We start from the raw sequence: 57,671 nt of genomic DNA on the forward strand, positions 1-57,671 counted from the left end.
CAGCATAGCCACCACGGGGTCGTTGATCTGCTCAGCCGACTTTTCCGGGCCTGTTAGCTCTTCCCATTTCGCTTTCTGCAGGCCAAAGGCATCAGCAGCGGCAACCTTGGTCAGACCGTTCTCGATCCGCCATCTCTCCAAATCCGTCCCACAAATTGGCTGAATTTCATCAGTTCCAATGGACATTTGATCCCCTCAAATGTAGCAGACGTAGCCCTCCTGGGCCTTAGGGAGCGGAGCTTCCCATTCCGCTTTATTTTGAATAATATACACAATACGAAATTTCAGCAGTCACGGTCCAGCCCAGAGCGACGCGTTTAACCCAACTTTACCCAGCCCCTTTACGGGGGCTCAGGGCAACGGACTACCCCACCATCCGGAAGGAGGCAGGATTGCCATGAGCGAAGAAAGCGAAGCCTTGATGCAAGAGTTCCGCCAGGCTGTTTATGAGCGATTGAATTCGCCACAGGCAGCTGAGGCCTCTCCCCGTGAAGCTATTGCGCGTCGTGCTGAGGCGTACCAGGCCTGGCTGAATAGCCAGCCATCCGAAGATGAAGCCGCGGCCGTCCCTACTGCGTTGGTCAGACATTGGGTCGCTGCAGACCTGTCGTCATGGCGCTCGATTGACGCCAAGAATACAGCTGATGCAGCAACTAGCGTTTATCAGAATATTTTCGCATACGATACATATGCGGAATTGCTAAAGGAACTAGACCAGGCCCTTTACAGCGAAATTATTTCGCGATTGGAGGGGAATGAAGCACTCGGTAACGGTTTTGGGCGGGGAAATACTGATCTAGATCAAGAAACTGTTGATCAGGATCCAAAAATCCAGATCAGTGAGCTTCTGAAGGACATCACCTACAAGGAGCGGCGCGACGGTAGCGTGCTCTATTCCCTCCATGAGAAGCCCATTTTCATCGACCATGGGCAGCAAATCCTCATGGTGGCTGAAGCCAAAGATGATGAGATGGCTATCCTGGCCGGCCTCTACATGGCTAAACAGAAGTTCGGTGGCTCAATCGAGCTTACGGGCAGTGAAGAATTCAAGCGCCGAGCGATCGAAGTCCTGATCAAACATGAGGTTCCGGTCGAACTCAATAACCCTGCCCAGGAAGCCATTCGACGCGAGCTGCTCGGCTTGCCTCCCATAGCGGCTGTACCAGACAAAAACGCCCCGCAAGCTGAAGCGCCGAAGCCGTCAGATGAAGCGACCGGTGAGAAGGTGGGCACCCCCAGTGAAGGTCCGACGACATCCCCAGTACCGGCCGCAACCGATCCAACTCCTGTTAATGCCCGCGAGGGTGTGATCGTTGATTTCGGGCCGGCGCCCTACCTTTTCGACAAGAAGCAGAGCAAAAGCTTCTTCGTGAAATTGCGCAATAGCGACGGCGAAGAACGTGTTACCTGGGGAGTGGACCTTTCTCGAGTGTTCCGCGAAAACGAAATTGCTCCAGGCGATACCGTCGCGTTGAACAACCTGGGACGTAAGCAGGTAACTGTAGAAGTGCCTGTGCGTGGTAGCGATGGCCGTGTAGAGCGCTACGAAGAAAAAACGGTTCATCGCAATGAATGGGAAGCCGTTCTGCTTGCTAAAGCAGATCTAGAGCAGGCTCCTCCAGTCGAGCCCTTGGCCGTTGAGTCCCTGACAGTGGCTGGGCGGGATGCGAGATTCGTTGAGTCAGTCGGTCTGCCCGGTGATATCAATGACTACCCCGATTTGCTGCCGTATCGGGCCGAGGATCATGCAATGGCCGTCATGTGGGAACATGACCGCTCACCGGAAGGATTGCAGACAATCGAAAGCTGCATGGCCGAAGCAAAATACCGCGCTGCTTTCCATGCCAAGCTTGAGAGTGAGGTCGGTAAGCTCAATACGCACTTCCGCGGGCAGATGGAGGCATCCGAGGGTTACGCCATCGCCAGAGAGCTGCTGGCGGACGCTGAGAAGCGCTTTGGACCACTGCCAGAGGTTGGCAGCGATGTGTTTGACCGGATGGTCCAGATAGAAAATTCCTGGGATCCGGAAGAAGTCATCAAGGCGATTGAACAGTCTGATGCGGCTTACCTGGCTGCTCTGGAAACCCATAAAGGCGCAGATCAGGCGCCTAGTTCCCCATCCAATTCGGTACCGGCGGAAGTTTTGGAGTCATTCGCGCTCGATAGCTACAGCCAGTATCCGTATGACCAGAATACGACTCCTTCAGCCAGGTGGGAATTGCTGAACAGCGAGGCTGCCAAGCACGGCTACACCGCAAAGATTGGCTTAGTGCCCGAGTCGGAACGGGTCGATGGTGTTACCTACACAATTGCCTACTTTGACTGTGAAGATCAGCCGACCGGTATCCACACAGAGTTGACCGGGGCCGGCAGGGATTTGAGGGCTCCTGCAACCTTCCTCAATGGTCAGCGCATTGCGCAGTTATTGGCCAACGAACCTGCAGCAGATGCTGCTGTGCTTGCATGTGCGATCTCCGAATACGAGAAGTCCAGAACACTGGACCGTACAGGAGAGGACGCTCTTCCTACTGATGAAGTGGAGCTTGGTGATGTGGCTGCAGCCGCGGTCGAGCATCAACATTTCCAGGCAACCGAGGGTGTGCCTTTTGGCGAATCCGATCTGCAACGGGCTGAGAACCTTGTTGCGGTAAACGCCGCCGTCTGGTGGCGCGATCAGTCGGAGGCCATCAACACCTGGAGCAAGTCGCTCGATGAGCTGGAGCACGACCTGGCCGCTCTTGGACCAGAGCCAGCGACCGACCAGTACTACTGGTTCGACAAGACAGGCCGTCCTGTTCCAGCACCAGTGAATGAGTACGACTGGATCATGGCCAATTCCTTCATCAAGGATGATCCCACCCCCCTTCCCGAGATTGAAGGCTTCGGCGCTGGCCTTCAAGGCAGTTCGAGCAACTCCGGTGTTCCCGGAGATATTTCCGGCGCTACAACCAGTGATTCAACCACTCCTCAGGAGGTCGGTATGGCAAACGCTGACAGCAATGCGGAACAGAAACTCATCCTTCGCGGTGTGACCAAGCTGGATAACGACCAGTACGACACCACAGTGCTCCTCTACCAGGGCAGCGGTGATTACCTGCAAGGGTACGTGAAGATCAACGGCGAGAAGCACCAGGTGCTCGCGTTCATCAACGAGCGGCACCCCGAACCTGGAACTGGTGAGATCAAGCCAAACTTCATCACCCTGTCCCAGCCGAACAATGATGGCAGCGACCAGAAATGGACGCAGATTGGATTTGGTAACGCAGTCAATCGACGCGGCGACGGGAAAGCTGTGTACTTCGATGAGGTGCTTTTCAACGTCGATAACCAGATCCTCAAGGCGAAGGTCACCAAGCACGTTGATGCGGATATGCACCGCAAGCTGGGTTTCCTCGAGCAACGAAAAGAGCGGGAGAAATCGAGCGCCTCCCCAAAGCCCGAAGCGCCGGCACAGCCCGCGAAGGCACAGCCAAGCCCGGCGCAAACCACCGTTAAACCCCGGGCTCGAGCTTGATGCTCCTGGCCGCTGAATGTTCTTGGAGGACTGGTATGAAAACACTGACCCGCGCGTTATTCGTTGTGTTGCTGCTGAGCTCGGCTGTGACAGCCAATGCTGCCACCTGCCGTAGCGGCGAGGCTGCAGTGCGTGGTGGTGAGGCCGGCCTGGCCCGAGATCAGGACGCGGCCGACACCACACAAACAGCAGCGCAAACCTCGTCTGACATTTTGGGCAAATGTGTCGGGGGGATCACTGGCATTTTCAGCACAACCTCGTTCCCCGATCTGTCGGCCATCTGGCAGATGATCAAGGACAAGGTTTGCTCGATCGCCAGCTCGTCTGTCAACGGTGTGATCTCCGAAGTCAACGGCCAGATCAATGGTGTCATGAGTGAGGTGAATGGGGCGGTTACCGATGCTGTGAATCAGACCGGTGTCAACGACACAGGTCTTGGTACCGTGGTTGGTAGCGGTGATACGCACATCAGCAATCCCGTCGAGGTTGGACACACGAGTGACGCGGCGGATTCATCGACAAATTGGAATGAAGTCTGGAAGTAAATGCCATGGAGCCCGCGATAGCGGGCTTTTGGTTTGCGGAGTGCAGGTGACGGCTCGCGCAGTAACGGCAAAGGAGGACCAGCCATGAGCGAAGTTTTTGTCAGCACAGTTCATCCGGCCTTGGGCAGGCTGTACTGGGTTTACACATCCAACGCAGATTGCAATTACCCCGATCATTACAGCTTGACCGATTGGAGCGAGCTTGCCACTCGATTCCCCAAGGGGTGGCGGGACCATCAGTACTACCACTGGAAACACCGCTCCCACATTTCGCAGGTCTTTGAGCCAGAAGACCCTTACGGTGATTACTTCGAGCAATATGAGGAGGAAGAAGCCGGGGGAGTTCTGGAGCAGAGGCTATCGGGTTTGCTTGCTAACCTGCAGGAGAAAAGTGGGCAAACTGTTGAGGAATTCAGGCATTGGATGTTTCGGGCAACCTGGGTTGACGTCCCTGCCCTTTGCATTGTTGAGAATTGTGCTTATGGATGAAGAATTTAAGAATCGACTAGAAGAACGTTGGCTGGACCATCAGGTCGCCTTGAGTAGCACGATTGCGGCTCTAAAGGCTGACCCCGCTAACCGTTATGCTGTGGTCAAAGCCTGGGCGGTCTTTGTAGCAAAAATTGCCCTGCATTCACTTGTAGGAAGCGCGGCTCTTTTGCTCGCCGTTTACGTGGCAGTGGCCTATCCCTACGGCTGGGTTCCCAGTTCAGTAGAGCTCGTGCTTCAAACTTGGACGGTGGTTGCATTGATGGGCGCTCCAATCCCGCTGCTCGCCCTTTCGGCCCCTGTTCGTTACTGGGAAAACCGAGCCGCCGAGGTGATGAGGGAAACAGACCTCCCATCAACGCACATAACATTCTGAAAGTGGAAATGAAAAGGGCGCCTCAGGCGCCCTTTTACTTTACGCCCGCATTTTACTCCGCCCTGGTGCTGCGGAACCCTGCAGGAGGACTGACTTTGGCTCCCACTTGGACACATAGGAGTCATCAGCCTGCATCAGCTTAAGCTCCCTGAGCACATCCCGGGCATCCTCGCGCAGGTAGTCGAGTCTGGTCTGCTGCTGGAAGGGCTTCGCCTTCTCCTGGATCGCCTTGTTGAGCTCCGACAGCTCGCGTCCCCTTGTAGATTCGGCCTCATCCCTCCAACCTTCCAGACGCTCCAGGAAGTTGTCCATCCGGCTGATGAATCCACTAATGCTGAACTTGTCGTCGACGCGATAAACCAGATTGTCCGGCTCGTACGAGTCCCGGCCGGTGACGGTGAAGTGAATTTTCTGCCGCTCGCACGACACCTGAACTTCGAAACCACGATAGCTACCTACGGGCACCAGCTCTGCGCGCTGGAATGTGTCTTCTGACCGGCGCTCGACGGCACGCTTCATTGCGCCGGCAAAAACTGCGGCCAGCCTTTCCTTGTCGGCGTCCTTAAACGTCTTGCCATTTGCCGAAAACTCGAATTCTGACTTGGTGCCGGCATTGCGACGCTCAATCTCACTCGACCAGCGGGCGATTGCTCGATCGGCACGCGTGTCGGCGTCACGCAGCCACGCAATGCGGCTGTCAAGAGAGTGCTGGCCACGTTTGAAGTTGGAGAACAATGCTTCCACCTTCTTGAGGTCGGCCGCGATCTGCACCTGCTGGAAGATCAGAGGATTGCCAGTGGCGGCGGCTTTCATCTCGGCGGCATTGGCTGCTTCGCTGGCCACATCCTCGATCACTCGCTGGAGGCTGTCGCCCTTGCGGAACTGCTCGATGCCTGCCGCCTTGAACTCGATGGTCTGCCACATGCGGCTATCGTAGGTCTGCTTCGTCGCGTAGCGCAGAATCTCGATCTCGAATCCGTCAGGGTCCATCTCATAGAACAAATTACCTTGCCGCTCGATGCGGCCATCGCGTTGTTCCAAGTCGCTTGGGCGCCAGGGTGCATCTAGGTGATGCAGGGCAACTAGTCGACGTTGGACATTCATGCCGGCGCCCATCTTCGCCGTAGAGCCCAAGATGATCCTCACCTCACCGGCATTCATCTCAGCAAAGAGCTTGGCTTTCTGCAGGTCCGTGTTGGCCTCATGGATGTAGCGAATCTGGTTCGCCGGGATCCCTCGAGCGAGCAGCTTGGAACGAATATCGTCGTACACGCTGAACGAGCTGGACCCAGCCAGAATATCGTCCATCGATATCGAGGCCTCACCCTCCTCCTCTTCCTCTGAGCTCACAGGAGCCTGTTCTGGACGTTTTGAACCCTTCGGTGTGGAAAGGTCGCAGAAAATCAGCTGCGTTCCTTTACGCTCGTCCCAGGCCTCCCAAATGCGGAACGCTTGATCGACACACGCGTTCACTTTGCTGCCCAAGAAATCCCCGGCTCCTGGATCGATTAGTCGGAAATCCAAACCCGCTTTACGCGCGTCATTGGTGATTTTCAACGGATTATCGAGACGTGGGTCTTTCGGCAGATGCTCCATGCGATGGATGATGGATCCTTCGTTCCATGACTTAAATGTCGATCCATCCGCTTTCAGCAGGGGTTTACCATCTGTGTCCACTGCCTCCTGCTGAATGCCCATGTACCAGGCTTGAGCCTCAGATCGATCCACAATCACGTTCTGCGGGCGACCGCCTTTCAGTTTTGGTACCGGGAATCGGGTACCGCGGGCTTCGGCCTGGTCCTGGAGGTCCTTGCGGGTGATCACATCGGCGAAGGTCCGATACATCGCTGTCAGCTCAGGGACGTTCTGGAACTTTGCAAAACGCGAGTTGAGCTTGTAGTTAACGCCGGTAGCGTCCAGCTCCCAACCAGTTACCACCTGACCGAAAGTCGAAGCCCAGGCATCGAAATGAATGATGCCCCGGGCTTTCATCTCGTCGTACTGCAGGTATCGCTGCACGGTATAGAGCTCAGCGATCGTATTGCTCAGTGGGGTACCTGTGGCAAGGAACACGCCGCGGCCGTCGTTCCGTTGCTGCAGGTAACGGCACTTAACGAAAAGGTCGAATGCCTTTTCCGAGCCTGCCAGATTCCCCAAGCCCGATACCCGACTAAGCGAGGTGGTGATGAACAGGTTCTTGAATTCCTGAGCCTCATCGACAACCAGGGCATCAACACCCAAATCGGCAAAGCTAACGGCTTGGTCCTTCGAACCGGTGTCGGCTTTCTTCTCCAGACGCTCGGTCATCCGTTCCTTTGCCTTCTCCATCTCTTTGATGGTCACGCGATCGCCCTGGCTGCTCTTGAGGTCGAGAATCGCGTCCGTGAGGTCCTGGATCTGCTCCTGCAGCAACTCCTCGAGCGTTTCAGGTGGCATACCGATTTTCTTGAACGAGCTGTGCGCCACTACCACTGCATCCCAGTCCCCTGTAGCAATCCGGGCAAACAGCCGCTCGCGGTTTTCTTTCTTGAAATCCGTCTTCTCTGCTACCAGCACGTTGGCGTTGGGATACAGATCGTAGAAGGCATCTTTCCACTGCAGTAGGAGATGGTTCGGTACCAGCACCATTGGCTTGCGGAACAGCCCCATCCGCTTGCTCTCCATCACCGTGCCGACGCACACGAGCGTCTTGCCGGCGCCGACCACGTGATCGAAAAGTGCTGTGCCGTCCTGAATGCCGCGCCAGATCGCGTCCTTCTGGTGTGGCCGGAGCGTGATGTCAAGCGAAGTACCAGGCAGCTGCAGATGTGATCCATCGTAGCGGCTAGGAATATTGGTGTTGAAGCGATCGTTGTAGAGTCGCGCGAGGGATTCTCGACGATCCTGATCCTCCCAGATCCAGTCGGTGAACGCAGCGCGGATCTCGTCGGCCTTCTGGTTAGCTGCTGCAGTCTGAGTTTCATCAACCTGCATGATCGGATGGCCATGATCGTCCTTTCCGACCTCTACCTTCACCTGGATCGGCCGGTTTGTTAAAACTGCCTCCACCAGCTTGTTCGCAGGGTACGCATCGGTGCCCCAGGTTACGCGCATGGTTGTGTTATCCCCTTCGGAGATATTCACCATCCATTTGCCCAAGGCTTCTTGGTAGTCGATGCGCCGGCGCACATCGCCCATGAGGTGCACGACGAAATCATCGATTGTCTTCGCCGGTACCCAGGTTGAACCCAACTGCACGGAAATGTCGATCGGCTCGATGTCTGCAGGCTGAATTGGCCGCAGCGCCTCTACGTTTTCCAGGAATTTGGGATCGTGTTCCGCAGCACGTTCCGCTCCCCTGAGTTTGGCTTTCACATTTCCGGTCAGGTACTGATCGGCGGTTTCCCAGCGATCCTTGCCAGGGTTGAAGTAGACCAGCCCTTTCAGGTCCCGAAGCAGCTCAGCCTCAGTGAGACCGCAGAGCCGGATCATGCGCTCGAGGTCGACACGCCCTACCTGGTTCATGCTGACTACCAGTGCATCCTTAGCCGATTCAACGTGGCGTATTTCTTCACGTGGGCTCATCACTCGGCGCGAGAAAATGGCGGCTTTATCCGCAGAGGGATTGCGCGCCGGTACACCATGCTTTCGCGCCATATCTGCCGAAACGCCGCGATCGTAGTTGCTTTCCAATGCGTTCAGCAGGGGATATTCAGGATCTTCCCCCATCGCCAGGCGGTTGGCCTGGCTACTCAGATGACCATGCCGGCGAACGTACTTGTCGTAAAGGCCATTCAAATGTCCTCGCAAGTTGTCCAGATCCTGAGGATCAACGGATTGCTCAGCATTCATCAAAGCGCGCAGCGCGTCCCGCACCTCGATCATTCCACGAATTCGCTGGCCAGCTCGCTCTGTTTTAGGCGTTATGAACTGGTAGTCGTGGGTTGCGAGCTGATCAGGCAAGCGGCGAGCCAGCTGGTCGTCGGCGGTAACAAAGTAGGAGCCCACCTTGGTATTCGCGGGGAGGTCGACCTCGGGCTTCCCTTCCTGACCTGGTTCGTCTTCACCAGTTGCGTCAACTTCGAGGTTGCGCATAGCACCTGCAGGCAATACTTGAAGCCTGGCGGTGATCGCCGCTGCCAGGTCCTGGCCTGGCTCGGCCAGTAAATCAGCGGCGTCGCGGCGCATCTTCCCAGTAAGGGCCATGCGGCCGGCCATTTGCGCAGGATTGTCGATGAAATACTGGTTGATCGTGATCGGCTCACCGGTTTCGCGATCTCGTATTTCACCGACATCCACCCAGCGCCGCTCAGGCCTATCGCCTGGCATCGCCTTCTGGAAGAACACAATGTCAGTTGTCACTTCCGTAAGCGCATTTTCTTTGAACGCTGTGTTGGGTAGGCGAATCGCCCCCAGGAAGTGAGCCGTATCCGCGATATGTTCCCGCGCCTTGCTGTTGGCGGCATCGAGGAAGTACCGACTCACCACCGCTCCCATCACACCACCAGGTCTGAGCGTGTTGAGCGATTTGGCCAAGAAGTAGTTGTGAATCGAGAAGCCTGCCAATTCGCGGTGATGCGGGTCATAAAGCGATTGCGATCCGAAGGGGGGATTCGCAACGCAGGCATCGAAGTATGCGCTTGGGATAGCCACATCCTGCAGCCCACGATTGATGAAGGTAGACGACGGATAGAGATGGGCGCCGATTTGCGCAGTGAGCGGGTCAAGCTCGATGGCAGTGATGCGGCTGTTGCGCCGCATTTCGGCAGGCATCAGGCCGATGAAATTGCCGGTGCCGGCAGCTGGCTCCAATACCTTGCCGCCCTTGAAACCAAGGCGCTCCAGTCCCTCGTAAATGCCAGCGATGACGGTGCTTGAAGTGTAGTGCGCGTCCTGAGTGGAGCGCCTGGCCCTCTCGTATTCATCTTGGCCCAGCAAGGTGGACAGTTCCTGGTACTCGGTTCGCCAAGCATCATTTCGATGATCGAAAGCCTGGGGCAGCCCACCCCAGCCCACATACCTGACCAGTGTGGCTTGTTCATCGGGAGTAGGGCCGCGGCCTTCCTTGTGCAACACCTGCAGCAGCTGTAGGGCAGCGATATTATCGCGGAATTTTGACTTCGCTCCGCCGGAACCGAGTCCGTCCGCGCTGCTGATCGCGTAGTCAGTAGGTGTTACAGGTCCGTTTCGATCTCCAGCATTGCCAGGATCTCGTGCTCTGTCAGCCCCTGCTTGCTCTCCACCGGCAGGCTGTTGATGGCTGTCAGTTCCAAGGCTTGCTGATCCAGAAGCCGGCTGAGCAATTGCAGCTCGCCCTGCAGCTCCAGCGACTTGAGGCGTTCTGGATTGTTCAGAGCCCAGCGGTCGAGAATCTTCCAGCCTTGGAGGCTGAACGACGGCGACTGGCGGATCGATGCGAGGGTCTGCTGGCTCAGAACTCGCGCTGAGATTTCCAGGGGCTGTGTTTGATTGGTGATCATAATGGCGGTCTCCTTGGTCTTCGTCGGAATCGAGGCCAGCTTGTAGGTCCTCGATCGTATCTACCGTCTCTTGAAAAGCGAAATCGAACGTCATCTGCCCCTGATTTTCTGGGGTCTGCCGCCGTTTTCTAGGCATTGCCGTCGCCTCCTATCTCAGTTTGTATAATAGTCATTATACAAACTACTGAAAGCGCGACAATGCGTGTCTCTAACTCGCTGTTTTTAAAGGGTACTCTCAGTAGCCCGGCTTAGGTCGCCTCAAGAAATCACCCTGGCTAAGGTCGGTCGGGTACTTGTGACGGTATTCCGATCGGATGCCATCCAGCTCGGCATGCTCGCTGGGGGCCGCTCGACGCACCAACATTTTCCCTTCGATCATTTCCAGATTGTAACTGAAGCCTCGGATCTCCTCGGGAGTCCAAACTCGCTCGCGCTCCTGGGTGATGCGTTGTCGGCCACCTGCAGGTGCGCAGTCTCCTTCGGAGAGACGACGCGCATACAGTTCCGTGCCGTTGCGGCTGAATACCTGCAGCGTGTCGACCAGGTTGTCTGCTTCTAACCGTTCTACGGTTACCGGCAGACCTGCGTAGGCCTGGTCATGCTTGTCTCGATTTGACCAGCGGCCGAAGCCGTTGGACTCGCGCTGAAGCTCGTAGCGCATATGAATGCTCATGCGACTGACCAGAGGGTCCACGGCCAGTACCCGGGCTTCGACGCGATACCCTGCAGAGTGAAGGCGTGAGCAAAGCTTTGCGAGGCTGTCGGGGTCACGCATGGTGCCATCGATAAGCAAGTTGCGGCGATTCTTTATCGCCAAATTGGTCAGCTTTACCGACCAGGCGCCGGCATCTGGATGAGTGCGATCCGCGGCCATACGATCGTTCTCGCGCATAAGCTGCAGGTACTGCGGATGGTGCTTGCGCAGCTCATCGGCATCAACCTTGATGGTGTTGCCGCCAAACTCATCCAGCGCTCTACTGCTGAGCCCGGCCTTACCTGCACCAGGTTGGCCCCCAAGGAGCACGGCCGTTGGTTGATTGACAGGCTTGGTAGTGGAGAGTGCCAGCATGGCGATGTCGTCGAAAATGGCATCATGCTCAACGGGGGACAGCCGAAATTGCGACTGGTCGTCCTTGGGAAACGTCATTTGCTGTCGGTGTCCTTCCTTGATACCTGCAGCGATTGCCTGAGCTTCGATGCGCAGCTCGCTGATAGTAAGTCGCCCGTCTGTTAGCCCTGCGGCCTTTAACAAGCCTTGTAGGGAACTGCGGGTACGGTCCCACGCTTTACCGAGGAACGAACGCTCCTCCTCTGCGACAAATGCGAAGACCTCTTCCGCACGATGAATGTCGGGGAGCTTGGCATAGTGCTCGTCGACGTACGCCCATATGTGGGCTAGTGAAGGTTCACCGCGCGTTTCAAGAACGCGATCCAGGAACTCTCGTTTTTCTTCGGGATTGAAGGTGTTGAGCCCATAATGCCCGAGGAGCTCGTGGCGCAGCGCTCGCTTGACGGCCCCTTCATCACCCATATTGGAAGCGGCAAGGGTAAAGAGGGCTCTTGCTGGGTGGTAGGCTGCGTCGATTCGATATCCGATTTTTTCTCTTGCGGCGTCGGGTCCATAAATTTCCTCCTGCGTGGCCTTGATGATAGCAGTCACGCCTATGTGACCACGATATTCAGCCATGAATCGATCCACTATCGACTGGGCCTGAGCAACGGTTAGTCCGACCTGTTCGTGAGATGGCATGAGGTTACCCCTCAAACCGATGCTTTGACGATCGGCCCGTAGCGCTCGATCGCGTGCGCTACCGCCACTGAGTCGTCAATGCGGAGTTGCGACCGCTCAACCACGAGCTCAGCTTGCTCGGCCCGAAGCTGATCAATCAAAGCCTGATTCGGATCGCCCTTGCTACGCTCGGCGTGGATATCACGGGCTTTGAGGGCGATCATGTTGCCTATGGTTTCCATCGCTGCCTCAAAGGCCGCAAGCTGTTGGTCCGTCCACTGTGCCGGCATGGCATTGTCCTTCTTAGCTGGTTTCGAGGCTTTGTAGATCAAGGCGAGGCCAAGCATCATAAATAATGCTGACTGAAACCCTTCATTCAAGGGGCGAAGTTCGTTGAAGTGATAGTTGACCGCCATGGCCAGGCCCACTAATAGACTCAGCGCCCCGACTAGGAATCGCACGATCCGATTATTCATCGCTGACCCCCGCGGCGCTGGCTTTGACCAAGGCCAGCTCGTATGAGTCATTCAGCACCGTCATCAGCTGTTCTGCAGTTGGTGCGCTTTGGCACCTGAACAGCACAATGGCCAAGTCTTTGAGACCACGCGTTCGATTGATGCTGCGGGTCGCTACAGCCCGTAGATCATCGGTGTCATAGACATTTGCAAATGCCACACCCTCGGCACCTGTAATTTCCACCGTGCGGTTGATCGAGGCTTCCACTGCCGGCGGCAAAGCAGGTTTGTAGTCTGCGTCCACCAGCATCAGGGTAACGATGAAAGGCACCGGATCGCCTGCATCACTCTTGGCAAAGTAGGCCGGGACCACCTTCATTTCGGTCGCGTTAAACATGATTATCCCTACCGTTTGACGTCGAGCGCCAGAAAAGGCCCTTTGAAGCCTACCTGCTCGTCAACTGAGCTGAATGCTGCGATCCCCTTGGCCCGTTCTTTAAGCCACCGATCGAACACCTTGCGAGCTTGCTTGTCATCGACACGAACCAGTTTGCCATCTTCAGCGAAGAACACTGGCATGCGGAACGTATTGCTTTCGTCAACCGAAATGGCCATTTCGAACCATTGGTTGTTCCCCTCGGTGACTTTGATGAATTGGGTGTGCATCCCCTGGATCACTTCCCTATGTTCACCAGGTTCCCTCGGTGAGCCTGGTTCCTGGTCGCAACCGGCCAGTAGGATCAGCAGCAGGATCGATAGTGTGCGACGGATCATGAACGTTCTCCTTCTGCCCACCCTGGCGGGTAGGCAGGGTATGTGATTGACGCTTCTAGAACTGGAGATTCAGGAGCCAAAGCCCATGCGTAATAGCCGGTGCCCTCGAAATAGAGCACCGGCTGTCCCTCGACCTCGCCTATGACTGTGGCACCGGCAGAGAAGGACTTAGGCAGGTCGCCCAGGCGCAGCGTTGGCAAGTTGCAGGATGCTTGCAACACATCGTCATGCTTGTAGAGGTTGCGCGCAGCTGCATCACCCCAGGCGGAACTGTCCCGTGCAATCGTTCTGAACCTCATCCACTCGAGCGCACTTAGGGCACGCATATGCTTGAGCACCAGATCCTGGAATTCCTGTTTATGGGCCAACAGCTGCCTGTCGTGTTCGGTCAAGAATTCAGTGTTCATTCAGCTTGCCTTCTTGCCGAAGTCGAATTCCACTTTCCAGCTATCCCGGTTGAGCTTCAGGTGAGCGGTGAACGGGCGCTTGTCACGGTTGAGAAAACCCGAGAGTTTCTCCGTCATTCCGCTCGAGAACAGCGTTTGCGCTTCTGCGGCACTCAGCGGCCGACTGGCGATGACTGCGCCGACCTTGAACTGGCAAGCTGAGCATTGGAAGTGTCCAGGTACCGCTGCAATCTCACCTGAGCAGCGCGGGCACTCAAGCTTGATGGATGACATCGCCGGTACTACAGGCGCTGAGCGGTCTGTAATGCTCGGTGCCGAGTCGAATACGAATGTCGTTTTACCTGTGGCGGTGTCCAGCTTCAGCTTCGCGGAAAACTTCGACTGCTTTTGGCGGCTCACGAACCCTTTGATGACTGGTGTTTCACCTTTCACCAACAACAGCTCGATCTGGCCTGGAGTGAGTGATTTACCCGAAACCTCGTGCCAAAGCACGAATTCGCAGCTGGAACACATGGTTCGCTTGCCCCGGTTCTGCAAAGCACTCTTACAGTTAGGGCAGGGAACGCCTTCGCCGGCTGCGGGCGGGAGAGGTGTAATAGACGCGGCTTTGGCAGTTGCAACAACGTCCCGAACGAACTCCTCGGCATAGCGCATGAAGTCGCTCAGATTCATGGCCCCGTCTGCGACTTGATCCAGCGAACGTTTGAAAGCACCGGCTTGCGCGGGATCCTTAACGCGCATGGGTAGCGCGTCAATCAGGCTTCTGGCTTCGGGGCTGGTCATGAGCTTTTTGCCCTTTCCTCCCGCAGGCACGAACAAGCTGCGCCGCTTCATGTCGGCGATGATGCCTGCACGGGTGGCTGTAGTACCGATCCCCTCCCCTTCTTTGAGCCGCTTTTTCAACTCCGCATCGTCTACGTACCGATGCAAGTTCTTCATCGCATCGAGCAGCATATTGTCGTCGAAACGCGGAGGCGCGGTGGTTACCTTGCCTGTCGCATTCACTTCCAGCCACTGCAGCAAATCACCCGACTTCACGTCAGGAAGTTCACCCTCTGGCCCTTCTTCCTCGACAGGCGCACCGTCCAGCGGCGGAGGCTCTTTGTACACAGCCTTCCAACCTTGATCGGTTGGGCAGACACCCGTTGCACCGAAGACCTCGCCAATTTGAACGCCAATGCGCAACAGCATCGAGCGATACCGGTAATCGGCAGCGAACTGGGCAAGATAAGCCCGGACCACCATGTCATACACGTTCCGCTCAGCCTCGGACCAATCAGCTGAATTGACTGGATTTTCCGGGGTTGACGGGATGATCCCGTGGTGCGGGGTTGGCTCGCCCGTGGGGGTACGCATTTTCGCGTCATTAAAGGCTGCTGATTTGCGCTCAGGGTCCAGTTCACGAGCAATAGCCAGCAGATCTGGCCGCAGCTGCATGATGCCAGCGATCACGCCGGGGGCTTCGGCATGATGAGCTTCAGAAAGGAAGCGCACATCGGTTCGAGGATATGTCATGACCTTATAGGTGTCGTAGAGCTTTTGAGCAGCCTCCATCACCTCGTCACCGGTGTAGCCGAAGCGGCTGAAACCCTCCATTTGCAGTTCATTCATGGACAAGGGAAGTGGAGGTTTTTTCTTCTTGTCAGTGATCGAGTGCTCGATGATCGAGGCTTCCCCGGGCACGCCTTCCTGCAGCCGTGCAAGAAGCTGTTTCGCAACTTCCTCGTCTACCAGCCGGCCGGATTCATCCAGGCCAGTCTGGGATTCTTGTGGCACCCAGCGGCCGCGAATCTCAATCCCGGCGCTGGTCGTGAATACGGCGGTGATGTCTTGATAAGGGACAGGTTTGAAAGACTCGATCGCGCGGTCGCGCTCACGGACTACGTAGAGCAAAGGGCTCTGCACGCTACCAACGGGCAACAGCCCTTGATGACCCATGTCGCGCCCCCGAAGGGTCATCGCCCGCGTACCGTTCATGCCCAAGAGCCAGTCGTAACGGCTCCGAGCAAGCCCCCACAACCGCCATCCCCTGAACAGTGGATCAGAGTTGTCACGCATGTTAGCGAGGGCCTCGCGGACCTTGCTGGGGTTGTAGTCGTTGATCAAAACCCGTTTAACAGGCTTGCGGCAGCGGAAGTACTCAAGCGCCTCATCCACCAGGCTTTGACCCTCGCTGTCGGGATCGCCGAGGTGGTACACAACGTCACACCAGGCCAAAAGCTCCTTTAGCTTGCTGAGCCGGGGCCGTTTGCGAGGATCAGGAAGAATTTTCCAGTTTTGTTCTGGTGGGATAATCGGCAGGTCCTCCATCCGCCAGATTTTCCGACCCTTGCCTGTTTTAGGTAGATCGTCAGGCAGATAGTCATCAGGCGTCGCCTGCTGAAAAGCATGCCCATCCAGCCAGACGCACCAGTCATTACCGTGTTTTGTCCAGCCTGCCCCGCGGTCAGATGTGTGTCCATTGAGCACAGGGAATACACCCTGAGACAGCTGGGATTCTTTCTCAGCTATCCAAAGAATTTTTTCCATCAACCCTCCTTACCCTTGAGCCTGGAGCCGCCTTGATCTACCCAGCGACTGGTGTGGTTTGCCTTGCCTTGATTCCGTAGAATAGCTACCATACGGAAAAGCATAAACCATCACGGGTCATTACGGAAGGATTGCCTAATGGTTCCAATACCTGCACCACCGCCTGATGTCGCCCAAGACCTGGTGCCTGCCTGCATGGTGCAGGCCGCCCGGGATTACAGCCTGCCATTGCGCGGCCTAATCGCTGTATGGCTGACCGAGAGCGGCAGCGGCGAACCATTGAAGAGCCTTAATAAGAACGGGACGGTCGATCACGGACCTTTTCAAATCAACACGGTTTGGGCAAACCGACTGCAAAGCGAGTTCGGCGTAGCCCCTGAGCTCATCACAAGTGATTTCTGCTGGGCGGCTAGGGCCGGCGCTTACATCCTTCGGTATGAGATCAACCAAGCCGGCGGGAGCTTCTGGGATGGCGTAGGCCATTACCACTCAAGAACTCCCAAATACAAATACCCCTATATACAGCGCGTATATAACAACTCATTGCGATTCTAGGAGGAACTATGGCGCGCAATAACCAAGTCGAATCGGACGGCATGTGGGCAGTGTGGCTGCTCATGATCGCAGTTCCTGTGGTATTCGGCTGGATGTGTTGGCACCGTTGGCATGGCACCATTAGCTATTGGGGTTTGAAATGGGCTTGGTACCAATTGGGCGTGTTCGACTGGTCATTTATGCCAGATCAGATTCGCCAATGGCGATACGAAGCGGCCCAACTTGCGATGAACCCCTCGCAAGTAAAATTCGCCGACTTGCTACGCCTACTCAATATTTCAGGCTACTTTTTCATTTTCGTCCCTATCTTGTTGGCACTGCGTGGATTCCGCGCGGCGCATCGCCATCCAGCCAACAAAACTCGCCGCGTTATCACTGTAGAAACACTCCCGTGGGTCATGTCTAACCATTCGCCGGCAATCATTCCATCATTGTATTACGGTGATCCGCATACACTGCTTCTGAATGAAGACCCTCCTGAACACAGAAGTGCGATACACCCAGAAGAATGGGCTTTGCAACATGGCCTCATCGTCAACCGTAGGCTTGATCGCGAGCGTTGCCGGGAATTATTGGTCAAGGACTTGGGCAGTCCTATCAAAAACTTGAATGAGCTGAGTTTTACTGAACGAGCACTATTCGCCGTCTTTGGAGCCCGGCTGTTATCGGATGGTCGCGATATGAAGAAAGCCCAGGAGCTGCTGGACGCTCTCAATCGTTCTTGTCACCACAACACTCACGAAGGGAAAAAAGGCTATCCCGACCTGAGCTTGGCCGAGAATGCCTTCAAGAAATACGCCGCGCACCCAGAGGCTCAAGCCTGGCTGAATAAACACCCCTATCCCAGAACGATGCTGTACGCCATGCATCAACAAGCTAGTAACTTGGGGAAACTGCCATCGTCACAGTTTCGTTGGCTGAAAGGTATGGACCGTCCCTTGTTCTACGCCCTGAATTTAGGAAAGCGTAAAGCTCCGCTTATGGAAGCTGGGGCAGTCTATACGCAAACCCACTGGGAAAGTTTTGCCGATGACACAGGTTATAGGCTAACCGAGCCATTTATCGAAGATGCAATCGACGGGGTTGAAAATTACTTGGCCAAGCTTGGTCTCGTCGACCCGAATACAGGAGATAGCCAATGAAAAACCGAGACAAGATCCGTCAATACGATAACACTCTCCACATTCATTTCGGCTCGACGGGTGAAGAACGGAGCGTCTCGTTGTTGCCGCTGGAGCGCGGGCTGTCGCTGAAGCGAGAGGGTAAGCAGCTCCTCGTGACGAGTGCTTTCGGTGGGAAACTGGAGCAGGTTGTTCTTGAGTCCTTTGGCACCGAACAACTGGCGACAGACGCCTTTGAGGCGCTCCAGGCAGCGATCGTCTCGCATGGGCTGCGCCGGCGCTGGTCCTCCCGGGCCAAGGGCATTGTGAAATGGGGAATCATCCCAGCTTTCGCAGTGATCTTTGCTCTCGGGCTGAACATGTTTGCGGCCAAGCTTACCGGCCTGCAGGCTCCAACCGAGGCCCAGTACGATCCAGGCAACGGCACTCAACCTCCTGCGCCGGTTTTCACACCCCAGCGCCCACAGCCGTTGCAACAGCCCGCGCCTGACCTCGCCAACATCCCAGGGCTGCCCAAGCCGGCAGACCCGAAAGTCGTCAGGGAGGCGATCAAAGCCGGGGTAGCCACGGGCAAGTACTCGGTGAAGCTCTCCGAAGGGGCAAAAGGGACTGTCTACATCTTCTCCGATCCGTCATGCCCCCACTGCCAGAAATTCGAGCCCGAGCTGGAACAGCTCGCCGCGGATCATACCGTTGAAATCTTCCCAGTATCGGTGATCGGTGGCGAGGGCTCTGCCAAGCCAATCGCGCAGATGCTTTGCGCCCCGGTCGAGCAGCGCGCATCAATGTGGAAAGCCATTGCCAAGGGGCGTCCGATTGAAGGGCCGGTTTGCGAGGAAGGTCTTACCCATGTGAGAGCGAACGACCAGGTCTTCCGGAAACTGCAGTTCCTCGGTACTCCAACTGTGATCAACCAACAGGGCGCTCAGACGCCGCTCACTCTACCCAACCAGGCGGCAGCTATTGCCCAGTGGCTGGAACAGACCCAAGCTCAGTAGGAATCGCTCATGGGGAAGTACGTTAGATACAGTGACGAGTTTCTCGATCGAGTCCGTAACGAGGCGGATTTGGTTGGGTTGATCTCGCGTGACATCACACTGAAGAAATCCGGTAAAAACTTCAGTGCCTGCTGTCCGTTCCACAAGGAAAAGACGCCGTCGTTTAGTGTTTCCCCTGAGCGTAATTTCTACCGCTGCTACGGATGTTCCGCTAAGGGTGACGCGATCACGTGGATGATGGATCACCACCACCTCCCCTTCCCTGATGCTGTTGCAGCAGTTGCCGAGTTTTCGGGAATCCAACTTCCAGAGACGAGCCAGGCTACTCCGGATGACCAAGCAAGGAATGCTGAAATGGCAGCCATGTATCGCGCCCTCAAAGACGCCTTGGCGCTCTACATGGGGGGGATACATAGGAATGTGAAAGCGTTTGGTTATCTGACCCAGCAACGCGCACTGACGCCCGACACAATCGAAAAATATGGGTTGGGAACCGTCGGTACGGGTATTGCGGATCTTCTGCTTAAACGGCACGACCGGCAGACCCTGATTGACTGCGGCCTTGTCTGTGAGGCTGAGGATGGCCGGATATTCGACAGATTCCGTAGCCGGATTATGATCCCTATTTACAACCAGGCAAACGCGCTTATTGGGTTTGCAGGGCGGTCTGTAGTCGAGAAACCAGATAGAACGCCTAAATATATTAATTCGCCTGAGACGAAGCTGTTTCGGAAGGGTGAGGAGCTATATGCCTTCCACATTGCTCGGCAATTTATTCGAGCCAGCAAGCATGCAGTAGTGGTTGAAGGGTTTTTTGATGTTATCAGTCTCCACCAGGCTGGCGAACCGCGCGCTGTTGCTCCAATGGGGACGGCTCTAACCAATACGCAAATACGTCGGCTCTTTCAGAATGCTGATACGGTTACCTTCGCCTTCGATGGCGATAAAGCAGGGCGTAATGCAGCATTGAGATCATCTGCAGTTGTTTTAGAAGAAATGCGCGACGGAACAAATGCGCAATTCCTGTTCCTGCCAGAAGGCACTGATCCGGACTGTATTATTCGAGAGCATGGTGTCGACTATTGGAAGGATATGCTGAAACAGGCACAGCCGCTCAGTCAATTCCTCACTGATTTCGTATGTCATCGCCTAGATAACAGCATTCCGGAATCCCAAGTTAAAGCAGCGGAACGAGGTCGAGCCGTAATTGCCCGTATCCACGGTGCTGCACTTTTCAAGAAAGCGCTTAGCTTGCAATTTGAGCGCGCTATTGGCATTTCCTTGAGCGCGTAGGAGACCATAATGGCTATCGATTCTCAACACGAGATCCAAGCGGGACGTTTGTCCAGGGACACCCGGTCAGGCTGGACCCGATTCATGGTCTCGCTTCACCGGCCCAACAACTTTAAGCTTGCGATGCTCGCACTTATTGGACTGATGGTGTATCAACCGGCCGCGTGGCCAGTATGGATACTCGTCATGTGCATGATGGTAATGTCATTCAACGACCAGCGATTTCGAATGCCATTGCGGATGCCTAAAGACATCGGCGGCAAAGATCGAACTGATTATTATGAGGAGCTGGTCGAGCAAAAAACCTTATGGGGCTTATTCAAAAGCTCAAGAACGTTCCGCAAGCTCTTGGCTGCAGGTGGCATTATGTACCTTGGGTATTTGCGAACGCCAAACGCAGAGGGCATTGCTCGAAGCGAGGACGAAGGTCGAGAACTTTGGCTCAATAATTCCGATTGCCGTACGCATATGTGGATTCCAGGAACCACCGGCAGTGGCAAAAGTGAAACTCTCATGGCGTTGTTCTTCAACGCACTTTGCTGGGGATCGGGTGCTTGCTATGCCGACGGCAAAGCAGACTCTAACCTGGCGTTTTGCCTATGGTCGCTCGCCAGGCGCCTTGGCCGTGAAGACGATTTCCTAATTCTCAACTATTTGACGGGGGGTATGGACCCCTTCGACAGCATGGTGGCTCGCGAGAACGGTAAAGAATGGACCCCAGATTTTCGGGCTCAGTCGAACTCGCTGAATCCGTTCGGTGATGGTGCGGCCGACTTTTTGCTGCAGCTCCTGGCGTCGCTGTTGCCAGCGGCCAGTGGCGATGGAGCAAAGTGGCAGGAAAAAGCAATCAACATGGTCGACGCAGTGATCAGGACGCTTTGCTACAAACGAGCCAGGGGCGAAATCGAAATTTCTGTCGCCACTTTCCGCCATTATCTGGCACTCAAGAACCTGGTTGAACTTTACAAAGAGGGTCAACAGGGACTGATACCCGAGACTGCCTATCTTCCGATCAAAGCTTACTTTGAGACAGGCCTTCCTGGTTTCAACCCCGACCTTGTGGACGATCCCTCCAAATGGGATGCCGAAGTATTTAACCAGCATGGCTATTTGACTGGTCAATTCTCCCGAATCTTCTCCATGATGATGGATACCTATTCGCATGTATTCAGCGACAAGCATCCTGAAATCGACATGATGGATGTATTGCTCAACGATAGGCTGCTCGTGGTGATGATCCCGAGCCTGGAGAAATCGGCCTCCGAAGCGGCATCGCTGGGTAAACTCTACATCTCGTCCATCCGCTTGATGATGGCTCAAAACCTCGGCTACAAACTGGAGGGGACGAAAGAGCAGGTGTTGGATACAAAAGCGACCAATGCGCCCAACCCCTACCTCATCATCAGTGATGAGCTGGCGTACTACTTCGCGGCCGGGATCGCTGTAATGTTCGCACAAGCTCGAAGTCTGGGCTTCATGATGGTTGCGGCAGTTCAGGACATGCAAGGTCTGAAACGTGGCGAGGCAGCTGACGAAGCCGCCTCGATGCTGGCCAACACCAAGGTTAAGTGGGTACTCGCACTGGAAGATCCCGAGGACACCTATGACTTCATCCGCAAGGCTGGTGGTGAAGGGTATTACAGTGTCCTGGGTGGGTATGACGAAAGCTCCGGAGCCATGCAATCTTCCTTCCGCGCCCAAGCGGGGGCCAATATTGAAAAGCGCAACAAGATCGAGCTGCCTGACTTGAAAAAGCTCCAAGCGGGCGAAGGCATGGTCATCTTCAAAGATAGCGTCGTGCCGAGCTCTAGCTTCTACATCCCGGATGAGCACAAAAAAACTAGCAAACTATCTGCCCGAATTAACCGGTTCCTTCAAATTGAACGTCCGGAATATTCGAGACTGCCTCATAGCGCAGAGAAGATCAGCACCACTGATCACCATTCGGTTGACTATATTACGGCTCAGCTGCGCAGAGTCGAATCAGCTTACTATCCGAAACTTGATGATCCTATCCTTGATGAGGTCGTATCCACTGCGGCGCACTTGGATGGAATTACCCGATTTGAAGTAACCCCAGAGCAGCGCGGCATCGTATTGTTCCAAGCGGCCCGCAAAGCTGTGCACGCTGCCGAAGCTCAAGGTTTGACTGGGTATTACCATCAGGTACGTGAAGAAGACGAATTTGAGGAGTTGCTTGGTGACGAAGCGGATGATTTAGACATCCCCGAAGAAGCCTTCGACGACTAAGGAGAATATATGTCCACAGCTATCAAATTGGGGAATGACTACTGGAAACTCAAAAAAGACAATGTTGAGTTACCCGTCGTGTGGTCTGAGGATCGCGTATCTAATCATCATGTCGGCGTGGCTGGTACTTCTGGTGCTGGTAAAACGCACTGGATCCGCGAATTCGTGACCAACATGAATGAAGATGTTGAAATTGATATCTTCGATTATCACGGCGACATCGAGATCCCTGGTGCTGAGACCGTCATGTTCAGCGAGTCGTCGCGCTTTGGATTCAACCCGCTCATTCTGAATACTGACCCGCATTATGGCGGTGTCCGTCGGGCAGTGAACGACGTTATCGAGTCAATCAACTCGACATCCAGAAAGCTCGGAGGCAACCAGGAAGGCGTGCTTCGCCACCTCCTTACAGACGCCTATACTGCTCGGGGAATCTTGCCTGGCGACCCGCGCACCTGGGTGCGTCGGGAAGCGACTGAGGATGAAATTCGCCACATCATTCAGACCAAGCAGTGGAATGAGCTTCGCGGAGTCTATCCCACCCTCCCTGATGTGATTCGACTCGCGAAGCGAAAATTGCGATCACTCTGGATGGGCGTCGACGACAGTGGCGATGGGAAGAAAGCCTTGAGTTGCTTTGAGGAATACTGCCGGTGTATGTCGGCAGTGAATAAACGCCGCACGGAGCTCGCAAAGGCAAAAGCACGCGGCGATGATTCCGATATGGAGGTGCAGCAAAAGCGACTCAATGCAGCTAAGGACAAAGCGGAGGAGGCTCACAAGACGTTTCTGAATAATATCGAAACCGGACATGAGTTTGAGGATGCCATCAAGTATCACAGTAAAGACGTTGTGTTGAGCGTAATTACACGCTTGGAGAATTTGCATGCAACCGGTGTATTCAATCCCAATCCTCCTCCCTTTGGTAATGCGAGGGTTCGTCGCTACAACTTGAAACCCTTGGCTCAATCAGAAGACGAACTTAAAATGTTCGTTCGCTTTCGCCTCCGCTCAATCATCCGCGAGATGATGCAGCGGGGTGAGTCAGGTGGGAAACTTCGTCGTTTAGTAGTTCTCGATGAATCAAAAAAATTCAACGATGAAGATGTCAGTAACCCCATAAACATCATCGTTACTGAAATGCGAAAATTCGGTTTGTCGATCCTCCTTGCTGGACAGTCCCCGGCTCATTTCAGCTCTGACTTCATCAAAAATGCCGGCACCTTGCTGCTTTTGAACCTGGCAACTGCAGATTGGGATGAGGCCGCTCGCAAGCTCAAAATCGATGTGAAAGATCTCAAGTACCTTCGCCCCCAAACCAGCGGGGCAGTCCGTATGCTTGAGAAAGGACAAATCGCGCAGTTCAAGCAAATTCATTTCTAAGCTGCCGCCGCCGGCTTGCAGACGCTGAACCTAACCGGTCAGTTGTTGCGCATTGAGGTGACGCCACAGCTCGGCCTCTATGTACTCAGCGTAGCGTTCTGCAAGCTCAGCGCAGCCATTGCGTCCAAGATCCACGGATGTGCCATCCGTATCGAACGCTTGACCAGATACCACCCTGAACTCAAGTTCGTGGTATCCCACGGCATCCCAATCACTTGACCAGGCACCAGGTTGAGGTTCAGCTGTAACCAGGTTTGTGATCTCGCACTGGATCACGCAGGCCTCGGCCTCGATATCCACCTGATACAAACCCACCTCCCAGGACGCCTCAAAACGTCCGCTCATACCGGCTCGCTGTCGCTCTCCAGGCTTATAGCGTCGGCCGGCTTGTCATCGCGTAGCCCGACGAACACCGCGTGCCTGACCTTGCCGGCAGGGGTAATCTCAGCGAACTTCACTTCACACACCTGGTGCGGGGCTAGCCATACAACCCCTGCGCTTTTCATTCGAGGTGGGTCGGCAAGAGAGGGGCGATCCTGCACAAGCGGTGCGAGAGCAACCCGCAGAGCTTCCAGAGTACGCCCGCTGAAGCCAGAACGAACTTTCCCTGCGTAGACCAGCTGGCCATCGTCGTCATGCAGTCCCAGCAATAGCGATCCAATGCCACCTGCAGCGCGTGTGTAACCGGCAATGACGAATTCTTGTCGACTGCCGCACTTAAGCTTCACCCAGGCGCCGTCCCGGGTGCTGCTGTAGCGGCTTCCGTCTCTCTTGCCTACGATGCCTTCAAGGTTCATCCGGCAGGCATTGGCAAGCAGTTGCAAAGGGTCTGCATCCAAGGCTGCGGAGTAGCGGACCCGCTGCAGGGCACAATGCTCGAGCAGAGCCTCGAGAACTTGCCGCCTTAGCTCAACGGCTTCACCCCGAAGATCCGCACCATTGAGGTACATTAAGTCGAAGGCGACGTAGACCAGGTCATCCGTCGCCCTTGTGGCGAACGCCGACTGCAGGGCTTGAAAGGCAGGTCGACCGTCGTCTTCCTGGATCACGACCTCGCCATCAAGCCAGGCTGAATGTACAGCCAGGCGGCGGAGGTCTTTGGCAAGCAGTGGCATGCGATCGGTCCAGTCATGACCGTTCTTGGTGAATAGCTGCACCTGGTCACCATCGATCCGGGCTAACAGACGATACCCGTCGTACTTGATCTCATACCTCCATTCTCCTTCCGGGGGGCGAGTCGTCAGCGTGACCAGGTGTGGAGCGATCCTTGCCGGATTCGGTGCCTTGGGTGGTTGCACGTTCTGCCACCTCGCTATCGGGGACATCCCTTTAGGGTGGAGTGCTGGACTGTCAGAAAGATCACCGCGTCCGCCCAAAGGCCTGTATGAATTCTATGTTGAAGGACTGGTAACATGTTCCTTTTGCCGCACAACTGGGTCGGGCATTTGCTGATCAGATGCGCAGGCGGCATAGAGCAAGTGTTGGAGCATTGAATGGATGCAAGCGTGCCGAAGGTCGTGAATCCGGCTGCGATCGGGAAACCCCGTGACTATGACCACCTGCTGGGCACCATGAAGGATCTCCACCTCTCCCTTCAGGTGGGCACTTCGAGGCATGCTATCAAACGCCGGCGTGAAGCGTACGGGCTGCCGGTTTACACGGTTGCCCAGGCCATTGCCCCTTATACGCATCTTCTGGGCGTGATTTCCGATCGCTCTGTTGCTACTCGATGCGGTGTATCGTCCCACATGGTGAAAAACTACCGGGAGTCGCAAGGAATCTTGCCGGTGTTCAGGCCCAAGCCGCGGGAGCAGAGGTTACCCATTGGACACCCCCTGAGGCCCTACAAGTCACTATTCGGCTTCGTTAGCGACCAGGACATAGCTCGAGTGTCTGGTGTGCACCTGGACGCCGTGCAGAAAGCGAGAGAGTCTTTGGGGTTTGCACCTGTTGCGCCGCTGCTGCAGCCCAGTGAGGTCGTCCCTCTGCAGGACAGCCATGGCCCCTTGCTGGGCTACGAATCCCTTCTGCACTGCATGTCGATCGCCAAGATCAGCCGCATCGTGGGTGTGCCCTACAGCGTCATTGAGAAGCGTAGGGACTTTCTGGGTGTGAAGCCTTACGAGCGGGTCTCCCGAGCAGCAAGGTATGACCACCTCCTCGGTGTTATTCCCCATTCGTTATTGGCCAAACTTGCTGGAGTATCAGCCACACGAATTCAGGATCTCTATAGGGCAAAGAAGCTTGCTACCTGACTTTGCGCCGCTTTGAGCAGCCCGCGCTTGGTGTCGGCAGTGACACTAGGCTGGAGAAGGTTACAATTTCAAACGCCAAGCGTTTCCCTGCGCGTCTCGGCCATTGAGCCAATCAGCAGATTGAGAGCCGAAGCTTCCTCGGTACTTATCAGCGTAGGGTGAAGCTCGCGCACACTGTCATACAGCGCTGAACGCTGCTCTATCACCGCCATATAGTCGGGTGCCTGGCCCAGCGTCGCGATAGCCTCATGGAGCTTGACCAGATCCGCCAGACGAGAGCGCTCAAAGCTGTCAGGCGCGGCGGGATGATTATTGGATTGCATACGAATTCCTGTGAGGTATTCAGGGCGACGATAAGTCATTTGGACGGGTTCAGCCCGCGCAAGGCGGGCTAATGGTCACATATCGTCAATGAGTATCTTCACACATTCAATGTCCGGCTGCTGGAGGCGGTGGTAGCGCACAAAGTGAAAGCTCCCGTCTTCTTCATCGAGCTGGGCCAATTCATCCTCGTTGAAAGACCATCGTTGGCCGCCGTGTTCAAATTCCTGCCACCCATCGTTACCAGACTGACTGGTTGTCTGGTTAGTCATGCTCCCTCTCCTCTGGCTCGTTAAGACTTGCAGCTCGTGTGTGCAATCAACCAACCATGGGGAGCCTGTGAATCAGCAGGAGCCGGGACCATCTCGTAGGTGCACACATGTCCACCCGGCGCGGTCGCCACCACTGTCGCTGCCAGCGCTGATTGCTGCAGGACTTGAATGTCCACCGCTGACTCTGCCACGTCATAGAACTGGGCGGTGAGGTTCGCTGCAACAGGAGCTGGTCCCTGTTCCTCAGCTGCCACGCTGACTGTTGCTACTAGCAACAGTCCTAACCCCGCATTTACACCGACTGCTCGTTTCATACCGCTCTCCTTCCGTGAGTGTTGATGCCAATTGGTTCTAGGGATTTTTCATTTCTGGCTGACAAGCCATGCGACAGTGGTTATTATAAGTACGTACGTACGTATTTTCAACCCGGGGCGGCTACCCCATCTCTAGGAGCAATATATGGAACTCAAAATCTCGTGCAGTAATGTTTCTCAAGCCCTGGCTGAGTTGAAGCCTGGTGAATCGTTGGTTGTGCCGTGCAATGGCAAAACCACCCAATCCACTCAGTCGAGCATTGGCTCGATGCTTGCCCGCCGACAGCTGGCCAGCTCGATGTACAGTCAAAGCAAAGCTCTGATTGTGCGGGACGAGCTGTCCCTTCCAATTCCGGTGATCATCGTTACCCGGCGCGCTGCAGAAATTGCCGGCGCAGCGTGAGGAGGGGAATCATGAATACTCATCGTTGCGTTTTATTGCAGGGCGTTCAGGACATCAAGAACGCGTATGCGCATCTGCTTCAGGCTCGCTCTGACCAGGCTTGCCAATCCAGCGCGTTGATCATGGTCGACGGTGTGGTCTGTACAGTCCCGCTGGGTCAAGGCCTCATCGACATCGACCGAGCGGAGCCAGTGCAAGCCAGGGGCACGACCGTCTGCCACAGCTCGGCCTGCCCCTTCATCATCCTTTAATTGGAAGGCGCCCCAGGAGGCGCCTTATACCTTGCCATCGGGTGCCGATTCAGAACGACCATACCCAATGGGTGTACGTTAAATTCTAGGTAACTCGACTCGTAATCAACTTTGGTAGCACCGTCGAAAACCGAATCAGCCAACCAAGCCGCCATCGCGGCTTGAATGGCATGCCGGTTGATCGCCTGCTCATCGTTCTCTTCGATAGCTTTCACCATCTCGCCGGCCCAGAATGGGACAGCGCTCTGCGCGAAGGCCTTGCCCTTTTCTTGAATCATTGCGCGTTTTGACTCTGCGACAGCTACCAACCCGTTCAGGTCGATTTCAGTCTGGAAAAGAGCCGTTTCCTGTTGTTCGGTGTTGAAAAACTTGAATTGAAGAATCACACGCTTGCTCCAAATGAACGAGAGGGCCGCGGCCCTCTCATGGATGTTTAAGCCGGCCGCGGCGCCCGGGGTTTCGGTGCAGGTGGTGCTTCCTTCCAGTGGATACCGTGCTCGGCCTGGCGTTGTCTGATCATCTCAGAGTGCCTCACCACCCCCACCGTCTTGTCGATGCTTTTGCCTGCTTCTTCGAAGCTATGGAACACCCCATGAGGCTTACGCTCGCCGTCGACTGGCTTACCAGGAATGCCGGTGCTGTACGGAATGTGCGTGGAGGTACGCACCTGAAAGACTTCGAATTTATCGCCGGGGCCTTCGGTGTTGTGAAATACGTCAAGGCGTTTCCCGTGAACAAGTCGGCCAGGCTCCCCGCGATCATTGAGCTTCGATGGCTCAGATGTGTGATCGAACTCCCGAGACTTGAAGATCGTGGTACCAGCAATGACGCGCTCGCGTAGGCGCTCGTCGCCTTCTGCAGGTGCTGCAGGCATCTTCTCTACATTGAACACTCGGTTCAGGCTTTGATCACGAAAGGGGGCTTCGGATTCATGGCCCTGGTGCTGAGCCAATTTGGCCACCAGTTGACGAGCTATGTGCAGGCTTTCGATGTCCTTAGGCTGCGCCTCGATCGCGGCGATGACCTCCTTGTACTCGCTGCCCGTCAGGCGATGCCGTTTCTGTTCAGCAATGTCCTGCAGGACGCCTTGCCATTCTTGGATCGAGTTCGCACTCATCGAAGTCTCCTTGCCTTGTAAAATCCCGGTCGAGGGCGACGTAGAGTGCGGCGGCACTCGGCATCCCTTTCGGTTTTGAATTTCTTCATCGCTTGGGCGATTGGCCTGATCGAACGAGAACGACCCGTCGTCGTAGCGCTCGAGGTAGCCCCACGTGCAGTCTTTGTCACTTTGCCCGGGTTTGGGCGGTTGAGCCCACCACGGCTCGCGAGTCACAAGTTGCTTCATAGGCCACCTCCTTCGCTTTAGATCGTCACATGGTGAAGTTCGCCATAACCTGATTGGTTTGTTGGTTGACCAGGTCGATCGAGCCGCGCACGACCTGACCTACTGCGGTGTTACCATCGGCTTCGGGGATGTACAGATACAAAGTGCCTCGCAGGTCAAGGCTGCCTTTGGCCCTGGCTTCCTCGATGACTCGTGCCTGTGCTGCGTCTTTGACTTCCAAGCTGCATGGGAACGCCGATGGCTTAACTTGCAGGTTCATTCCTTGGGCATTACGAACCGGATTGGCCCAGCAGTACTGCCCATAGCTGGCCAGGGGGAAAGAATGCGTGCTGAAATCGTATGGACCGACCGAAATGTTCTGCATGCTCAGTACGCTCGATACCCCAAAACCAGAAATCGGCAGCGAGTAGTAGTCATTCGCGGCATAGGTTTTCAGCGATGCCTCGAAGGCAGGCCACTGTGCCGCTTCGATGTCCTTGCGCTTGAACGAGTCGTTGGTGGCCAGGTAGTCGGGGGACAGGTAGCCCATCTTGTCTTCCGTCGTGGCACCAGGGGCCTTTGCCAGCACCAGGTAGGTCAGTGGCTGGCCATTGTTTTGAGCCAGGTCCTGGTATTGGTTGAGCGGGACAGAAGTGTCGATCACCTGTGCTGGTTTTGCCGGTTCCACAGGCTGGGTCTGCTCACTCTGGCCTTGCTTAGGCGTAGGTACAGGAGCAGATGCAGGTGCGGACGGTTCCTTGTCATTGCATCCATTCAGGAGGCCCATGACAACGCATGCGGCGGCAGTCATTTTCAGGTTCATAAAACATCAATTCCTTTGAATTTCGTGGTCAGCCGAACAGAGAGTGCATATCCGACTTCCAGGCACCAAACTGGTTCGCCTTGATGCGTACCCCGATCTCATGCAAGTTCGGCACGCGGGTCACCAATTTGAACAGCAGGTGTGGGCTCTTATCGGGTACCAGCTCCCAGCTGGACACCTGATCGAAATCAATCACCGTTGCGCTGTTCAGATTGACGTCGACGTACAAGGCCTTCTTCGCGGCGGCATCGAAGCCGACATAGCGGTTGAACATTACCGAGACAGCTTCGTGGCTGGGTTTGAAGCCCGTCAGCTTGACCTTCTCGACCATGCGATCGAGGCGCGATTTGAAGTAGCGTGGAGCTACCGCGAACAGCAGGTAGCCGATCCCGAAATAAACCAGCGCGATGGCCATGATCCCCAGCGATACCTCGGTATCCCTGGAGAACTGGGCACAGGCAACCAGGAATACGGCTATCACTGGCAACAGACCGAGCCAGTAAAAAGGACGAAGGACCCACCAGATAATATTCATATCGATCCCCTCAAAAGTCCGTATGAGATACACAATACGGAATTAGGTTAGGTTCATTCTACCATGACCCATTGACAGGTCAATGCTCAATTGATAAGGGGCCCGAAGGCCCCCGATTTGATCATCCCTTGATCCCATCGCCTCCCTTATTGACCTTGTTATCGCCCCCGGCTCCGCCCTTGGGCATCAAGTGCTCGAGGCGGCTGCCGAAGATGTTCATTGCGTTGCGCATTCTTTCGTTGTCCTCACGGCCAACCGATGCTGCAGCGTGACCACCGACCCAGTTAATGACCTGGTCGGGAACGATCAAGATCAGGTTGAAGCAGCTGTGAACCAAGGTCAAACACATGCCGCAGTAGATAGCCAAGAAGAAGATGATCGAGAACAACCCGGTCACGGAATCGAACTGTGCGTTGGCCAGGGCGATCCCAAAGCCTTGATTGAGCAATGTGCCCCCTGCGATGAGCGCAGCCCCGCCTAGGAAGAAACCGACAACCATCAGCGCAGGACGGATCATCACGTTCAGCAGGAAAATATAGCCATGGGAGGTTTTGTGGCCCATGCCCTCCCCTTCGCTGCCCAAATGCGTGAAGGCCCACAGCGGTGCTGCAATGATCGCCTCGCCAACCACCACTAACCAATTGACAGCTGCGCCGAACCAGATGATGAACGGGACCATGGGAAGATAGGTGGAGAGCGTACCGCCCAGGATAAACATCGCCAGAACGAGGCCGATGATGAAAGGCGATACCCCTTCAAGGACACCGCTCAAAGCATCACCCACCGATGTAACCGCGTTTGCCACCTTGGCGAATACGCCGGCGACGCTCCACCCATCTTTCACCTTCTCGATGGCCTTAGCAGTCACGTAAGCGCCCATGGCGGTCTCGGCCGCAACCATCGTGTAGTCGCCCAGGTTCTTCATTTTGATCAGCGGATTGAGCTGGCCCAGGCCTTCGCCGCCAGCATTGACATCGATCAGGTAGTTCACAATTCGCTGACCAGGCGCAGCAAACATACTGCCGATAATGTTGCCGGCATCCGCACCCACAACCCCTTTGGAATAGTCGCCACTGGTACTGGTGCCAGCGGTAGGCGTGTAGGACGTTGTTTCCTGCTGGGCCTTGTAGGCCGCGTAGGCTTCGTCATACACGGATACGACTGAAGGGTCGCCACTGGTCGACATGCCGAACACGGTTGCTTTGGCTGCCATGGCGTCAGAAAGCTTGGTGTTGGCTTGAGCGAATGTCTGGTACCACGCACCGAGTACCCACCACCCTGATTTACTGATATTCGAGCTGAGCTCTTGAGCAAGCCGCTTGATATCGCCCTGTTTGGTACCGGCCACCTTGTTGACCGAGTTTTCGTAGGTTTGTGCAGCGATCTGGATGGCGTATTCGCTATCGGGCAACGCTGTTTTTGAACCATTTGCACGCTGCACGGAGGCATTTACAAATGACTGGGCGGACTGGCTCAAGGAGGCCTGCATCGCCTTCAGGGCATCCAGGTGCGCCTTCCTAATGTCGGCGACATCGATGGTGCCACTGATGACGTTGGTGGAGGCTGGTTGTGCTGTGAGATCGCCGCTGATGTCCGCTCCCCCGCAGACAAAGCTGTTGTTCTTGAGGATGAAACCCTTGTTCGTCGCGGTCTGCTGGATGTAGCCACCTGGGATGACAAGTCCACCGCTTGCTTGGGCTTGAGCGATGCCGGCGTTGATGCCGTGCAAGCAGAGATTCGCTTCATAAACGCTGTGCGCCAGAGCGGCCGTAGACGGCATGACTGGCTGCACGACCATCGATTGGCCATCTTCAAAACTGGAGATCGCAGCATCGACGCCCAGGTTGGCCACTCCAACACCCATTACTGATGCCGACCACAGCATCAACAGCTGCGAGAGCGACCATCCGTTGGCAGTCGGAACCAACGAGACGACACCCCACACGAGTCGCACCGGCCCCCACGACGAGGATTGCTGACGGTCGAAGATAGAGCCATCGTGGGCAGTGCGCGTCAGCTTCCGGAATACGATATAGCAAGCCCACATCGCACCCACAACAAGTAAAGCGCTGTTGAATACCTGGAAGATGTTCGCGAGGATCGTGTCGCCACTTCCGCCGGCCGCGGCTAATGGGTTGTTCACGACCTGGCCATAGATGGATACAAGTGCCTCACGCGATTTATCGCCACTGCGTTTGGCCGCTTCCGAAATCTCGCCCAGTGTGGTGCTGTCAGCCCAAGCGAGAGTGCTGCAGAGCATGGCAGTAAGCGCTGCAAGCGCTTTGTGTTGAGTCCTCATGGCCGGCCTCCTTTCAAGTGACCGTATTCCGGATCAAGTAGCTGCCAGAACCAATTCCGGTTTTCCCGGAAAAAGTCCTTCAAGCCACCCTTCTCAGCTTTTGAAAGGCGCTGCGTTTTGAGCTGCCAGAGGCGAAGCTGCGCACTCAGCGCCATCGCAAAGAGCAGCGGCATTGCCGTTGCGATCGAGAGCAAGCCCTGGATTACACCCTTCGACGAGTCGAAATGAACCCCTAGCAGGATGCCGAGAGCCGCGAAGAGTCCAAGGACTAGAGCAGCCAGTTGGCAGGCGCGCTTGCGTGATAGGAAGTAGCGATAGAGCTCGGGAATGGACATTGATCCAGGCTTGCGGCTGTTCATCGCCTCGCTGAACGACTGCTGTTCATCATCGGCCTTCTCGCGGCGGTCGCGAAGCGTCTCTTTAGCTTCAGCCGAAAGCTGCCGAATGATCCCCAAATGTTCCTTGGACCTGGCTACTTCGTTCTTTGCCAACCGATACGTTTGACGCATGGCCCAGAATGGAAGCACCACGTGCAGTCCGATGGATAGCCCTCGACGTACCTTGGAGGGCTGCGGTTGGTCATCAGACTTGGAAGGTTTTTGTTGCTCGTCACTCATCAGTTGGTACCCCCCATGCGACCATTTACTGCACGGTACTTTTCGCCCAGTACAGGCTCGAATTCCTGTCGTGCGGAGCTGGCCAGGTTCAGGCCGTTGATGATGTTCCCGCGCGTCACATCGTTGCGCAGCTCGAGGAGCAACCAATTGGTCTGCGCTTGGACACGGATCTGCTCTCGCACCAGGTTATCGCCAGTCATGTTCTGCAGGTCGGCCTGGTACTCAGTGTTTGCGTAACGGCGCCCGACTTCGAAGTACTCAAATTCGCGAGCCGACATTGTCCCTGTGCGTTTAGCTTCTGCAGAAGCGATCTTCTGGTAATAGGATTCAGCTGATTTTGAGGTGCGCGCTTCTTTCAGCAGATCCTTCGTTGAGTCCAGAGGCTGGCTTGCGGCGATCATTTGGTCTTGAGGATCGGTCGCAGCAGATATGATTGAGTTGTACTGGTTCATCAAACCGATGTACTGGACACCTGCGTCAGACTCGGCTTGCCCCTTCTTGAGTTGAGGAGCCACTGAACGTCTTGCGGAGTTTTGCGTATACATCCTGGCTGCGTCGGTTTGTGCCTGTGTAAATGTGAGGTCCTGATCCTTTCCATCCTTGCCGGCACCGATCGTCAGCGAGTCCAGACGCTTGTCGGCCCCGGGCATCGTTGTCGAAACGGCTGGGCAGGCAGTGGCACCACCATATGCAGCGTAATCGTCAGTATCGCAGTAGTCCGCATGGATGCTCGCTGAGCGCATCGCATCGATCGAAGGGGGCTGTGCGGGGGCAGTCAGAGCTTGGTTGATTTTAGTGCTGGCAGCTTTGCCCCCTCCCCCTGAGCGGATGGATGCTTTTACAGCAGCAACCCCCGCTCTAACCTCGTTAAAGCCGCCTGAGCCGGATTCGCTGCAGATCGAGTTAGGCACGTAGTAATTTTGGCGGGCATTCTCATACCGACGGCTGCGCTCCTGATTGGCATCGAACTCCCGTTGCACCCGAGCTGCAGTCTCAATGGTGTTAGCTACTTTGCTAGCCCCTTGCGTGGTCGCGGTCCCCACTTGGTAAAGCAGCTGACTAACCGACAGGTTCATTGCGCTCACTGACGCTGTAGTAGCGGCGATTGCCCCAGTCAATGTAACTGTTGAGGTACCGATCGCCCCAACGACACAGCCGTCGCAGAGCGCGTACGCAGGGGTAGAGCCAGCGGACCCGACCAGTAATGCTATGGCCAGAGGAGTAATGCGGAAAATGTTCTTCATACGTGTTCTCCTCGGTGGCTTCGGTCGGTGTAGTACTCGGTTACCAGATCCTCTGCCAATTGCTTCACGACGCTCAGCTTGGTGTTGGATTGGGACGAGTATTCGAGTGCCTCGATGTAAGTTTTGGCGGTGCCCAGCGGGAAGCGCTTGGCGAGGACCTGGCGAGCAGCCATAGGACCAATTCGCTTGTACAACTCGGTTCGCAGCGCCGTATCTTGCTGAGTGGTGGACATTGCCCAGAGCTCGAGAGGACCAGTTGTGTTGGTCAGAATCTGGGTGATCGTGCCTTGGTTCGTCTTAAACAGAGCGAGCATGTTGGCACCGTTGCGCCCTGGGCCCGTGCACTGCAGGTGCAGCTGCTGGATCGTTTCGTGAGATACCTTGAAGGTCTCCCGCAGCACGTTTTCGTCATCCACGTTGCCGCCGCGCAACACGTAGACCGATGTGGCTGCATTGAGCAAGGGGAGCGGGAAATCTCGCAGATACTGCGAAATCACCATAATTCGGATACCCCACTTCCGGCCTTCACGGCCGTCCTTCACCAGCGTTTGCACTGGGGTATCCATGCCTTCGGTGTTGTGCCATTCGTCATAGGCAATGGTCTTCTGCTGCGAAGCCACATCCTCGGCACGTTTCAGGTGATAGTCGAGGTACAGCGGGGGAGCTACGAGACGGATATCCTCCTCGCGGAGGAAGTAGTTCTTCGCCCCCAAGTGGCGGGCGAACATGTACATGCAGGAGGTTTTAATCGACCCCTCAGGTGTTTTCGATCCGATAACGTCGTTGAGATCCACCGAAATAACTCGCGTCGTCGAATCGACTTCAAATCGGGTGCGCCCGGAAAATACGGCGTAGGTTGTCGATGCCAAAGTGAAGCAACGGCTCATGTATTTCAGCAGCGGTTCGCCCGCGGCGGTTTTGATTTCACCAAAGGTCTGCCGCACGCCTTCGTTGTTCAGCATCGCCGTGAAGTCGGGTAGGACGGGGGTCGCTTGGCGGTGAGCTAAGGTCGATTCACGCACATAACCAGCAGCGAATAGCATGTCAGTCACTTCGTACCAGGTTGCAGCGCTCCACCACTTCTCGTCATGCTCAGCGCTGATGCCCGACTCGGCTAGCACTTTGTCAACAGCGGGCACCACATCCGGCTCATACTGATTCGCACCTCGACCCGCTTTGTCGTCATACACGAGGGTCATGAGCATTTCGTTCACTGCAGCACAGTCGGAAGGCGTGCGGGCTTTGGCCCCGCCTTGACCATCAGTGGCGACGCTGGCACAGAGCAAGTTCAAGAAGTCGACGCAGTATTCGCGTTCGCGGCGAGTGGGCTGACGCGCCCCCAGCTGGGGGTCAAATGGGTTCGATGCGAAATCGCGGCTGTTCTGCAGTCTGAGATATGCAGCTTCAGACTTACGATGATCTGGCAGCGAATCCTGGATCATCTGGATCAAACCTGAGGACGATGGACCAACATCCACAATCGTCAGCAAGGGGAGCTGGGTAGCACCTGGACGATGAAGAGTCGCGTTGTGCATGCAGTTAGCTGCAACCGACTTACCCGAGCCCGGGATGCCTGAAACAAGCTCGATCCAGGTATCCTGAATCGAGCTACCAAGACCAATGGGATAAATCTTCCCGTCTGGTGTTCGTGTGATCCACGAGCCATTATCGGGCCACGGGGTTGCCGGCCGCTGCAGCGGCAACATGTTCATGGCTTCCTTGAGGGGAGGAAGAAGTCGGTTAGCGGTATTTTTGGTGGTAAAGCCGGGGATGGAGGAAGCAAGTGCGGCCATGGGATCGCCATGCGTTTTTTGAACTTGGCAGGTACCCCAGGACTGAATGGCTTTTTCCAGTCGAGAAAGTCGAGTCTCTAGGTCAGCCTTCGTGGTACTCCAGGAAGAAGCCATGACCTTCATAGACATCACGGCTTCATCCTTCGCAATGGTCTCCAGCATTTTGAAGGAATCACGAATAGGCCTGTTGTCTGGAAGAACCCCGACGAAACCAACCATCAATCGGCGGGCGCGCATCATCGAAAGACCGCCTGGTGCGATATCGAATCGAATCCTCCACGGATCCTTCTTGCCAACGGCCGAAAAGAGTTTGGTGAAGTGCACAACGTCTTGTGGACCAAGCTCCATCGCAAGCGAGCCGTGCCACAGGCTGTCCGTTTTGACGTAATTGCCTACGGGCTCCACATCGTTGCTGCAGATCTGATAGCTAAGCCGTGGCGGAACAAGTTCCGAGAAATCCTTTGCATCGGTAGCCCCGCGAAACATAAAGCGATCACCCACGATCTGGGGCCGGAATTTCTGGGAAGTACCTTCGCGGTTCAACATGATCCTGATGCGCTTAGCCGCCTCGTGGGCGCTTAGGGGCTTCATCATGATGCCTTTCTTACCCTCGACCCCGCACGAGATGAAGTCATCCATGAGTCGCTCAATCATCGTGTCATGCCGATATTTGAGAGCGGCAAGGGCAAATGCAGGGTTCTGCCCGTAAACCAGTCGCGGGAGCTTGTGTTTTGATGCCTTCTTGCTCAGCTCGCCGAGCTCGCGATCCTGCTCCTCATTACTCAACGAAGTCAGGTGCGTGTACACAACCAACAGGTTCTGTTCCCAAGCACAGTGCGGAGCGTTGCGCTTCACGCGGTCAAGGATGATGTCCTCGCTTTTCAAGCCGATGCGCCGCGCAGTGTTCAGTAGCGGTTCGGCCAGGCGCATCAACTCATCGGTGGCCCGTTCCGGATCACGCTCGAAGCTGAACGTGAGGCTATGCCCTTTCTCGCGCATATAGCCAGTCATTCGGACACGCAAGGACTCCAGCATCTCTGAAAACTCAGCTTCTGAGAGCATCTGGTAGGTACCTTGGAGATCGAATACTGTCAGTAGCGAGTAATCACTATTGACCAAGGTGTAGGGATCTTTGAGATCCGGGGATTTCTCGATATCGGCATCGGTCAACCCCACAGCAGTGGCCAGTTCGCAGTAACTGGTCATGTCTTTGTGAATGAAGTGTTTTGCGAGGTACTCCAAGGTACCTTCAAGTGCATCCACGCACTTATCGAGAAGTCCCATGCTGCCTCCTTAGCTCGGCGCGTTCATCACTTCGTGATGAATCTTGGCCCACGTTGAAGTGGGGGCTGCACCATACGCATCCTGTGCCCAGCCCTTTACAACCTGGCTGAACTGAGCGGGATTGAAGATGACGCTCAACCCTTGGAAAACGAGGGAGTTAACATCGGCGTCGACCTTGCCCAGGCGCGTCATCGCCTCAGCGAAAATTTTGGGCGAGTGGGTGCCCCAGGCCTTTTCGGTGTATTCCCGATGGGAAGCCATCCAGTTGAGGATTTTTCTCGCGTCCGCCTTTGTTTGTTCGTCCCCGGTTTCCAGGGCGATCATGGTGGCCCGCTGCAGATGATTGGTGTCCTGGGGAGACAAGCCCGGGAGGTACGCGATGAAGGCATCGCCGTCATCGATTTCTCCCAGGTGCTGCCACCCATGACACAGCGGATCTACAAGCCGGAGATTTTCCGGCCGTAGATCCTGATGGTTGTGGTTGATGTTATGAACATGACCGGCACGAGCGTGTATACCGCAGAAATAGCACTGCCCCTGCGCCTGGCGGGTAATGGTCGCCCGCATTTCGGTCGTCAGTTGTGCCGGGTTCGGCTCAATAGCGTTTGGAGTGGCATCGCCCCACACGCGCGCTTTTGTGGCCATGGCCATCAACGGCAGAACTGGCTTCTCGAAGTTTTTCCCAAGCCCCGATACCGGTACTGTCTGATCCTGTTTTACGTCGCTCATGCAGTCTCCAAGGCAGCCATGTTTCAGGCTGCCAAGTGGTCGAAATCAGTTCGGAACCTTGCCAAACTCGCTTCCACTGATACCAACAGTCTCGCCGGCAGTGGTCATCATGAAACCAGTGCCACCAAGGGCAGCTCCTGAGAGGAATGGCCCCCAGATCTGCTTACCGGTGATGCGCGAGTTTTCATCGTTGGTTTTTTTCCAGGCGTTCAAACCGCCGAAGGACGCCAACGCGAAACCGACGGCCAGGAAAATTGGACCGAGGCTGTCTTTGACGGAGTCGCCCTGTTCACTGCCCTTTTCGGCCATGCCAGCGAGACCATCCGCATACGCAGCCTTGGTGACGAAGAGCGTTGACATGGTGAGGCCTGCGCCCATGAGCATGATCCCCCGCTGAACGGGATCAGCTTTGTATTCCTCGACCTTGGTCAACAGACGGATGTGACCACGGCGAACAGCATCGACAGCGAACTCGAAAGGTTTGAATTTCATGATGACGCTCCTAGTGTTGTTACCAATAGAGTTTGAAGGTGGCCTGAAAGGCCTCGATCACTTTGTCGACATGGGTCAACGCAGCACCGAAAATCATGTGGGTGAGGCCGCGCCAAACGGCGTCGTCCGCTCCCTGCGAACCCTCTCCTTCAATGACTGCTTTTTTCATAAGCAACAGGCCCTTGAAGAAGAAACAACCCCCTGCAAAAGCTGCCAGGGTCAGTACAGCGTTTACAGCTTCCTTGAACTTGCCGAAATTCTCGGCGCCGCTGTAGGAGATGGCACCGTAGGTTGTTGCACCGCTGCCGTAGCTGTTCCAAGTTGCGGTGATCATCCCGGGCATGTTGAACAGAGCAGCGCCAATCACTAGCACCGCAAACGTGCTTCCGAGGGTAATTGGACGATGGCCGGGCTCGATTGTGGCCAGCTGCATCCGACGCAGAACGCTACCGGCGTAAACCATCCCAGCGAGTGCGCTCAAGGACCAGAGCAACGCCCAAAGTGCGGCGACCAGACTGTTGGCCGCCGAGATGATCATGCTCGCCAGATCCATTCTCGGTTCCTCAGCGGATCACGCCACGCGAAGTGGTGACTCGGCGGGCCACTGGATCTATGCCAATGATCTTCACCCCATCTACGAGATCGCCTACCTGCACAACGAAGGTTTTATCACCGTGCTCGAGCCATGCCTGGTCTGCATAAACTGTGTTCAGGCGATAGCCGGCCACTGCCGAAGGTTGTGTTGCTTGTGGTTGGCGGCGCACTGCATGTTGCTGCACCACCTTTTTGCTCGCTGCAGGGGCGGCTTCAAGGAGAGAAACCTTGGCTTCCAATTCGTCGATGGTCTTCTGAAGGCCTACGACGATCCCGCCCAGGCTCCGGACTTGCTCGTTAAGCGCATTCAACTGCTCGACAGTGATACCCGCCTGTTCTGGATCTGCAGCGGGTGCTAATGGCTCTTGTGGTGCCAGCACATCCGATACATTGCTCACAGGTGCCGCTTGTTGAACGGGAGTAGGCTGCTGCTGTGGAGCGCTGGTTTGCGCCTTTGGAAGCATTTTTGGAACAAGTACGAACACTGCCGCCAGCACTACCGCCAACACCAAAAAGTGCCAGGCCTCGATCTGATTGACGAAGTTGGCAATGCGTTTCTTGCGATCGCCCTGGATCGCGTTAACCGGAGGCGTTTTCTCAGGCTGTTGCGTCTGAGCTTTCGGCGTCTCAGCTTGTTTACCCGGCTTAACGCCGGCGTTGAAAATGTCCAACTCTTCCGCTGCTTGTGTAGTCATCTGAAGTCCCCTGCCCTAACTCAGTAGCGAGTTGGATCGATGATGGTTGGCTGGCCCATGTACTGCTGGCCGTATCCTGGCGAGACACCCTGGTACCCGCCGAACCCGTTTGAGTTGGTGGCACCTGCGGCATTCGGTGAGAGGCGGTACTGCTGCTGAGGCTGGCCACCTGGTTGCCCGAGCGTATTCAGCTCAGCTTTCTGATTCGCCATCAGCGCGTCTTTTTCCAGCTGGTCACTGGCCAGCACCGGCCCTACGAACTGGATGCCGATCGTGGAGTTGATCGGACGGATTACTTGTTTTTGTGGCATGTTTGCGGCGTCATTGGCCAGCACCTGCCCGGCCTGTTGGCCGATACCACCGGCAAAGGTGCCTGCGACAGCTTTGCCACTAGGCGTTGTGGGATACGTCTGGATCACTGCGCCTTCGCTGGTGATGATGTTTTCCGAAGCGGAGCGCTCGTAAAGCTGGCCAGTCTTGCCGATCGCCAGGGCCAGAGCAGGGAGAATGATTCGGCTGAAGTAGCGGTTGTTCACATCACCGGACAGAGCCGTACGCATGCTCTCAGGATCAACAGCTTTGGCTGTGATCTTGTAGCTGCGCCCTTTCCATTCCATGTAGGTGAAGGTCATGTCGATGGTTTCATTGAGGCGCTTGTAACCCATCGCGAAAACCCGTGCGCCGGCGAGTCGGCCACCGGGAACCTCAGCTGTAACCATCGAGTTCTCATCAGTATCGAGCTCGGTTTTAAGCAGTGCAGGCGTCAGGAAAAAACCATCCACGACGACCTGGTCCGGAGCCTTGCCAGCGCGCGAGTTCTGAGATTGCGCAGTGCCTGAGCTACCAGCCGTACCGCCCACCCCTGTCAGGGATGCGGGTTTGATGGATTGCGAGTACGCCTGCTCCTGAGTGGCGGTACCGGTACCGTGGGTTTTCACCGTCCACCCACTCATGAAAGCGCCGACCTGTTGCGCGACAAGCTTGTCCATTTCCTTATTGCGCTCTACAGGCTGCTGGGGCTGCGGGGGGGCTTGGTAGTAGTAGTTGACCTGGGGTTGCTGCTGGCTCGCGCCTGCCTTGTCCGAGGCATCCGCCGGAGTTGCTTGCGTAGTGGACATCACGGACATGTAAGACTGCCCGTTTGATTCAGCCTGTTTGGCGTTGTTGTGGTTGTACTTCTCCAAGACCTGACGATAGGCCTCGCTCTCCTGAGTAGCCCCCCCCTTCCCATCAGCGGCAATCGCGCCGAGGTTTGAGCTGGTTTGATGACGGCTGTTGAACCAGGTGTACCCTGCATAGCCGAGGGCTGCGACAGCAATTGCTGCCGCGAGGATGGTTACCTTGGTCTGCCTTCCAATGTCAGCTTGAGTGCTCATGCGCTACCTCAGTAAATATCGAGTTGGAGGGTGACTTTCTGACCCATCTGCGAGAGGGTGATGAAGGGAGTCACAGGTAAGCGGTACACGCGAGTACCGTCGCCAGCAGCGAGGGTGTTATCGAACGCGGTTTGAAAATCCTGCCGGGTACGAACGTAAAGATTCCCGTCGTACTGCCAGATCTGGGTATGCGATGGAACCGCGCCTTGCGCCTTCACCTGCTTGGCGTCTTTCGGCGGAATTCCGTCCAGGAAGGCCTGCAGGAGATCGTCGTACAGCGCGATTTTGCCGGGCCCCATTACAGCCGCCTTTGCCAAGGGGCCGCGCCCTGGAACGCGAAGGTCAAGTCGAGCGTCATACACCCGGGCGCGGTCCTTGTTACCATCAGGCTCACCGCTAACGATCTTGACGATCACAGGCGTTGTAGCTCCTTCTAGGTACAGAGCCAGGCTGCCAGTCTCGTAAGGCGATGGAGTCGACACCACGACTGTATGGGTGCCTTGCAGCCACTCCGCGCTATACAGATCGGGGTTCGAAACACGGGGTGTAGCTGCAAGCGGCCACGGAGCGCCCGTCGAATCCAGAACAATGAGGTTCGATAGCTCGCCTGGAACGACGCGCAGCACTGGCATCGAAGCTCCAGGGCTCAAATCAACCGACACGCTGGAAATACGGGGAATCCCTCGCACTGGCTGCCAAGCCTTGGCCTTTCGAGTGTTCTCCAATGCCTGACGCATCTGCTTGATTTGCTCAGGGGTGAACGGCTGAGCTACCTCCATTGCTTCGTCGAAATGGTCATTTTCAGGCGGGTTGAGAGGTGGCAGTGGAGCTGTCCCGTTTTGTGGTTGAGGACCACCAGCGGGTTGTCCAGCGACCGCGTAATTGGCCGGGCCATAGTTGGTCTGCGGAAAGGCATTCTGCATCTGTGGATTCACACCAGGCTGTTGAGCACCTGGTGCAGCCGGGAAACCCGCCTGCCGAGCTGGACCTTCAACCCGAACCCATTGCCCACCGTTTGGGGCTTGAATGGGCTGCTGTTGTCCTTGCATTGGTTGGCCTTGGGGTTGGGCTTGCGCACCATTGCCTTGTTGCTCTGCCTGAGCCGTGCCGATCGCGAGCGTCAAGACTGACGCGACGAATACTGATTTCATCATCGTGGGATCCTCCTTACCTGGGCGTGGTGACAATGCCGTCCAGCCCTACACCCACGATGGAATCCAGTGTGGGGATACGTGCGACAGGCACTTTGGCGATGAATCGCTTGGGTTGAAGGTCGGTGGTTTGGCCGACCAGCTTGATCTCGATCGGTACTTCGATATGGCGGACGTAAACACCATCGACCTTTTCAGCTTTCACAAGCACGCCGGTTTCGGTGGTAACCGTCATGTTCATACGCTTGGATTTGACGAGGTCCAGATAGCCTGCTGATTGCAGCTGCTCCAAATACTGAGCGAACCCGCGCTTGGTCCAATCGCCACGTACGTCTTCAAGCTGTTGTCTGTAGTCGGTGAAATTGATTGTCATCGAGCGATTAAGCGCATCACGCGCGAACTGAATCGCCTCTGCGTCGGTGATGTACGGCTCTTCAAGGGGAACCAGCCTGACAATCCGAAGACCATCGGCTGCGAAGTACACGTAGTGAGGGTGCATCACAAACCACCCGAACACGCAGTTCAGGCCGATCGATATCGCCAGTCCCCATGACAGGACCAGATTTGATTTGACGATGCTGGACGTATGCTTGGCCAACTGCTTGCGATCATCCAGATCGCGTGCAATTGGATCGACTGCATCCTGGTTTTGATGCAGTTTCTCAGCGATTTCCATCAGCTCTTGTTCGTAAGCTGCCCGCCCGAGATCCTCCCTCGATCCAGACTGGTCTAGATGCGGCGCTGCGGCGTCCTTGATATCGGTCATGTTTGGCCCTCCGTTTTCCGTATTCTAACCATGATGCGGAATCGGTCAACACAAAAAAACCATTTGGTTGGCCCGTGTTAACGGGTGCCGCGTGGATTCTGGGTTTACGGGATATCTACAATACGAAATTGCCAGTAATGGCAATGTGATTTCATGTCGGGTCGTACTTCACCGATATTTTCTGGTACGGGTCGTATTTCACCGATAAAAAATGCAGCAAGGAGGGCCTTCACGCCCTTTAAAACAGGGACTTGAACGAGGTTTTCGGGCTTGGAACCGCAGGACGGGTGTTGTGGCCATAGGTCGATATTCACCGATGCGATTCGTATATCGCCGATGGGGATTTTTTTTGCCCGCCTGGTCTCGTATATCGCCGATTTTTTAACTCGTACATCACCGACACCCTGGTCGTATTTCGCCGATGCCCCTTTTCGTATTTCACCGACGTGCGAAGCGCGTGAATCCCCCGAAATTCAAGGGCGGTTGCGCTCTTTGGGTTGGAGATCAATGCGCTTTGCAGGTCGTACAAAGCTGCCAATTCAATATAGAAAGGCGGTCCTTGAATCCGCAAGGAACTCAGTAAATACGCGGGTTCCAGCGGGTTGACGGGGGAGAATTGAGACTCTAGCCTTCGCCAAAACTTGCTCAATGATTGGCACTTTTTAGGAAGGTTTTATCGAAAGATCGAGCGATAAATAGAGGGATCCGGCCACCGTTGCCGGGCAAAAAAAAGAGCCCACACATCTGGTCCTGGCAGATCGATGACGTGAGGGCCCCTTTCAGGTAATTCGAGTATGGACACCTGCACTCTGCTGCGCAATACGCGGCACGGTTTAATTCGCCCTGATTTTTTCAGCTTCTTCACTGAGGCCTGCAGGTGAGCAACCTCATCACCGCGGCTTCGACGGCGCCTGCACATCCTGGCTACTTCCAGCCGGTGTCAGCGATGAGCCGTATCCTTGAAGAAGCCTCCTATCTAGCACGTTGCAGTGACAACAAAACGGCAATGAGAGTACGGCCGCGTGAATACGCGATCCGCTACCCCTACATGCAGGTAAATCGCCCAGGACGCGTGTCATGGCTCGTTTTCGATCTCGACCATGCCAACTCCCTGATCTGGGATGAGCATGGCTTGCCACCGCCTAACTTCATTGTGCGTAATCGAAACTCAGGCAACTCACACATCTACTACGCGATTGCTCCTGTGTGTACCACCGAGCGAGCCCGTGAAAAGCCGATCCTATACATGAAGGCTGTCTACGACAGCATGGCCGCACTGCTCAAGGCTGATCCGGATTACCACAGTGGCCCAGTTGCCAAGACACCTGGTCATCCGTGGTGGATCACCACCGAATTGCACAATCATGTCTATGACTTGGGCGAATTGGCTGAAGAACTCGACTTGGCCAGGCCGATGCCTTTGTGGTCCAAAGGACCTGACATGGACGCAGTGTCACATTCCAGGCATTGCACGTTGTTCGAACGTGTCCGTTTCTACGCTTACAGCATCGTCAATGCTGAGCGAGCTGATGGTTACTTCGAGTCGTTCTACTCTCGGGTCCTTGCGCAATGTCACAACGACAACCGTTTTCGCACGCGAGAGCGTTACAACGACCTGCCCCACTCATCAGTGCGCGCCACGGCTAAATCGATTGCCCGGTGGACCTGGGCTCATTACCGCGGTAGCGGCGACTACCACCGTGGTGTGATGGAGCTTGATCGATCGCTGCCACTGGAGGAGCGCCAGAGCCTCGCCGCCAAGCGGACACATGCAGTCAGACAAAACCAGACCGCACTCAAGATCCGTGGGGCTTGCCGGCAGTTGATCGCCAAAGGGGCACAGCTTACCTACACGGCTATCGCCCTGACTGCGGGCGTCTCCCGGCAAACCGTGGCCAAGTACAAGGCTGTCATCACAGAAGCACAGTCGCCGTCGGTTGTTCCCATTCGCCCTAAGCAGACGCCCCTTACCCCCGCAGCGCCACAACCGGCCGGTCCAAACAATGGGGCTGAGCCAATGAAAACCGGTGTAAAGGATGCTGTATATCAGGTACCTGCCCCTACCGGGGCTGCTTTGCTTCCGCCTTTGCCTGATTAGTTATTCAGATGGTGGGTGTGTATGGGGAGTGATTCGACACACTGAACCCCCAGCCAACACAACATGACCTGCTTTGCTCCGTGCCATGCTATTTGGGGTGCCCGCAGAATTAGGAAAAAATCGTACGCTAAGGTTTTCCGGGCATCCGTAGGGGCCGAAACTTCCCGTCTTCCAGCCTGCGGCTCAGCCGCCAGACGTAATCGCCGGTCAGGTTGATGTGCTCCCAGCCCAACGGCGACAGGTATTGCAGCAGCTCACCGTCCACCGGTTTGCCGGCTTCGACCAGCCCCTGGGTGGCACGCTCCAGGTACACCGTGTTCCACAGCACGATGGCCGTCACCAAGTTTGGGCTTCTGGCTCTGTAGCGCTGCGGCTCGAAGTTCCGATCCTGATTTTTCCTAAAACTGGACACTAGCTATTGTCTTTGAACAACGTCGATACGGTACGGGCAACATGGTCTGCACCGTCACTGATTTCACGCATAATAGTTGTTACAGTTGCGATCTGATCGTTGTTTTCTTCGGCGCTTCTAGCGATGCTGTTCATATCTATATTCAGTTGCTGAGTAAGCTTTCCGTTAGCAGTTACCACATTCTGGATTTCCACGGTGGCACTGCTAGTTCGAGCTGCCAACTGACGAACCTCGTCGGCTACTACAGCAAATCCTCGGCCCATTTCACCCGCTCGGGCAGCTTCAATTGCGGCGTTAAGTGCTAGTAAGTTAGTTTGTTCTGCCACGCCTTGGATGGTGGTAACAATTTTCTCGATATCTTTAGCCTGAGCATTTAGCTGTGTAATCAAAATAACCGCACCGTTTATTAAATTAAGTGTGCTCTGAGATAATTCAATTGAACTAGCAAGGGACTCCATGCCCCGCACGGAAATTTGAGATGTCTCCTCGGCGGTGGTGAAGGAAAGCTCTGCGGCTTGACGGATTTCATCAGCCTTATGCTTCTGCGAGCTGACGTCGGTGGCAAATTTTAACACTTTCACAACCTGGCCGGCTTCATCAACGACGGGGTTGTAGGTGGCCTCAAGATAGATGGTCTTTCCCGATGCGGTCTTGCGCTCAAATTGCCCGCTGAAAAAAGCTCCTCCCTTTAAACTCTGCCAAAAATTTGGATTTTCTTGATAAAAATTATCGAAACAGAACATTCGGTGGTGTCGACCCTTGATATCGCTGAGGCGATAACCCATAGCACGGAGAAAATTCTCATTTGCATGCAGAATGTCACCGCTAGGTGTGAACTCGATCTCCGCCATCGAGCGGGAGATGGCTGCATGGACGGCTCTTAGTGAGAGTAACTCGTTTTCTCTCTGAGTGACATCTGAGCCAATCTTAATGATCTCAATAACTTTTCCATCTTGATTTTGAACTGGAATATAAGTAGCCTCAATCAATACTAAGTTACCGTCTTTGCGCAGCCGCCTAAATAAACCTGATTTAGGATGGCCGTCAGCCAATTTCTGCCAGAAGCGCGAATAATCAGCTGTGCTAGCATAATTCTTTTCGCAGAAAATTCTGTGGTGCTGCCCTGCGATCCGCAGGTCGGATTCGTGGTACAGCAAGCCGTCGAGCACATAGGTGGAGTCGCGGACGCCGACATTCACCACGCGGGTGCTGAACGGCGCGTACTGGTCGGAGATATGGGTGTAGAACAGCCGTCCCGGCTCGCTGCCGTACCTCGGGTTGACGTGCCCGGTGCGCCGCGTCAGTACGCCCTGGGCGTTGCCTACGACTTTGAGGTGATTAAGCTGGCGGCTGTTTACGCCGACCGGATGGCTGTGATCATACCCCCCCACCATCGACCTTGTAGTAGCTGATGCCGGTGTCGATCAGCCCGTACAGGGTGATCGTGGGTTCGGCCTGCGCCACGCCGGCGCCCGCCGCCAGGGCAGCGGCAAACATTATTTTTCTCATTACGCGTTCTCGCGGGAACAAGGACAGGAAGGCTTAGCGGGAAGTCGGCTCCAGGCTGGGCTGCGAACCTGCGACGCAAGAGACCATGTACGCACCGTCCTCCTTGCGCACGCCGTGGATGTCATGCTCGAAACCGGGAAAGCGCAGGTCGTAGTCCTGCAAGGCCTTCAGGTAGGTCAGCAGGGGGCCATCGAGTGGGCCGACGTTCTCGCCGGGCATCATCAGGGGGATGCCCGGCGGGTAAGGCACTACGCCGGTGGCGACCACGCGGCCGGCCATTGCATCCAGTCCGACCTCTTCAATGTCACCGCGCACCAGGTGCTCATACGCCTGCACCGGGCTGAGCGCGGGCTCGGGCAGTGTGGAGAACGCTTGAGACATGCTGTGCGTCGTACGCAGCTCGGCCATGGCGCCGAACATGCTGTCGCAGAGCGTGCGCAAGCCCATGTCCTGATAGCGGCCCGAATAGTCGTACACTAGGTCCGGCAGTACCTGCTGCAGGGGCGCGTTGGCATCGTAGTCGCGCTTGAAATCCAGCAGCGCGTTGACCAGCGTGCCCCATTTGCCCTTGGTGACACCCATGGAGAACAGGAAGAGGATAGTGAAATCTGTGGTCTTCTCGGCGACGATGCCCTGCCGTGCGAGATAAGCAGTAACCACCGCAGCAGGAATGCCGACCGGCAATAGGCCGTTCTGCCCCATGCCGGGTGTGATGACGGACACCTTGATTGGATCCAGCATGCAGTAGCCGTCTTCGATCGCACCGAAGCCGTGCCACGCGGCGTTAGACCTCAATACCCAGCAAGACGCGTCCGTGGCTAGTTGCTCCGCATCGGCAGCATGGAATGGGCGCGTAACACCACCATTCACTTCGGTCACCAGGTCGGGCTGCCACACGTCGAAGAACCAGTCGCCCTTGGCGGCGAACTCTGCACTAATGCGAGCCAGCAATTGCCGGAATGCAATCGCCTCGCGGATGGAGTCGCCGGTAAGCGCCGCTCCACCCGGGCCGTCCATCATCGCCGCGCTGACGTCGTTAGACGCTATGATGGCGTAGTTCGGCGACGTCGAGGCGTGCATCATGAACGCCTCGTTGAAGCGCGAGTGTTCGATGGGCCTGCGGCCGTCGCGCACGTGGATCATGGACGCCTGAGACAGGGCCGCCAGCAGCTTGTGGGTGGACTGAGTGGCGAATACCGATGGCCTGTCGCCGACGTACTGTGCGGGGTCGCCGTGCATGGCGTAGCGTTCACGGTACAGCGGATTGAAGCGGGCGTAGCCGTACCACGCCTCGTCGAAATGCAGCCGGTCGACGCTGCCGCCCAATAGTTCCTCCACCCGTGACACGTTGTAGCAAAGCCCGTCATAGGTGGAGTTGGTGATGATCGCGTGGACCGGAGCCGGATCGATGCCCTCTACCACCAGCGCATTGTCGGCCACGCTGCGACGGATGGCGGCGGGCGTTAGCCGCTCGGGCGGGATGGGGCCGATCAGCCCGAAGTGGTTGCGCAACGGTACAAGGTAAGTAGGAATGGCGCCTGACAGCGTCATGGCGTGCTCTACCGACTTGTGACAATTGCGGTCGCACAGTGCGATCTGACCGCGCGTCACGCTGGCCATGAGGATGACCCGGTTGGACGTGGACGAGCCGTTGGTCACATAATACGTGCGATGCGCGCCGAACACGCGCGCGGCATAGGCCTCTCCGGCGCCGATCGGACCGGAATGGTCCAGCAGCGACCCCATCGAGCCCACGGAAATGGACAGGTCGGAGCGGAACAGGTTCTCTCCGAAGAAATCGAAGAACGCACGGCCTGGTCCCGACTTCAGGAAAGCCGTGCCGCCGGTGTGGCCTGGCGTGTGCCAGGAATATTCGTAGACCTGCGAGAAGCGCGCCAGCGCGCCGAACATGGGCGGCAGCACGGCTTCGCGATAGCGCTGCATGGCGGCGACGATGCGTCCACCGATGAAGACCGTGGTGTCTTCCAGCAGCCAGATGAAATCGTCCGCCTTCTGCATGGCCTGCACCGGCACTTGCGAGGCACTGCTACGGTCGGCCAGCAGAAAGATGGGAACCGTGGCGTTTCGCTCGCGCACGGCATCTAGCACTCCCATGGCTTGGCCATGGTCTTCGTCGCCATCCAGGTCCCAGTTCAGCAGCAGGCACTGGATCATGGGATCGGACTGGATGACGGCCCGGGCATCGTCGCCCGAGCGCGCCACCAGCACTTCGACGGCGCGCTGCTCCAGTTCCAGTGCGATGCCGCGCACGGCGCGGCCGGCCGCGGTGGCGTTGTCATAGTCTTCATGCACCAGCAGGCCCTTCATGCCCAGCCGCCGGGAAAGAGTTGACATTTTGTACTCCTTGCTGCGTTGAGGCCGCTGTCAGACCGCCTTCTGGTCCTGGTTGCGTACCAGATCGAACTTGTGGGAAACCGTGCCATAGAGCAGCCAGCCGAAGAAGGTCACCAACGCGCCCCAGAACATGGCCTCCTGGCCCGAGCTGTACAACGCATAGAAGCTGTACGCATTGCCGACGAAGGCCATGGACAGCGACAGGGAGTACTCGCGCGACCCCGCGCCGTAGGCTTTCATCATGACCGCCAGCGCAGACATGCTCAGGATGTACGGCACCAGGTTAGTCACCACCGCCAGGTTGACCAGCAAGTTGAACTGCTCGGACAGCGAAGGACTCATGGTCATCATGGCAAGCCCCGTCTGCACCAACGTCAAGATGATCATGCCGACCACCGGCGTCCCTTTGGCCGTGGCTTTGCCGAATAGGCGCACGAAGTAGCCGACATCTGACGACGACTTGAATACCTGCGCCACCGTGAACTGCCAGCCCAGCAACGATCCCAAGCAGGCGATGATCATCAGCGCGATCACTACCTGGCCAGCGGCCGGCGACATTATTCTCGAGAAGGCCAGACCGAAGGGTGCGCTGGATTTGATCAGTTCCGCGTTGGGAATGATGCCGGCGACGACATTGGTCGATGCGATGTAGATGAGCGCCACCCCGATGGTGGCCACCAGCACGGCGATGGGCACGGTGCGCTCGGGGTTTTCCACCGCGTCGGCGTTGGCGCAGGCCGACTCCAGACCCAGAAACGACCACAGCGTGATTGAGATGGAGGCCGACACGGCGTCTAGCGTACCCATGTTGCGAGGGTTCCAGGCGTCGAGGTAAATCTGCGGATCAAACCAGAACCAGCCGATCAGCGAGATGCCGACCACGGGCAGGATGATGCCCCATACCGTGACCGCACCGATTTGGCCGGTGATGCGCGCGCCACCGAAGTTGGGCACGGTGGTCAGCCACAGCACCGCGATGCTAGCCAGTGACACCGCTACGGGCGACAGCGTCCAGCCGAAGAAGGCCTGCATGTAGCCCACCGCCGTCAGTGCGATGGCAACATTGGCGATCAGCAACGATACGCCGTAGGTGTAGTTGGCCAGAAAGTTGCCCGCCGTGCCGAAGGCGTACTCGGCGTAGCCGCCCATGCCGCCAGCCTTGCGGTTGAAGCGGCCGCATTTGGCGAAGGCGTAGGCCAGCGCCAGCGACCCCAGCGCGGTCACGATCCAGGAAGTAATGGACAGTGTGCCCACCTCGGCGAGCTTGGTGGGCAGCAGGATGATGCCCGAGCCCATCATGTTGACCACGGTCAGCAGCGTTAGCTGCATGACCCCCATCTTGTGGACAGTGGCGGCAGTGCTCATGCGGAGGCTTCCTTCACGACGTAGCCATAGGCGCGGCGCGAACCGTCCGCTTCCCGGTTGAGATAGACGCCCTGTATCTCGGGTTCGAAGCCCGGCAGCGCGTTGATGCCTGATTCCAACGCCCGGAAGTAGTCCAGCGCCGGGCCTTGCCAGCGTTCGCCGGGCACCACGCATAGGATGCCGGGCGGATACGGCAGCGCCCCTTCCGCGGCGATGCGTCCGTCGATAGCGCTCAGCGGAACCAGCTCGACCTCGTTGCGCACCAGCGCATCGTTGGCCTCGACGGGCAGCATGGCCTTGCTGGGGAACTCCGCCTTGCGGAACATGCGCGTCTGCAACTGCTTCATGTCGTGGCCGCGGTAGAAATCGTGCATGCGCTGGCACAGTTGGCGCATGCCCATGTGGCCGTAGACCTCCGGGTAGGCGGCGCACAGCGAGGGCAGCACCTCGCGCAGCGACGCGTCGTTGTCCACGTGGCGCTCGAACTGCGCGATGTGGGCAATCAGGTGCTGCAGCTTGCCCGCGGACTCGGACGGCGTAAGCAGGAAGAGGATGGAATACAGGTCCGCCTTTTCGGGAATGATCGCGTTCTCGCGCAGGTAGCGCGCCAGGATCGAAGCGGGTACGCCAAAGCTGGAATAGGCGTGGGTGTCGCGGTCGATGCCGGGCGTGGTCAGCAGCAGCTTGCACGGATCGACGAAATACTGGTTGTCGGCATATCCCTCGAAGCCGTGCCAGTCTGCGGCCGGGTGGAAGCGGAAGAAGCGCAGATCGTCGACGATGACCTCGGTGTCGTGATCCGCCCAGGGCTTGTCGTCGATCATCCGGGGGATGAACGGCCGTATCTGCCGGCACGTCTTGAGCAGCAGCTTGCGGGCTTCCACGCCCATCTTCACGCAATCGCGCCACAACCGGCGGCCGGCCTGGCCGTCGTGCATCTGGGCATTCACGTCCAGCGCCGCGAACATGGGATAGAACGGGCTGGTCGAGGCATGCATCATGTAGGCGTTGTTGAAGCGCCGGTGGTCGCAGAAGCGCTGCTGCCCTTCCAGGTGCCTGTCTTTCTTATGGATCTGCGAGGTCTGCGAGAAACCCGCCTGCTGCTTGTGTACCGACTGCGTGACGATGATGCCGGGGTCGTCCGGCCCCAGTTCGAGCAGCAGCGGCGAGCAGTCCTGCATCATCGGGATGAATTGCTCGTAGCCTACCCAGGCCGAGTCGAACAGGATGTAGTCGCACAGATGGCCGATGCGGTCGACCACCTGGCGGGCGTTGTAGATGGTGCCGTCGTAGGTGCCAAGCTGGATCACCGCCAGGCGGAACGGACGCGGCAGGTCGGCGCGCTCGGGCGCGACCTCGCGCACCTGTGCGCGGATGCTCTGCTCGTCGAAGGCGCTGGCGTCTATACCGCCAATGAAGCCCCAGGCATTGCGCGCCGTCTCCAGGTACACCGGCCGCGCGCCGGACAGCACCAGCGCGCCCATGTGCACGGACTTGTGGTTGTTGCGGTCGAACAGCACTAGGTCACCGCGCGCAAGCAGCGCGCTGGTGACGACCTTGTTGGACGTCGATGTACCGTTTAGTACGAAATAGGTCTTGTCGGCGTTGTAGATTCTTGCCGCGTTGCGCTGGGCCTCCAGCGCGGCACCTTCATGGATGAGCAGGTCGCCCAGCTTGACGTCCGCGTTGCACAGGTCGGACCGGAACAGGGTTTCGCCGTAGAAATCGAAGAACACCCGGCCCAACGGATGGTTGGCGAAGAACTGGCCGCCCTGGTGACCCGGGCAGTCGAATTCGACGTAGCCGCGCTGCACGTAGTCTTTCAGCGCCTTGAAGAACGGCGGCAGCAGATTCTCCGTGTACCGCTTGGCCGCATCGGATATCTGACGGCCGAAATAATGCCGTCCGCCGTGGCCCAGTTGGATCACGCCGGCTACCCGCAGCAGCAGGTTCTCGGGAAGGGACTCGCCAGGTTGGACTGCGGCGAACAGCGGGACGGAAAAACCGGTCTGCTCGATTCGGCTTGCCACCTGGGCCAGCGAGCCCAAGGGGGCAACCGCGGCAGCGATGTCCGTAAAGTCGGTAGAAAAAACATCGACTTGCCCATATTCAGTCAGAAACAGGCCGTCAAGCGCTGGATCAACCGCGACTTTAAACAAAGACATCAGATATCCGCCTTTTTCTGCTAACAATCAGGATGCATGGTGGAATTGCTCGAGCAAAGCTCCCTCGCAGGAACAATCCGCGAACATGGCTTACTTGAAGATGCAAATATAATATAACGACATTAACGTAGAGAAATTGACGGATGTCAATTTATTAGGGATCTGACCAAGATCCGGTCAAATTGCTAGGTGACGGCCATCGTGCTGTGGAACACGGTGTACCTGGAGCGTGCCACCCAGGGGCTGGTCGAAGCCGGCAAACCGGTGGACGGTGAGCTGCTGCAATACCTGTCGCCGTTGGGCTGGGAGCACATCAACCTGACCGGCGATTACGTCTGGCGGCTGAGCCGCAGGCTGGAAGACGGGAAGTTTCGGCCCCTACGGATGCCCGGAAAACCTTAGCTTACGATTTTTTCCTAATTCTGCGGGCACCCCTATATCAGCTCTATTTGCACCGATGACGGGCATTAGTCATGCCTTTTCTATTTGCGTACGTACGTACGTATGGTATCATTCGTTCTGAAGCTTGTCCTGCTTCCCCGGCGGCTACCGGGTTGAATTTCTCTAGGAGTGCTGAAGATGAATCCTGTGCAAATGGGCTTGAGCTTTGATGAAACCGTCGCCGAAGCTGCTTTCAGTGGTAGCGAGAGCTGGTGCTCGCCTGAATATACCCATGATGCCTATAAGGCGATGCTGGACACTGCGTGTGCCCGTCTGCATGACGTACCCAGCGAAATCCGTCAGTTTTTCGAGCAGAGCATTGAATCCTGTCTTCAAGCTTTGCAGCAGGAAAAGCGCTGCGGTTCCGACACTTTTCAAGCTGGCTCGTTTTTGTGGAGATCGGCATTGCCCGTATCCATGGATCAATGGGCGGAATTGTCTTTTCTGGCAGACGCTGGTGGCTTGAATGGATGCCGTTTCAAGCAGCGCCGCGCACCGCGCTCTCAAACGCTGGGTATCCATGTACCTGGTGTCGGTTCGATAGTCGTGCAGGCCTGGCTGAAAAGCGCTGAACAGCGTTGCTGGTGTGAGTTCGTTCCGTGGGAATCGAGTTTCTTCCGGGCCAGTTTCCGAGACGTTGTCCACCTGCATAAGCTTGACTCCCACCGTTGGGATGGTGCGGTTTGCCCGGCTGCTTTCGCGGAGGCCGGCGACAAGGTCCCGTCTGTCCCAACTGTGAAGGTCAATGGCCGACAATTCGTGATTATGGGCGCTTCATATTCACGTGAGTTTCGGGATAGCCATGGCTGGACGTTCGTTCGGCACTGTGATTGGCCGATGCAAACCTACAGCTATGGGGAGTTGTGCAAGCTGTGGGATGCAGGTGTCCTGGAGCGAGGAGACTGCCGCGGCTTGATGGCCAAGGTGCAGGGAGAGGTGTGTGTAATGGCCGAGATGGTCATGCTTTACGACGATAAAGTCTTGCCGTAAGCAGAGCGAAGCCCGGTCGGCGGCTACCGGATCCGGGCTTCTACCAGAAATGAACTCGTCTAGGAGCGTCTGGGTTCGGACATGATAACGACTGCAACCAGCTACCTCAACCGACCCTATCATGCGAGATGGGAACGTGGCGCACGTTTCTACGAACTGAGGATCCTCGTAGATCTAATCGGTCACACCGTGGCTATGCGCAGCTGGGGAATCTCAGGGGAGCTTGGTGTCGGTGAAATACGAAACGTGCTGGCCTCGGATGAGGCCTGCACAAAACTGATACTCAGGGTCAGTCGGCAGCTGCACAAGCGGCGCTATGTACCTGTGTACAATGGCGGGATCGCGTGATGATCGAGATGAAGATAGCCGATATGGCAGTGGAAGATGATAAGCCCCTCAAAAGAGGGCGAAAATCAAACGTAGTCCCCTACGTACAAACAGACATGTTCCAGGCGAACATTGTCGAGTGGCCAGTGAAGGATGACCTGGCCAGCATGGAATTTCCGCTGTTCAGCCTGTCGACCAAACCTGATACGAGCGTTCGTGAGTACAGCCAGCCCGGCACCAACAAGCGTGTTCGCATCATTCCGCCCGTGATCGGTGCCGCCACCGTATTCGATAAAGACCTATTGCTGTTCCTCGGGTCGCAGATCATCGAAGCCCGAAAAGCAGGAATGCCAATTTCCAAGCGGGTTAAGTTCGATACGTACGATTTTTTGACAGGTACATCCCGGGATCCCGGTGGTAACGCATATTCGAACGTTTTGGACATGCTTCGACGATTAAAAGGTACTCAGCTCGAAACCAATATCGTTACTGGTGGTCAAGAGCAGACGAAGGGGTTTGGCTGGATCGAAGACTACACCGTCACCAAGACCGCATCTAATGGCAAAGGCGTGTTGGAATGCGAAGTCGTGCTGTCCGAGTGGATCTACAACGCTTTCCTGCATTTTGAAGTGATGAGCATTGATCGGCGCTACTTTGGGCTGCGGATGCCTCTTGAGCGGCGGCTATATGAGCTCGCTCGTAAACACTTGGGAAACAAGATGATTTGGGCCGCAGACATTGTTGCACTGCAGCAAAAATGTGGCTCCAAGCAGAGCCTCACCCACTACAGGGCCGAGATCCGCAAGATCATTCAGCGTGACCTGCTGCCGGACTATCACATGGGTCTGGATACCAGTGTGAAGCCTCATCGAATCGTGTTTTACACGCGCGATGAGCAATCGCTCCTCGAGGAGCTGGCGGAAAAAGGGGAAATGGAATGGTTCGCTGCGCTAGAAAAGCGAGGCATGGAGAGTTGAATGCCGGCGCGATCGAGGCTTGAGCAATACGATCATTTGATGGGGGAATGTACAGACCAGGCCATTGCTGAATTAGCTGATTGCAGCACGGAAGCTGTGCGGCGGCGCAGGCTCAAGATTGGCAAAGATCGATTTGCCTTGGCCGAGTCCACTCCCCCTGCCCTTCTCAAATATCAACATCTTTTTGGCAAGCGGCCTGTCGCTGAAATTGCCAAGCTCGCAGGCGTATCGCCTTACTTCGTCATCAAGCGTATGAAACAACTGGGAAAACCCACCTTTAAGCGATCAGCGATCACAAATTTTGATCACCTGCAGGGGACGATGTGTGACCAGGCATTGGCCGATCTCGCTGGTTGCTCGAAGGAGTGCGCGCGTCGGCGCCGGCTGCGCCTGGGTATCTCAGCAAATCGCGACACCCGAGAAAAAAATTAGCCAAGTCGTCGTATATCGCCGATAAATACTGTTGCATGCGTACGTACATACGTATAATGTGTGTAAGGAAACCCACCGTGTTGTGCCTGGCGGCTACCAGGCTAACCAATCAGCGTCTAGGAGCAATATCATGAAGCGCATTTCGTTATGGTCGGTTGATCGCGACGATACCCTCCACATTGATGATGAAATCGAAAAACTGGAAGAGGCCCGTTCGGTGATGATCACCGCGAATCGAGCCCTTGTAGAAGGCGATGATTTGAGCCTTGCCCGTTTGGGTTTCGATAGTGACCACATCGACGATCTGAAAGTACGTCATTCCGAGGGTAAGCCTGGCTTTCCTGCATATGTCCTGCGCAACCTCCAGGACTCCATCCAACAGCTGTCGGACTTGAAGCGCGGTGCCAATGACGGCCGCGGTGCGAGGCTCGTTGAGCAACAGTGAAAAGCCTTGTTGATGCGTACGCATTGTACGTGCGTACGTATCTATAAATAAGCAAACGGTTTATCATTGTCGCTACTTCAATCCATATGGGGGCCTGTTCATGGCATCACGAAAAGACGCTGCGTCGGCACCTTCGCAACCTAAGCGGAGTGCCAAAACGATCACCATGCGCGACGATTACCATGAGCGCCTTCGCAAGCAGGCATTCGAACAAAACACTGCTATGTCGTTCCTGATCGAGCAGGCACTTGAGATGATGTGGGGCATCGAGCCAACTCCGCCCACGAAGTAACCTCAAAGCGGGTTCGCAACGAGCCCTGCTTATAGCCTCATTGCCACAAATCCCCTTCCCCTTCCCTTTCAAATGCTCTCAGCCTTCGCTTGCTGCGGCGTAGGCGCCTGCACGAGTGCTTGGACCTCTCTCATATTGTTGTTACTAGCAACACAATCGGCCTTCGGGTTCAGGTTCTTCGCTAAAAAAATACAAATAACCTGAATTCCATGGTTTACAACCGGAATTCAGGATTTATACTGAATACAACAGCAAAACGGAGAAGTGCTATGAACTCGAATGTGGAAATGGTCGAAGATGTTGCAACCTACGTGGATTTCAATGAGCTGTTTTTCACGCCCCGTTTCGCCGCGGACTGCTTTGGCCTTACGACTCGACGCCTGAAAGACATCGAAGAAGCAAACAACATCGAGATCCGTCGTGTGCCGCGCGGAACCGTCACCTCTCG

52 protein-coding genes and 5 pseudogenes (1 of these 57 running past the window's edge) are annotated in these 57,671 nt (G+C 56.1%); 20 read left to right on the plus strand and 37 right to left on the minus strand.

The genetic code is table 11. The features are described from left to right. A pseudogene (locus tag NPS58_RS28730) lies at positions 1–186 on the minus strand (hypothetical protein); the annotation flags it as partial. 211 nt (positions 187–397) lie between these two features. Between NPS58_RS28730 and NPS58_RS28735 the strand changes: the two are divergent. The 4 genes from NPS58_RS28735 (at position 398) to NPS58_RS28750 (ending at position 4,924) form a co-directional block, all read left to right on the plus strand. After that, on the plus strand, positions 398–3,514 hold the full coding sequence (locus tag NPS58_RS28735) for an LPD7 domain-containing protein (RefSeq protein ID WP_274118574.1): 3,117 nt from the start codon (positions 398–400) through the stop codon (positions 3,512–3,514). A 35-nt stretch (positions 3,515–3,549) separates the two neighbouring features. Next, entirely contained in the window at positions 3,550–4,059 is a 510-nt protein-coding gene (locus tag NPS58_RS28740) for a hypothetical protein (protein WP_108222911.1), read from the plus strand. An 84-nt stretch (positions 4,060–4,143) separates the two neighbouring features. Further along, the gene (locus NPS58_RS28745; RefSeq protein WP_121757922.1) at positions 4,144–4,548 is read left to right on the plus strand and encodes a hypothetical protein; all 405 of its coding nucleotides are present in this window, start codon (positions 4,144–4,146) and stop codon (positions 4,546–4,548) included. Then, positions 4,541–4,924 (plus strand): hypothetical protein, encoded by a 384-nt coding sequence (locus tag NPS58_RS28750; protein ID WP_121757923.1) that lies wholly within the window; start codon positions 4,541–4,543, stop codon positions 4,922–4,924. The genes NPS58_RS28745 and NPS58_RS28750 overlap by 8 nt, the downstream gene beginning before the upstream one ends. Before the next feature lie 39 nt (positions 4,925–4,963). On the opposite strand, the gene NPS58_RS28755 is transcribed toward NPS58_RS28750, so the two are convergent. From NPS58_RS28755 to NPS58_RS28790, 8 genes are all read right to left on the minus strand, one after another. Beyond that, positions 4,964–9,979: a DEAD/DEAH box helicase family protein gene (locus NPS58_RS28755; protein ID WP_121757924.1), complete on the minus strand. Its 5,016-nt coding sequence runs from the start codon at positions 9,977–9,979 to the stop codon at positions 4,964–4,966. Positions 9,980–10,077: 98 nt separating this feature from the next. Continuing rightward, the gene (locus NPS58_RS28760; protein WP_054913746.1) at positions 10,078–10,383 is read right to left on the minus strand and encodes a hypothetical protein; all 306 of its coding nucleotides are present in this window, start codon (positions 10,381–10,383) and stop codon (positions 10,078–10,080) included. Between the two features lie 235 nt (positions 10,384–10,618). Continuing rightward, positions 10,619–12,133 carry a zeta toxin family protein gene (locus NPS58_RS28765; protein WP_108222961.1) on the minus strand — a complete coding sequence of 505 codons (1,515 nt, stop codon included), beginning with the start codon at positions 12,131–12,133 and terminating at the stop codon, positions 10,619–10,621. An 11-nt stretch (positions 12,134–12,144) separates the two neighbouring features. Beyond that, positions 12,145–12,528 (minus strand): hypothetical protein, encoded by a 384-nt coding sequence (locus NPS58_RS28770; RefSeq protein ID WP_274118575.1) that lies wholly within the window; start codon positions 12,526–12,528, stop codon positions 12,145–12,147. Between the two features lie 52 nt (positions 12,529–12,580). Then, a complete protein-coding gene (locus NPS58_RS28775) occupies positions 12,581–12,964 on the minus strand; it encodes a hypothetical protein (protein WP_108222962.1) in 384 nt (127 codons plus the stop codon). An 8-nt stretch (positions 12,965–12,972) separates the two neighbouring features. Further along, positions 12,973–13,341 carry a hypothetical protein gene (locus NPS58_RS28780; protein WP_108222963.1) on the minus strand — a complete coding sequence of 123 codons (369 nt, stop codon included), beginning with the start codon at positions 13,339–13,341 and terminating at the stop codon, positions 12,973–12,975. Further along, the gene (locus tag NPS58_RS28785) at positions 13,338–13,748 is read right to left on the minus strand and encodes a hypothetical protein (protein ID WP_108222964.1); all 411 of its coding nucleotides are present in this window, start codon (positions 13,746–13,748) and stop codon (positions 13,338–13,340) included. The genes NPS58_RS28780 and NPS58_RS28785 overlap by 4 nt, the downstream gene beginning before the upstream one ends. Then, positions 13,749–16,277: a type IA DNA topoisomerase gene (locus NPS58_RS28790; RefSeq protein WP_108222965.1), complete on the minus strand. Its 2,529-nt coding sequence runs from the start codon at positions 16,275–16,277 to the stop codon at positions 13,749–13,751. A gap of 138 nt (positions 16,278–16,415) precedes the next feature. On the opposite strand from NPS58_RS28790, the gene NPS58_RS28795 reads away from it, so the two are divergent. From NPS58_RS28795 to NPS58_RS28820, 6 genes are read left to right on the plus strand one after another with little or no spacing between them, the layout of a single operon-like run. Continuing rightward, complete coding sequence (locus NPS58_RS28795; protein WP_060512877.1) at positions 16,416–16,832, plus strand: lytic transglycosylase domain-containing protein; 417 nt, start codon at positions 16,416–16,418, stop codon at positions 16,830–16,832. Positions 16,833–16,840: 8 nt separating this feature from the next. Next, a complete protein-coding gene (locus NPS58_RS28800) occupies positions 16,841–17,974 on the plus strand; it encodes a conjugal transfer protein TrbA (protein ID WP_121757925.1) in 1,134 nt (377 codons plus the stop codon). Next, the gene (locus tag NPS58_RS28805; RefSeq protein ID WP_121757926.1) at positions 17,971–18,951 is read left to right on the plus strand and encodes a DsbC family protein; all 981 of its coding nucleotides are present in this window, start codon (positions 17,971–17,973) and stop codon (positions 18,949–18,951) included. Before NPS58_RS28800 ends, NPS58_RS28805 begins: the two co-directional genes overlap by 4 nt. Before the next feature lie 9 nt (positions 18,952–18,960). Beyond that, positions 18,961–20,244 carry a DNA primase gene (dnaG, locus tag NPS58_RS28810; RefSeq protein ID WP_232879609.1) on the plus strand — a complete coding sequence of 428 codons (1,284 nt, stop codon included), beginning with the start codon at positions 18,961–18,963 and terminating at the stop codon, positions 20,242–20,244. 9 nt (positions 20,245–20,253) lie between these two features. Beyond that, on the plus strand, positions 20,254–22,494 hold the full coding sequence (locus NPS58_RS28815; RefSeq protein WP_121757928.1) for a hypothetical protein: 2,241 nt from the start codon (positions 20,254–20,256) through the stop codon (positions 22,492–22,494). Between the two features lie 9 nt (positions 22,495–22,503). Then, a complete protein-coding gene (locus NPS58_RS28820) occupies positions 22,504–23,877 on the plus strand; it encodes a hypothetical protein (protein ID WP_121757929.1) in 1,374 nt (457 codons plus the stop codon). Between the two features lie 30 nt (positions 23,878–23,907). Here NPS58_RS28820 and NPS58_RS28825 read toward each other — a convergent pair whose 3' ends face one another. Then, on the minus strand, positions 23,908–24,222 hold the full coding sequence (locus tag NPS58_RS28825) for a hypothetical protein (protein ID WP_121757930.1): 315 nt from the start codon (positions 24,220–24,222) through the stop codon (positions 23,908–23,910). Then, positions 24,219–25,175, minus strand: a complete 957-nt coding sequence (gene ligD, locus NPS58_RS28830) for a non-homologous end-joining DNA ligase (RefSeq protein WP_162998301.1) — start codon at positions 25,173–25,175, stop codon at positions 24,219–24,221. The genes NPS58_RS28825 and ligD overlap by 4 nt, the downstream gene beginning before the upstream one ends. 195 nt (positions 25,176–25,370) lie before the next feature. Between ligD and NPS58_RS28835 the strand changes: the two genes are divergently transcribed. Further along, on the plus strand, positions 25,371–26,132 hold the full coding sequence (locus tag NPS58_RS28835; protein ID WP_232879622.1) for a hypothetical protein: 762 nt from the start codon (positions 25,371–25,373) through the stop codon (positions 26,130–26,132). Between the two features lie 68 nt (positions 26,133–26,200). Here the strand turns inward: NPS58_RS28835 and NPS58_RS28840 are convergent, their stop codons facing one another. The 3 genes from NPS58_RS28840 to NPS58_RS28850 all read right to left on the minus strand — a co-directional run bounded on the left by NPS58_RS28840 (position 26,201) and on the right by NPS58_RS28850 (position 27,039). Further along, the gene (locus NPS58_RS28840; protein ID WP_121757888.1) at positions 26,201–26,455 is read right to left on the minus strand and encodes a hypothetical protein; all 255 of its coding nucleotides are present in this window, start codon (positions 26,453–26,455) and stop codon (positions 26,201–26,203) included. A gap of 75 nt (positions 26,456–26,530) precedes the next feature. After that, positions 26,531–26,725, minus strand: coding sequence for a hypothetical protein (locus tag NPS58_RS28845; protein WP_121757889.1), 195 nt, complete (start codon positions 26,723–26,725; stop codon positions 26,531–26,533). A 20-nt stretch (positions 26,726–26,745) separates the two neighbouring features. Then, positions 26,746–27,039 carry a hypothetical protein gene (locus tag NPS58_RS28850; protein ID WP_121757890.1) on the minus strand — a complete coding sequence of 98 codons (294 nt, stop codon included), beginning with the start codon at positions 27,037–27,039 and terminating at the stop codon, positions 26,746–26,748. Positions 27,040–27,184: 145 nt separating this feature from the next. Here NPS58_RS28850 and NPS58_RS28855 point away from each other — a divergent pair, with 145 nt between their 5' ends. Both NPS58_RS28855 and NPS58_RS28860 read left to right on the plus strand, forming a co-directional pair. Next, positions 27,185–27,442 (plus strand): hypothetical protein, encoded by a 258-nt coding sequence (locus NPS58_RS28855; protein WP_121757891.1) that lies wholly within the window; start codon positions 27,185–27,187, stop codon positions 27,440–27,442. Between the two features lie 11 nt (positions 27,443–27,453). Further along, positions 27,454–27,693: a hypothetical protein gene (locus NPS58_RS28860; RefSeq protein ID WP_121757892.1), complete on the plus strand. Its 240-nt coding sequence runs from the start codon at positions 27,454–27,456 to the stop codon at positions 27,691–27,693. Here the strand turns inward: NPS58_RS28860 and NPS58_RS28865 are convergent. The 15 genes from NPS58_RS28865 to NPS58_RS28935 form a co-directional block, all read right to left on the minus strand. After that, positions 27,690–28,079 carry a hypothetical protein gene (locus NPS58_RS28865; RefSeq protein WP_121757893.1) on the minus strand — a complete coding sequence of 130 codons (390 nt, stop codon included), beginning with the start codon at positions 28,077–28,079 and terminating at the stop codon, positions 27,690–27,692. The two genes, NPS58_RS28860 and NPS58_RS28865, sit on opposite strands and share 4 nt — an antisense overlap. A gap of 47 nt (positions 28,080–28,126) precedes the next feature. Continuing rightward, the gene (locus NPS58_RS28870) at positions 28,127–29,038 is read right to left on the minus strand and encodes a hypothetical protein (RefSeq protein WP_208722306.1); all 912 of its coding nucleotides are present in this window, start codon (positions 29,036–29,038) and stop codon (positions 28,127–28,129) included. 25 nt (positions 29,039–29,063) lie between these two features. Beyond that, complete coding sequence (locus NPS58_RS28875) at positions 29,064–29,840, minus strand: hypothetical protein (RefSeq protein ID WP_232879621.1); 777 nt, start codon at positions 29,838–29,840, stop codon at positions 29,064–29,066. A gap of 28 nt (positions 29,841–29,868) precedes the next feature. Then, on the minus strand, positions 29,869–30,375 hold the full coding sequence (locus tag NPS58_RS28880) for a hypothetical protein (RefSeq protein WP_121757894.1): 507 nt from the start codon (positions 30,373–30,375) through the stop codon (positions 29,869–29,871). 121 nt (positions 30,376–30,496) lie between these two features. Then, positions 30,497–32,674: a DotA/TraY family protein gene (locus tag NPS58_RS28885; RefSeq protein WP_054912963.1), complete on the minus strand. Its 2,178-nt coding sequence runs from the start codon at positions 32,672–32,674 to the stop codon at positions 30,497–30,499. Beyond that, complete coding sequence (locus NPS58_RS28890; protein ID WP_121757895.1) at positions 32,671–33,291, minus strand: hypothetical protein; 621 nt, start codon at positions 33,289–33,291, stop codon at positions 32,671–32,673. The genes NPS58_RS28885 and NPS58_RS28890 overlap by 4 nt, the downstream gene beginning before the upstream one ends. Beyond that, positions 33,291–34,535, minus strand: coding sequence for a conjugal transfer protein TraW (gene traW, locus NPS58_RS28895; RefSeq protein WP_121757896.1), 1,245 nt, complete (start codon positions 34,533–34,535; stop codon positions 33,291–33,293). The genes NPS58_RS28890 and traW overlap by 1 nt, the downstream gene beginning before the upstream one ends. Further along, positions 34,532–37,612, minus strand: coding sequence for a hypothetical protein (locus NPS58_RS28900; protein WP_232879620.1), 3,081 nt, complete (start codon positions 37,610–37,612; stop codon positions 34,532–34,534). The genes traW and NPS58_RS28900 overlap by 4 nt, the downstream gene beginning before the upstream one ends. Positions 37,613–37,621: 9 nt before the next feature. After that, entirely contained in the window at positions 37,622–38,341 is a 720-nt protein-coding gene (locus tag NPS58_RS28905; RefSeq protein ID WP_121757898.1) for an HNH endonuclease, read from the minus strand. A gap of 45 nt (positions 38,342–38,386) precedes the next feature. Continuing rightward, complete coding sequence (locus NPS58_RS28910) at positions 38,387–38,833, minus strand: DUF6750 family protein (protein WP_064491674.1); 447 nt, start codon at positions 38,831–38,833, stop codon at positions 38,387–38,389. 19 nt (positions 38,834–38,852) lie between these two features. Continuing rightward, on the minus strand, positions 38,853–39,386 hold the full coding sequence (gene traQ / locus NPS58_RS28915) for a conjugal transfer protein TraQ (protein ID WP_121757899.1): 534 nt from the start codon (positions 39,384–39,386) through the stop codon (positions 38,853–38,855). Between the two features lie 10 nt (positions 39,387–39,396). Next, a complete protein-coding gene (locus NPS58_RS28920) occupies positions 39,397–40,122 on the minus strand; it encodes a hypothetical protein (protein ID WP_121757900.1) in 726 nt (241 codons plus the stop codon). A 20-nt stretch (positions 40,123–40,142) separates the two neighbouring features. Continuing rightward, positions 40,143–41,498: a conjugal transfer protein TraO gene (gene traO / locus NPS58_RS28925; RefSeq protein ID WP_121757901.1), complete on the minus strand. Its 1,356-nt coding sequence runs from the start codon at positions 41,496–41,498 to the stop codon at positions 40,143–40,145. Positions 41,499–41,506: 8 nt separating this feature from the next. Next, positions 41,507–42,652 (minus strand): DotH/IcmK family type IV secretion protein, encoded by a 1,146-nt coding sequence (locus tag NPS58_RS28930; protein ID WP_232879619.1) that lies wholly within the window; start codon positions 42,650–42,652, stop codon positions 41,507–41,509. Between the two features lie 13 nt (positions 42,653–42,665). Beyond that, positions 42,666–43,415, minus strand: coding sequence for a DotI/IcmL family type IV secretion protein (locus tag NPS58_RS28935; RefSeq protein WP_108222939.1), 750 nt, complete (start codon positions 43,413–43,415; stop codon positions 42,666–42,668). Between the two features lie 877 nt (positions 43,416–44,292). On the opposite strand from NPS58_RS28935, the gene NPS58_RS28940 reads away from it, so the two are divergent. Beyond that, the gene (locus tag NPS58_RS28940) at positions 44,293–45,513 is read left to right on the plus strand and encodes a replication initiation protein (protein ID WP_108222938.1); all 1,221 of its coding nucleotides are present in this window, start codon (positions 44,293–44,295) and stop codon (positions 45,511–45,513) included. A gap of 127 nt (positions 45,514–45,640) precedes the next feature. Here NPS58_RS28940 and NPS58_RS28945 read toward each other — a convergent pair. The 8 genes and pseudogenes from NPS58_RS28945 to NPS58_RS28975 all read right to left on the minus strand — a co-directional run. Beyond that, a pseudogene (locus NPS58_RS28945) lies at positions 45,641–45,904 on the minus strand (Tn3 family transposase); the annotation flags it as partial. A gap of 20 nt (positions 45,905–45,924) precedes the next feature. Next, entirely contained in the window at positions 45,925–46,383 is a 459-nt protein-coding gene (locus NPS58_RS29755) for a methyl-accepting chemotaxis protein (RefSeq protein WP_255260238.1), read from the minus strand. A gap of 87 nt (positions 46,384–46,470) precedes the next feature. Further along, a pseudogene (locus tag NPS58_RS29760) lies at positions 46,471–46,776 on the minus strand (PAS domain-containing protein); the annotation flags it as partial. 60 nt (positions 46,777–46,836) lie between these two features. Continuing rightward, positions 46,837–47,217: pseudogene (locus NPS58_RS29765) on the minus strand (Tn3 family transposase); the annotation flags it as partial. A gap of 85 nt (positions 47,218–47,302) precedes the next feature. Then, complete coding sequence (locus tag NPS58_RS28960) at positions 47,303–47,422, minus strand: porin (protein WP_206605129.1); 120 nt, start codon at positions 47,420–47,422, stop codon at positions 47,303–47,305. 45 nt (positions 47,423–47,467) lie between these two features. After that, a complete protein-coding gene (locus NPS58_RS28965; RefSeq protein ID WP_037063316.1) occupies positions 47,468–49,789 on the minus strand; it encodes an Orn/Lys/Arg decarboxylase N-terminal domain-containing protein in 2,322 nt (773 codons plus the stop codon). 30 nt (positions 49,790–49,819) lie between these two features. After that, positions 49,820–51,154 (minus strand): putrescine-ornithine antiporter, encoded by a 1,335-nt coding sequence (gene potE, locus NPS58_RS28970; RefSeq protein WP_017639734.1) that lies wholly within the window; start codon positions 51,152–51,154, stop codon positions 49,820–49,822. Next, positions 51,151–53,319: an ornithine decarboxylase gene (locus NPS58_RS28975; RefSeq protein ID WP_026083691.1), complete on the minus strand. Its 2,169-nt coding sequence runs from the start codon at positions 53,317–53,319 to the stop codon at positions 51,151–51,153. The genes potE and NPS58_RS28975 overlap by 4 nt, the downstream gene beginning before the upstream one ends. A 195-nt stretch (positions 53,320–53,514) precedes the next feature. Here NPS58_RS28975 and NPS58_RS28980 point away from each other — a divergent pair. The 6 genes and pseudogenes from NPS58_RS28980 to NPS58_RS29005 all read left to right on the plus strand — a co-directional run. Then, positions 53,515–53,721 (plus strand): annotated as a pseudogene (locus NPS58_RS28980) (Tn3 family transposase); the annotation flags it as partial. A gap of 177 nt (positions 53,722–53,898) precedes the next feature. After that, the gene (locus NPS58_RS28985) at positions 53,899–54,750 is read left to right on the plus strand and encodes a hypothetical protein (protein WP_121757904.1); all 852 of its coding nucleotides are present in this window, start codon (positions 53,899–53,901) and stop codon (positions 54,748–54,750) included. A gap of 347 nt (positions 54,751–55,097) precedes the next feature. Then, a complete protein-coding gene (locus NPS58_RS28990; protein ID WP_121757906.1) occupies positions 55,098–56,054 on the plus strand; it encodes a replication initiator protein A in 957 nt (318 codons plus the stop codon). Then, on the plus strand, positions 56,055–56,486 hold the full coding sequence (locus tag NPS58_RS28995; RefSeq protein WP_121757907.1) for a hypothetical protein: 432 nt from the start codon (positions 56,055–56,057) through the stop codon (positions 56,484–56,486). 130 nt (positions 56,487–56,616) lie between these two features. After that, positions 56,617–56,931: a hypothetical protein gene (locus NPS58_RS29000; protein ID WP_104833256.1), complete on the plus strand. Its 315-nt coding sequence runs from the start codon at positions 56,617–56,619 to the stop codon at positions 56,929–56,931. Positions 56,932–57,492: 561 nt separating this feature from the next. After that, positions 57,493–57,671 carry the 5' end (the start) of an AAA family ATPase gene (locus NPS58_RS29005; RefSeq protein WP_104833257.1) on the plus strand. It continues 961 nt past the right edge of the window, so 179 of the gene's 1,140 nt are visible here — the first part of the coding sequence; the start codon lies at positions 57,493–57,495; its stop codon lies off the right edge, out of view.

The organism is Pseudomonas putida, from assembly GCF_028682455.1.
In the GTDB taxonomy this organism is placed as follows: domain Bacteria; phylum Pseudomonadota; class Gammaproteobacteria; order Pseudomonadales; family Pseudomonadaceae; genus Aquipseudomonas; species Aquipseudomonas putida_AA.

Coding starts and splice junctions, on each gene's coding strand:
- NPS58_RS28735 (WP_274118574.1), top strand. CDS start 398: ATGAGCGAAGAAAGCGAAGCCTTGATGCAAGAGTTCCGCCAGGCTGTT.
- NPS58_RS28740 (WP_108222911.1), top strand. CDS start 3,550: ATGAAAACACTGACCCGCGCGTTATTCGTTGTGTTGCTGCTGAGCTCG.
- NPS58_RS28745 (WP_121757922.1), top strand. CDS start 4,144: ATGAGCGAAGTTTTTGTCAGCACAGTTCATCCGGCCTTGGGCAGGCTG.
- NPS58_RS28750 (WP_121757923.1), top strand. CDS start 4,541: ATGGATGAAGAATTTAAGAATCGACTAGAAGAACGTTGGCTGGACCAT.
- NPS58_RS28760 (WP_054913746.1), bottom strand. CDS start 10,383: ATGATCACCAATCAAACACAGCCCCTGGAAATCTCAGCGCGAGTTCTG.
- NPS58_RS28765 (WP_108222961.1), bottom strand. CDS start 12,133: ATGCCATCTCACGAACAGGTCGGACTAACCGTTGCTCAGGCCCAGTCG.
- NPS58_RS28770 (WP_274118575.1), bottom strand. CDS start 12,528: ATGGCGGTCAACTATCACTTCAACGAACTTCGCCCCTTGAATGAAGGG.
- NPS58_RS28775 (WP_108222962.1), bottom strand. CDS start 12,964: ATGTTTAACGCGACCGAAATGAAGGTGGTCCCGGCCTACTTTGCCAAG.
- NPS58_RS28780 (WP_108222963.1), bottom strand. CDS start 13,341: ATGATCCGTCGCACACTATCGATCCTGCTGCTGATCCTACTGGCCGGT.
- NPS58_RS28785 (WP_108222964.1), bottom strand. CDS start 13,748: ATGAACACTGAATTCTTGACCGAACACGACAGGCAGCTGTTGGCCCAT.
- NPS58_RS28790 (WP_108222965.1), bottom strand. CDS start 16,277: ATGGAAAAAATTCTTTGGATAGCTGAGAAAGAATCCCAGCTGTCTCAG.
- NPS58_RS28795 (WP_060512877.1), top strand. CDS start 16,416: ATGGTTCCAATACCTGCACCACCGCCTGATGTCGCCCAAGACCTGGTG.
- NPS58_RS28800 (WP_121757925.1), top strand. CDS start 16,841: ATGGCGCGCAATAACCAAGTCGAATCGGACGGCATGTGGGCAGTGTGG.
- NPS58_RS28805 (WP_121757926.1), top strand. CDS start 17,971: ATGAAAAACCGAGACAAGATCCGTCAATACGATAACACTCTCCACATT.
- dnaG (WP_232879609.1), top strand. CDS start 18,961: ATGGGGAAGTACGTTAGATACAGTGACGAGTTTCTCGATCGAGTCCGT.
- NPS58_RS28815 (WP_121757928.1), top strand. CDS start 20,254: ATGGCTATCGATTCTCAACACGAGATCCAAGCGGGACGTTTGTCCAGG.
- NPS58_RS28820 (WP_121757929.1), top strand. CDS start 22,504: ATGTCCACAGCTATCAAATTGGGGAATGACTACTGGAAACTCAAAAAA.
- NPS58_RS28825 (WP_121757930.1), bottom strand. CDS start 24,222: ATGAGCGGACGTTTTGAGGCGTCCTGGGAGGTGGGTTTGTATCAGGTG.
- NPS58_RS28835 (WP_232879622.1), top strand. CDS start 25,371: ATGGATGCAAGCGTGCCGAAGGTCGTGAATCCGGCTGCGATCGGGAAA.
- NPS58_RS28840 (WP_121757888.1), bottom strand. CDS start 26,455: ATGCAATCCAATAATCATCCCGCCGCGCCTGACAGCTTTGAGCGCTCT.
- NPS58_RS28845 (WP_121757889.1), bottom strand. CDS start 26,725: ATGACTAACCAGACAACCAGTCAGTCTGGTAACGATGGGTGGCAGGAA.
- NPS58_RS28850 (WP_121757890.1), bottom strand. CDS start 27,039: ATGAAACGAGCAGTCGGTGTAAATGCGGGGTTAGGACTGTTGCTAGTA.
- NPS58_RS28855 (WP_121757891.1), top strand. CDS start 27,185: ATGGAACTCAAAATCTCGTGCAGTAATGTTTCTCAAGCCCTGGCTGAG.
- NPS58_RS28860 (WP_121757892.1), top strand. CDS start 27,454: ATGAATACTCATCGTTGCGTTTTATTGCAGGGCGTTCAGGACATCAAG.
- NPS58_RS28870 (WP_208722306.1), bottom strand. CDS start 29,038: ATGAAGCAACTTGTGACTCGCGAGCCGTGGTGGGCTCAACCGCCCAAA.
- NPS58_RS28875 (WP_232879621.1), bottom strand. CDS start 29,840: ATGAACCTGAAAATGACTGCCGCCGCATGCGTTGTCATGGGCCTCCTG.
- NPS58_RS28880 (WP_121757894.1), bottom strand. CDS start 30,375: ATGAATATTATCTGGTGGGTCCTTCGTCCTTTTTACTGGCTCGGTCTG.
- NPS58_RS28885 (WP_054912963.1), bottom strand. CDS start 32,674: ATGAGGACTCAACACAAAGCGCTTGCAGCGCTTACTGCCATGCTCTGC.
- NPS58_RS28890 (WP_121757895.1), bottom strand. CDS start 33,291: ATGAGTGACGAGCAACAAAAACCTTCCAAGTCTGATGACCAACCGCAG.
- traW (WP_121757896.1), bottom strand. CDS start 34,535: ATGAAGAACATTTTCCGCATTACTCCTCTGGCCATAGCATTACTGGTC.
- NPS58_RS28900 (WP_232879620.1), bottom strand. CDS start 37,612: ATGGGACTTCTCGATAAGTGCGTGGATGCACTTGAAGGTACCTTGGAG.
- NPS58_RS28905 (WP_121757898.1), bottom strand. CDS start 38,341: ATGAGCGACGTAAAACAGGATCAGACAGTACCGGTATCGGGGCTTGGG.
- NPS58_RS28910 (WP_064491674.1), bottom strand. CDS start 38,833: ATGAAATTCAAACCTTTCGAGTTCGCTGTCGATGCTGTTCGCCGTGGT.
- traQ (WP_121757899.1), bottom strand. CDS start 39,386: ATGGATCTGGCGAGCATGATCATCTCGGCGGCCAACAGTCTGGTCGCC.
- NPS58_RS28920 (WP_121757900.1), bottom strand. CDS start 40,122: ATGACTACACAAGCAGCGGAAGAGTTGGACATTTTCAACGCCGGCGTT.
- traO (WP_121757901.1), bottom strand. CDS start 41,498: ATGAGCACTCAAGCTGACATTGGAAGGCAGACCAAGGTAACCATCCTC.
- NPS58_RS28930 (WP_232879619.1), bottom strand. CDS start 42,652: ATGATGAAATCAGTATTCGTCGCGTCAGTCTTGACGCTCGCGATCGGC.
- NPS58_RS28935 (WP_108222939.1), bottom strand. CDS start 43,415: ATGACCGATATCAAGGACGCCGCAGCGCCGCATCTAGACCAGTCTGGA.
- NPS58_RS29755 (WP_255260238.1), bottom strand. CDS start 46,383: ATGGAGTCCCTTGCTAGTTCAATTGAATTATCTCAGAGCACACTTAAT.
- NPS58_RS28960 (WP_206605129.1), bottom strand. CDS start 47,422: ATGTTTGCCGCTGCCCTGGCGGCGGGCGCCGGCGTGGCGCAGGCCGAA.
- NPS58_RS28965 (WP_037063316.1), bottom strand. CDS start 49,789: ATGTCAACTCTTTCCCGGCGGCTGGGCATGAAGGGCCTGCTGGTGCAT.
- potE (WP_017639734.1), bottom strand. CDS start 51,154: ATGAGCACTGCCGCCACTGTCCACAAGATGGGGGTCATGCAGCTAACG.
- NPS58_RS28975 (WP_026083691.1), bottom strand. CDS start 53,319: ATGTCTTTGTTTAAAGTCGCGGTTGATCCAGCGCTTGACGGCCTGTTT.
- NPS58_RS28985 (WP_121757904.1), top strand. CDS start 53,899: ATGAATCCTGTGCAAATGGGCTTGAGCTTTGATGAAACCGTCGCCGAA.
- NPS58_RS28990 (WP_121757906.1), top strand. CDS start 55,098: ATGATCGAGATGAAGATAGCCGATATGGCAGTGGAAGATGATAAGCCC.
- NPS58_RS28995 (WP_121757907.1), top strand. CDS start 56,055: ATGCCGGCGCGATCGAGGCTTGAGCAATACGATCATTTGATGGGGGAA.
- NPS58_RS29000 (WP_104833256.1), top strand. CDS start 56,617: ATGAAGCGCATTTCGTTATGGTCGGTTGATCGCGACGATACCCTCCAC.